Source organism: Bacillus sp. MMSF_3353, assembly GCF_030733445.1.
GTDB lineage: Bacteria > Bacillota > Bacilli > Bacillales > Bacillaceae_G > Bacillus_A > Bacillus_A wiedmannii.
Genome location: NZ_JASHJA010000008.1, coordinates 1 through 57,671, shown reverse-complemented (window position 1 = coordinate 57,671; position 57,671 = coordinate 1). Strand labels below are relative to the sequence as shown.

The 57,671-nt window shown below is 33.9% G+C and carries 64 protein-coding genes and 3 pseudogenes (1 of these 67 running past the window's edge); 20 read left to right on the top strand and 47 right to left on the bottom strand.

From position 1 onward, the window contains the following. Together clpP and RBB48_RS18135 are read right to left on the bottom strand one after the other, a co-directional pair. On the bottom strand, window positions 1–169 hold the start of the coding sequence (gene clpP, locus RBB48_RS18140) for an ATP-dependent Clp endopeptidase proteolytic subunit ClpP (RefSeq protein ID WP_000991621.1). It extends 413 nt beyond the left edge of the window; 169 of the gene's 582 nt are visible here — the first part of the coding sequence; the start codon lies at window positions 167–169; its stop codon lies off the left edge, out of view. A gap of 21 nt (window positions 170–190) precedes the next feature. After that, window positions 191–877 (bottom strand): RNA polymerase subunit sigma-70, encoded by a 687-nt coding sequence (locus RBB48_RS18135; protein ID WP_060486724.1) that lies wholly within the window; start codon window positions 875–877, stop codon window positions 191–193. 143 nt (window positions 878–1,020) lie between these two features. On the opposite strand from RBB48_RS18135, the gene RBB48_RS18130 reads away from it, so the two are divergent. From RBB48_RS18130 to RBB48_RS18120, 3 genes are all read left to right on the top strand, one after another. Next, window positions 1,021–1,341 (top strand): 2Fe-2S iron-sulfur cluster-binding protein, encoded by a 321-nt coding sequence (locus RBB48_RS18130; RefSeq protein WP_001125375.1) that lies wholly within the window; start codon window positions 1,021–1,023, stop codon window positions 1,339–1,341. 4 nt (window positions 1,342–1,345) lie between these two features. Beyond that, the gene (gene rpiA, locus RBB48_RS18125; protein WP_088063930.1) at window positions 1,346–2,008 is read left to right on the top strand and encodes a ribose-5-phosphate isomerase RpiA; all 663 of its coding nucleotides are present in this window, start codon (window positions 1,346–1,348) and stop codon (window positions 2,006–2,008) included. Between the two features lie 514 nt (window positions 2,009–2,522). Further along, entirely contained in the window at window positions 2,523–2,957 is a 435-nt protein-coding gene (locus RBB48_RS18120) for a GNAT family N-acetyltransferase (RefSeq protein ID WP_060486723.1), read from the top strand. Between the two features lie 117 nt (window positions 2,958–3,074). Here the strand turns inward: RBB48_RS18120 and RBB48_RS18115 are convergent, their stop codons facing one another. The 8 genes and pseudogenes from RBB48_RS18115 to RBB48_RS18080 form a co-directional block, all read right to left on the bottom strand. Further along, the gene (locus RBB48_RS18115) at window positions 3,075–4,442 is read right to left on the bottom strand and encodes a lytic polysaccharide monooxygenase (RefSeq protein ID WP_306007949.1); all 1,368 of its coding nucleotides are present in this window, start codon (window positions 4,440–4,442) and stop codon (window positions 3,075–3,077) included. A 357-nt stretch (window positions 4,443–4,799) separates the two neighbouring features. Beyond that, on the bottom strand, window positions 4,800–5,993 hold the full coding sequence (locus RBB48_RS18110) for a macrolide family glycosyltransferase (RefSeq protein ID WP_306007948.1): 1,194 nt from the start codon (window positions 5,991–5,993) through the stop codon (window positions 4,800–4,802). A 69-nt stretch (window positions 5,994–6,062) separates the two neighbouring features. Beyond that, window positions 6,063–6,707 carry a formylglycine-generating enzyme family protein gene (locus tag RBB48_RS18105; protein ID WP_306007971.1) on the bottom strand — a complete coding sequence of 215 codons (645 nt, stop codon included), beginning with the start codon at window positions 6,705–6,707 and terminating at the stop codon, window positions 6,063–6,065. Between the two features lie 65 nt (window positions 6,708–6,772). Continuing rightward, complete coding sequence (locus RBB48_RS18100) at window positions 6,773–7,291, bottom strand: DNA topology modulation protein (protein ID WP_306007947.1); 519 nt, start codon at window positions 7,289–7,291, stop codon at window positions 6,773–6,775. A gap of 21 nt (window positions 7,292–7,312) precedes the next feature. After that, window positions 7,313–7,699 carry a ribosomal maturation YjgA family protein gene (locus RBB48_RS18095; RefSeq protein ID WP_087983866.1) on the bottom strand — a complete coding sequence of 129 codons (387 nt, stop codon included), beginning with the start codon at window positions 7,697–7,699 and terminating at the stop codon, window positions 7,313–7,315. Window positions 7,700–7,764: 65 nt separating this feature from the next. Continuing rightward, window positions 7,765–8,472 carry a class I SAM-dependent methyltransferase gene (locus tag RBB48_RS18090; protein WP_306007946.1) on the bottom strand — a complete coding sequence of 236 codons (708 nt, stop codon included), beginning with the start codon at window positions 8,470–8,472 and terminating at the stop codon, window positions 7,765–7,767. A 21-nt stretch (window positions 8,473–8,493) separates the two neighbouring features. Continuing rightward, the gene (locus tag RBB48_RS18085; RefSeq protein ID WP_087983914.1) at window positions 8,494–8,847 is read right to left on the bottom strand and encodes an MmcQ/YjbR family DNA-binding protein; all 354 of its coding nucleotides are present in this window, start codon (window positions 8,845–8,847) and stop codon (window positions 8,494–8,496) included. A 15-nt stretch (window positions 8,848–8,862) separates the two neighbouring features. Next, window positions 8,863–9,267 (bottom strand): annotated as a pseudogene (locus RBB48_RS18080) (GNAT family N-acetyltransferase). A 307-nt stretch (window positions 9,268–9,574) separates the two neighbouring features. Between RBB48_RS18080 and RBB48_RS18075 the strand changes: the two are divergent. Both RBB48_RS18075 and RBB48_RS18070 read left to right on the top strand, forming a co-directional pair. Beyond that, a complete protein-coding gene (locus tag RBB48_RS18075) occupies window positions 9,575–10,960 on the top strand; it encodes an S-layer homology domain-containing protein (RefSeq protein WP_306007945.1) in 1,386 nt (461 codons plus the stop codon). 2 nt (window positions 10,961–10,962) lie between these two features. After that, window positions 10,963–11,175 (top strand): DUF3006 domain-containing protein, encoded by a 213-nt coding sequence (locus RBB48_RS18070; protein ID WP_087983863.1) that lies wholly within the window; start codon window positions 10,963–10,965, stop codon window positions 11,173–11,175. A gap of 17 nt (window positions 11,176–11,192) precedes the next feature. On the opposite strand, the gene RBB48_RS18065 is transcribed toward RBB48_RS18070, so the two are convergent. The 11 genes from RBB48_RS18065 to recQ form a co-directional block, all read right to left on the bottom strand. Continuing rightward, a complete protein-coding gene (locus tag RBB48_RS18065) occupies window positions 11,193–11,999 on the bottom strand; it encodes a GH25 family lysozyme (protein WP_306007944.1) in 807 nt (268 codons plus the stop codon). 285 nt (window positions 12,000–12,284) lie between these two features. Next, window positions 12,285–12,701 (bottom strand): GNAT family N-acetyltransferase, encoded by a 417-nt coding sequence (locus RBB48_RS18060; RefSeq protein ID WP_306007943.1) that lies wholly within the window; start codon window positions 12,699–12,701, stop codon window positions 12,285–12,287. 32 nt (window positions 12,702–12,733) lie between these two features. Then, window positions 12,734–13,105, bottom strand: a complete 372-nt coding sequence (locus RBB48_RS18055) for a hypothetical protein (protein WP_149212804.1) — start codon at window positions 13,103–13,105, stop codon at window positions 12,734–12,736. Between the two features lie 163 nt (window positions 13,106–13,268). Then, window positions 13,269–13,781, bottom strand: a complete 513-nt coding sequence (locus RBB48_RS18050; protein WP_098856925.1) for a GNAT family N-acetyltransferase — start codon at window positions 13,779–13,781, stop codon at window positions 13,269–13,271. Window positions 13,782–13,810: 29 nt separating this feature from the next. Further along, window positions 13,811–14,812, bottom strand: coding sequence for an HAAS signaling domain-containing protein (locus RBB48_RS18045; protein WP_306007942.1), 1,002 nt, complete (start codon window positions 14,810–14,812; stop codon window positions 13,811–13,813). Then, complete coding sequence (locus RBB48_RS18040; RefSeq protein ID WP_048547374.1) at window positions 14,799–15,146, bottom strand: PadR family transcriptional regulator; 348 nt, start codon at window positions 15,144–15,146, stop codon at window positions 14,799–14,801. The genes RBB48_RS18045 and RBB48_RS18040 overlap by 14 nt, the downstream gene beginning before the upstream one ends. 169 nt (window positions 15,147–15,315) lie before the next feature. Then, a complete protein-coding gene (locus RBB48_RS18035) occupies window positions 15,316–15,648 on the bottom strand; it encodes a DUF952 domain-containing protein (protein WP_088063695.1) in 333 nt (110 codons plus the stop codon). A gap of 82 nt (window positions 15,649–15,730) precedes the next feature. Continuing rightward, window positions 15,731–17,806, bottom strand: coding sequence for a HelD family protein (locus tag RBB48_RS18030; protein ID WP_306007941.1), 2,076 nt, complete (start codon window positions 17,804–17,806; stop codon window positions 15,731–15,733). Window positions 17,807–17,922: 116 nt separating this feature from the next. After that, entirely contained in the window at window positions 17,923–18,666 is a 744-nt protein-coding gene (locus tag RBB48_RS18025) for a class I SAM-dependent methyltransferase (protein WP_306007940.1), read from the bottom strand. 179 nt (window positions 18,667–18,845) lie between these two features. Further along, on the bottom strand, window positions 18,846–19,229 hold the full coding sequence (locus RBB48_RS18020; RefSeq protein WP_088063698.1) for a gamma-glutamylcyclotransferase family protein: 384 nt from the start codon (window positions 19,227–19,229) through the stop codon (window positions 18,846–18,848). A 26-nt stretch (window positions 19,230–19,255) separates the two neighbouring features. Continuing rightward, on the bottom strand, window positions 19,256–21,373 hold the full coding sequence (recQ, locus tag RBB48_RS18015) for a DNA helicase RecQ (protein ID WP_087983852.1): 2,118 nt from the start codon (window positions 21,371–21,373) through the stop codon (window positions 19,256–19,258). Between the two features lie 284 nt (window positions 21,374–21,657). Between recQ and RBB48_RS18010 the strand changes: the two genes are divergently transcribed. From RBB48_RS18010 to RBB48_RS17995, 4 genes are all read left to right on the top strand, one after another. Next, window positions 21,658–21,819 carry a hypothetical protein gene (locus tag RBB48_RS18010; protein ID WP_000813318.1) on the top strand — a complete coding sequence of 54 codons (162 nt, stop codon included), beginning with the start codon at window positions 21,658–21,660 and terminating at the stop codon, window positions 21,817–21,819. A gap of 682 nt (window positions 21,820–22,501) precedes the next feature. Next, window positions 22,502–23,125, top strand: coding sequence for a hypothetical protein (locus tag RBB48_RS18005; RefSeq protein WP_048547385.1), 624 nt, complete (start codon window positions 22,502–22,504; stop codon window positions 23,123–23,125). Window positions 23,126–23,254: 129 nt separating this feature from the next. Next, window positions 23,255–23,611, top strand: coding sequence for a hypothetical protein (locus tag RBB48_RS18000; RefSeq protein ID WP_000606238.1), 357 nt, complete (start codon window positions 23,255–23,257; stop codon window positions 23,609–23,611). 138 nt (window positions 23,612–23,749) lie between these two features. Continuing rightward, window positions 23,750–24,202 (top strand): hypothetical protein, encoded by a 453-nt coding sequence (locus RBB48_RS17995; RefSeq protein ID WP_000877594.1) that lies wholly within the window; start codon window positions 23,750–23,752, stop codon window positions 24,200–24,202. 2 nt (window positions 24,203–24,204) lie between these two features. Here the strand turns inward: RBB48_RS17995 and RBB48_RS17990 are convergent, their stop codons facing one another. Next, window positions 24,205–24,402 (bottom strand): hypothetical protein, encoded by a 198-nt coding sequence (locus tag RBB48_RS17990; RefSeq protein WP_306007939.1) that lies wholly within the window; start codon window positions 24,400–24,402, stop codon window positions 24,205–24,207. 153 nt (window positions 24,403–24,555) lie between these two features. Continuing rightward, complete coding sequence (locus RBB48_RS17985) at window positions 24,556–25,668, bottom strand: RNA-guided endonuclease TnpB family protein (protein ID WP_306007938.1); 1,113 nt, start codon at window positions 25,666–25,668, stop codon at window positions 24,556–24,558. Between the two features lie 89 nt (window positions 25,669–25,757). On the opposite strand from RBB48_RS17985, the gene RBB48_RS17980 reads away from it, so the two are divergent. Beyond that, window positions 25,758–26,141: a hypothetical protein gene (locus RBB48_RS17980; protein ID WP_306007937.1), complete on the top strand. Its 384-nt coding sequence runs from the start codon at window positions 25,758–25,760 to the stop codon at window positions 26,139–26,141. A 67-nt stretch (window positions 26,142–26,208) separates the two neighbouring features. Here RBB48_RS17980 and RBB48_RS17975 read toward each other — a convergent pair whose 3' ends face one another. Both RBB48_RS17975 and RBB48_RS17970 read right to left on the bottom strand, forming a co-directional pair. Beyond that, window positions 26,209–26,658 (bottom strand): DUF6884 domain-containing protein, encoded by a 450-nt coding sequence (locus RBB48_RS17975; protein ID WP_088063701.1) that lies wholly within the window; start codon window positions 26,656–26,658, stop codon window positions 26,209–26,211. Window positions 26,659–26,678: 20 nt separating this feature from the next. Next, window positions 26,679–27,884, bottom strand: a pseudogene (locus RBB48_RS17970) (peptide ABC transporter permease). A gap of 161 nt (window positions 27,885–28,045) precedes the next feature. Between RBB48_RS17970 and RBB48_RS17965 the strand changes: the two are divergent. Then, window positions 28,046–28,243, top strand: a complete 198-nt coding sequence (locus RBB48_RS17965) for a DUF4017 family protein (RefSeq protein WP_087983846.1) — start codon at window positions 28,046–28,048, stop codon at window positions 28,241–28,243. Window positions 28,244–28,261: 18 nt separating this feature from the next. Here RBB48_RS17965 and RBB48_RS17960 read toward each other — a convergent pair whose 3' ends face one another. The 5 genes from RBB48_RS17960 to RBB48_RS17940 all read right to left on the bottom strand — a co-directional run bounded on the left by RBB48_RS17960 (window position 28,262) and on the right by RBB48_RS17940 (window position 33,296). Continuing rightward, complete coding sequence (locus RBB48_RS17960; RefSeq protein WP_306007936.1) at window positions 28,262–29,908, bottom strand: M3 family oligoendopeptidase; 1,647 nt, start codon at window positions 29,906–29,908, stop codon at window positions 28,262–28,264. A 108-nt stretch (window positions 29,909–30,016) separates the two neighbouring features. Then, window positions 30,017–30,946, bottom strand: a complete 930-nt coding sequence (gene ppaC, locus RBB48_RS17955; RefSeq protein WP_306007935.1) for a manganese-dependent inorganic pyrophosphatase — start codon at window positions 30,944–30,946, stop codon at window positions 30,017–30,019. Between the two features lie 162 nt (window positions 30,947–31,108). Further along, window positions 31,109–31,774, bottom strand: a complete 666-nt coding sequence (locus RBB48_RS17950; RefSeq protein ID WP_306007934.1) for a lytic polysaccharide monooxygenase — start codon at window positions 31,772–31,774, stop codon at window positions 31,109–31,111. Window positions 31,775–32,021: 247 nt separating this feature from the next. Then, window positions 32,022–32,537, bottom strand: coding sequence for a DinB family protein (locus tag RBB48_RS17945; protein ID WP_088063704.1), 516 nt, complete (start codon window positions 32,535–32,537; stop codon window positions 32,022–32,024). Window positions 32,538–32,792: 255 nt separating this feature from the next. Beyond that, the gene (locus RBB48_RS17940; protein ID WP_088063705.1) at window positions 32,793–33,296 is read right to left on the bottom strand and encodes a GNAT family N-acetyltransferase; all 504 of its coding nucleotides are present in this window, start codon (window positions 33,294–33,296) and stop codon (window positions 32,793–32,795) included. A gap of 200 nt (window positions 33,297–33,496) precedes the next feature. Here RBB48_RS17940 and RBB48_RS17935 point away from each other — a divergent pair, with 200 nt between their 5' ends. Further along, window positions 33,497–33,700 carry a hypothetical protein gene (locus tag RBB48_RS17935; protein WP_137013949.1) on the top strand — a complete coding sequence of 68 codons (204 nt, stop codon included), beginning with the start codon at window positions 33,497–33,499 and terminating at the stop codon, window positions 33,698–33,700. Window positions 33,701–33,846: 146 nt separating this feature from the next. On the opposite strand, the gene RBB48_RS17930 is transcribed toward RBB48_RS17935, so the two are convergent. The 7 genes from RBB48_RS17930 to RBB48_RS17900 form a co-directional block, all read right to left on the bottom strand. Next, window positions 33,847–34,284 (bottom strand): carboxymuconolactone decarboxylase, encoded by a 438-nt coding sequence (locus RBB48_RS17930; RefSeq protein WP_147787668.1) that lies wholly within the window; start codon window positions 34,282–34,284, stop codon window positions 33,847–33,849. A gap of 30 nt (window positions 34,285–34,314) precedes the next feature. After that, entirely contained in the window at window positions 34,315–35,805 is a 1,491-nt protein-coding gene (locus RBB48_RS17925) for an alanine/glycine:cation symporter family protein (RefSeq protein ID WP_147787669.1), read from the bottom strand. A 130-nt stretch (window positions 35,806–35,935) separates the two neighbouring features. After that, a complete protein-coding gene (locus RBB48_RS17920) occupies window positions 35,936–37,420 on the bottom strand; it encodes an aldehyde dehydrogenase family protein (protein ID WP_306007933.1) in 1,485 nt (494 codons plus the stop codon). 18 nt (window positions 37,421–37,438) lie between these two features. Beyond that, a complete protein-coding gene (gene dapA, locus RBB48_RS17915) occupies window positions 37,439–38,335 on the bottom strand; it encodes a 4-hydroxy-tetrahydrodipicolinate synthase (protein ID WP_075307423.1) in 897 nt (298 codons plus the stop codon). Window positions 38,336–38,352: 17 nt separating this feature from the next. Next, window positions 38,353–39,294, bottom strand: coding sequence for a proline racemase family protein (locus tag RBB48_RS17910; protein WP_088063711.1), 942 nt, complete (start codon window positions 39,292–39,294; stop codon window positions 38,353–38,355). Then, complete coding sequence (locus RBB48_RS17905; protein ID WP_060487075.1) at window positions 39,291–40,328, bottom strand: proline racemase family protein; 1,038 nt, start codon at window positions 40,326–40,328, stop codon at window positions 39,291–39,293. Before RBB48_RS17905 ends, RBB48_RS17910 begins: the two co-directional genes overlap by 4 nt. Continuing rightward, window positions 40,325–41,500, bottom strand: a complete 1,176-nt coding sequence (locus RBB48_RS17900; protein ID WP_306007932.1) for an NAD(P)/FAD-dependent oxidoreductase — start codon at window positions 41,498–41,500, stop codon at window positions 40,325–40,327. Before RBB48_RS17900 ends, RBB48_RS17905 begins: the two co-directional genes overlap by 4 nt. A 181-nt stretch (window positions 41,501–41,681) precedes the next feature. On the opposite strand from RBB48_RS17900, the gene RBB48_RS17895 reads away from it, so the two are divergent. The 4 genes from RBB48_RS17895 to RBB48_RS17880 all read left to right on the top strand — a co-directional run bounded on the left by RBB48_RS17895 (window position 41,682) and on the right by RBB48_RS17880 (window position 45,252). Next, window positions 41,682–43,343, top strand: coding sequence for a sigma-54 interaction domain-containing protein (locus RBB48_RS17895; RefSeq protein WP_306007931.1), 1,662 nt, complete (start codon window positions 41,682–41,684; stop codon window positions 43,341–43,343). A gap of 75 nt (window positions 43,344–43,418) precedes the next feature. Then, a complete protein-coding gene (locus RBB48_RS17890; protein ID WP_088063714.1) occupies window positions 43,419–43,691 on the top strand; it encodes a (2Fe-2S)-binding protein in 273 nt (90 codons plus the stop codon). Next, the gene (locus tag RBB48_RS17885; protein ID WP_306007930.1) at window positions 43,688–44,020 is read left to right on the top strand and encodes a (2Fe-2S)-binding protein; all 333 of its coding nucleotides are present in this window, start codon (window positions 43,688–43,690) and stop codon (window positions 44,018–44,020) included. Before RBB48_RS17890 ends, RBB48_RS17885 begins: the two co-directional genes overlap by 4 nt. Beyond that, a complete protein-coding gene (locus RBB48_RS17880) occupies window positions 44,017–45,252 on the top strand; it encodes an NAD(P)/FAD-dependent oxidoreductase (RefSeq protein ID WP_306007929.1) in 1,236 nt (411 codons plus the stop codon). The genes RBB48_RS17885 and RBB48_RS17880 overlap by 4 nt, the downstream gene beginning before the upstream one ends. Window positions 45,253–45,276: 24 nt before the next feature. On the opposite strand, the gene RBB48_RS17875 is transcribed toward RBB48_RS17880, so the two are convergent. Together RBB48_RS17875 and RBB48_RS17870 are read right to left on the bottom strand one after the other, a co-directional pair. Continuing rightward, on the bottom strand, window positions 45,277–45,585 hold the full coding sequence (locus tag RBB48_RS17875; RefSeq protein WP_060487081.1) for a YxcD family protein: 309 nt from the start codon (window positions 45,583–45,585) through the stop codon (window positions 45,277–45,279). Further along, window positions 45,573–46,022 carry a hypothetical protein gene (locus RBB48_RS17870; protein ID WP_000914471.1) on the bottom strand — a complete coding sequence of 150 codons (450 nt, stop codon included), beginning with the start codon at window positions 46,020–46,022 and terminating at the stop codon, window positions 45,573–45,575. The genes RBB48_RS17875 and RBB48_RS17870 overlap by 13 nt, the downstream gene beginning before the upstream one ends. Before the next feature lie 259 nt (window positions 46,023–46,281). Here RBB48_RS17870 and RBB48_RS17865 point away from each other — a divergent pair, with 259 nt between their 5' ends. Then, window positions 46,282–47,046, top strand: coding sequence for a DUF1836 domain-containing protein (locus RBB48_RS17865; RefSeq protein ID WP_000447225.1), 765 nt, complete (start codon window positions 46,282–46,284; stop codon window positions 47,044–47,046). Window positions 47,047–47,241: 195 nt separating this feature from the next. Here RBB48_RS17865 and RBB48_RS17860 read toward each other — a convergent pair whose 3' ends face one another. Continuing rightward, window positions 47,242–48,639, bottom strand: coding sequence for an HD domain-containing protein (locus tag RBB48_RS17860; protein WP_088122358.1), 1,398 nt, complete (start codon window positions 48,637–48,639; stop codon window positions 47,242–47,244). Window positions 48,640–49,132: 493 nt separating this feature from the next. Between RBB48_RS17860 and uptA the strand changes: the two genes are divergently transcribed. Beyond that, window positions 49,133–49,738, top strand: coding sequence for an undecaprenyl phosphate transporter UptA (gene uptA / locus RBB48_RS17855; RefSeq protein ID WP_061664652.1), 606 nt, complete (start codon window positions 49,133–49,135; stop codon window positions 49,736–49,738). A gap of 51 nt (window positions 49,739–49,789) precedes the next feature. Here uptA and RBB48_RS17850 read toward each other — a convergent pair whose 3' ends face one another. Beyond that, a complete protein-coding gene (locus RBB48_RS17850) occupies window positions 49,790–50,263 on the bottom strand; it encodes a DinB family protein (protein WP_306007928.1) in 474 nt (157 codons plus the stop codon). Between the two features lie 140 nt (window positions 50,264–50,403). Here RBB48_RS17850 and RBB48_RS17845 point away from each other — a divergent pair, with 140 nt between their 5' ends. Beyond that, a complete protein-coding gene (locus tag RBB48_RS17845; RefSeq protein ID WP_000558704.1) occupies window positions 50,404–50,628 on the top strand; it encodes a hypothetical protein in 225 nt (74 codons plus the stop codon). Between the two features lie 38 nt (window positions 50,629–50,666). On the opposite strand, the gene dltD is transcribed toward RBB48_RS17845, so the two are convergent. From dltD to RBB48_RS17815, 6 genes are all read right to left on the bottom strand, one after another. After that, a complete protein-coding gene (gene dltD / locus RBB48_RS17840; protein ID WP_306007927.1) occupies window positions 50,667–51,848 on the bottom strand; it encodes a D-alanyl-lipoteichoic acid biosynthesis protein DltD in 1,182 nt (393 codons plus the stop codon). A 334-nt stretch (window positions 51,849–52,182) separates the two neighbouring features. Beyond that, window positions 52,183–53,805 (bottom strand): peptide ABC transporter substrate-binding protein, encoded by a 1,623-nt coding sequence (locus tag RBB48_RS17835; RefSeq protein WP_306007926.1) that lies wholly within the window; start codon window positions 53,803–53,805, stop codon window positions 52,183–52,185. A gap of 20 nt (window positions 53,806–53,825) precedes the next feature. Then, entirely contained in the window at window positions 53,826–54,827 is a 1,002-nt protein-coding gene (locus RBB48_RS17830) for a C40 family peptidase (RefSeq protein ID WP_306007925.1), read from the bottom strand. Window positions 54,828–54,866: 39 nt separating this feature from the next. Continuing rightward, window positions 54,867–55,928: a dipeptide epimerase gene (locus RBB48_RS17825; RefSeq protein WP_142310462.1), complete on the bottom strand. Its 1,062-nt coding sequence runs from the start codon at window positions 55,926–55,928 to the stop codon at window positions 54,867–54,869. Between the two features lie 154 nt (window positions 55,929–56,082). Then, entirely contained in the window at window positions 56,083–56,409 is a 327-nt protein-coding gene (locus RBB48_RS17820; protein WP_000271317.1) for a DUF3870 domain-containing protein, read from the bottom strand. A 259-nt stretch (window positions 56,410–56,668) separates the two neighbouring features. Further along, window positions 56,669–57,025 carry an FtsB family cell division protein gene (locus RBB48_RS17815; RefSeq protein ID WP_001228712.1) on the bottom strand — a complete coding sequence of 119 codons (357 nt, stop codon included), beginning with the start codon at window positions 57,023–57,025 and terminating at the stop codon, window positions 56,669–56,671. A 287-nt stretch (window positions 57,026–57,312) separates the two neighbouring features. On the opposite strand from RBB48_RS17815, the pseudogene RBB48_RS17810 reads away from it, so the two are divergent. Beyond that, window positions 57,313–57,594 (top strand): annotated as a pseudogene (locus tag RBB48_RS17810) (aldo/keto reductase); the annotation flags it as partial. Between the last annotated feature and the right edge of the window lie 77 nt (window positions 57,595–57,671).

The window sequence follows — 57,671 nt, the reverse complement described above, 5'->3', positions numbered from 1 at the left end:
CTGCATCTTCCGCTTCTAAAAATAATAATTGAGCTACGACACTACTCGCTACTTGATCATTTATTTCTGAACCGATAATAATAATACGATCTTTTAATAACCTTGAATATATATCATAGGAACGTTCTCCTAATTTCGTTTGTTCTACTACATATGGAATTGCATTCATTTTAAATCCCTCCAATAATTGTTATGCAACGCAAAGCATACAACTGTAGGAAGAAGGGTTTTTCGCATAAAACAATAAGACTGGCTGTATAGATGGTAACTTAGTAAAATCTATTGTCGGAAGGAGTTTCGTTAATAATTCTGGTCTCTCCTCACGAATAGACGTTACTACAACTTCAATATCATCTGTGAATTCGACAATCTCTATCCCTTCTTCGCTTACAGTTTTCAGCCTATTTCTACTCCGAAATAAAGAGGCTTTTACTGCACCTTCTGATACGGAACATACTTTAGCAATATCAGCGATACTATATTGAAAAACATCTTTTAATAATAAAATTGTGGATTGTTGTACATTTAATGACGATAATACTTTCCCTACCATTTCATGCAAATCTGCAATGTTCTCTTGTGGGGCATCAAAAATAATTTGTTCCTTTATTTTTTCATGGACTGATTTTGATTTCATCTGGTCTATCCAGCGATTTCTAGCTATTTTATATACAAGCGTCATACAAATATCTTTATTACTATATTTTTGAAGAACTTTACAAACTGTTTCTTGAGCAAGATCTTCGCCGTCCCATTTGTTTTTCGTTAAAAATGTACAGTACCTTTTCAATTCTCCATATTGCTCAATTAAAAAGTTTATATTTGAATGATTCATATCGATATGATTCTTTAAAATATGAGTTACTTTTGTGCACAAAATAACCACTCCTTTTCAGCGCTTACTTAATTAACGATTAAACAAATAAAAAAGTTACGGGGCATATAAAAAAATTATGTTTATGTTCAATAATTCGCGGTCATAAATATGTTATGTACAATTTTACGTGAGGAGGAACAAATTTGCCAAAATTAACAATTGAAGGTGCGGGAACTTTTGATGTAAAAGAAGGCACAAAGTTAGTATTAGCGATCGAAGATAACGGTGTACACATTCTCCATCGCTGCGGTGGGAAAGCACGCTGCACAACTTGTAGAGTAGAAATTATAGCAGGTGAGTTTTGTGAAGCAAGTTCTAATGAAAAAAATGCAATTACGGAAAAAGGAATTGAAGATCACTTACGTTTATCATGCCAAATGCACGTACATAAAGATATAGTCGTTCGTCCTATACTTACAGTGGAAAATTCAGGTCTAGATGCAGGCCCACGTCCAGCAGAATAATATGCTGAATTTAAAACAGCTCGCTGGTGAATATGCTGCAAACTTTGTAAAATATGGGATGAAAGTTGGACTTGGCACAGGTTCTACTGTATATTGGACGATACAAAAATTAGGTGAGCGTGTAAAAGAAGGCTTAGCATTTCAAGCTGTACCAACGTCAAAAGAAACGGAAGTATTAGCTAAACAACTAAATATCTCTCTAATTTCGTTAAACGACGTACAAAGCCTTGATCTTACAATTGATGGAGCGGATGAAATTGATGCTAATTTACAACTTATAAAAGGTGGTGGTGGCGCATTACTTCGCGAGAAAATTGTTGCCACTTCCTCCAAAGAACTAATTATTATTGCTGACGAATCGAAACTTGTAACACATTTAGGTACTTTCCCAGTACCTGTTGAAATTATACCTTTTTCATGGAAACAAACCGAAAGGAAAATTCAATCTTTAGGTTGTCAAACAACGTTACGTTTAAAAAATAACGAAACGTTTATTACCGATAACAAAAACATGATTATCGATTGTATATTCCCTCATAACATATCTAATCCAGCCAATTTACACACTCAATTAAAAATGATTACAGGTGTAGTTGAAACAGGGTTGTTTGTTAATATGACTAGCAAGGCGATTATTGGAACTGAAAACGGAATAGAGGAATTATAAATCCGCTTTATTCCGTGTAGTTAAAAAGGATGAGGTGCTTCCTCATCCTTTTTTCATGTCATTGGTAACGAATCTAATTGTATGAATTACAAACATTATAATAAAAATTACTGTAACAATTAACGGAAAGTAAAAATCATTAGATGTTGTTTTACGGCTATATATAATGAACCAAAATATAGGTATACCAGGTAACATTACTACACCACTAACAAAATTGAGGGTAATTTTATTTATTTTGCTTTTTAACAGAATATGAATAATGAAATTAGAAAGGAAAATAAGAAATAATGTAGTTATTAATAATGACATTATACAGCCTCTCCTTTTCCATATTGATTGCAGGCGTTAGTTCATAATATATTCTTTTTGACGTCAGAAACTCAAAATCATTTATTTTATGAAAAATTTAACTTCCATCTTTTTTATTGTTCAAGCACAAAAAATAAAATAATGTTGAAGTATGATATACTATGAAAACAAAAGAACATCACTCTAGAAAGGGCTGAACAATTTGCACTCCAAAATCATAACAGAACTTACAGATTTAGAAACTGCCTTTCATATTCGAAAAGAAGTATTTGTAAAAGAACAAAATGTCCCTCTTGAAGATGAATTCGATACATTCGATAAAATTGGTGAGAAATGCAAACATATTTTAGTTTATTATAACGATCTTCCTGTAGGTACAGGTCGTATACGATTTGTTGACGGTGCAGGAAAATTAGAACGCATCTGTATTTTAAAAGACTATCGTAAATACGGATTAGGAAAAGTAATAATCAAAGCGCTAGAAGAAATTGCTCGTGACAAAGAAGCTACAAAAGTAAAACTACACGGTCAAACACAAGCTGAAGGATTTTATAAAAAATTAGATTATCAAACTTCTTCTGATGTATTTATTGAAGATGGTATTCCGCACGTTATTATGACGAAAGTACTATCATAATAAAAAGGGTAGTATATGAATTTATATACTACCCTTTTTTATAAATAGAAAAGTGAATTCTCAAGATTTTCTTTTGCATCAAAGCCCATCATCTCTTAGTTCATATCTAGGTAAAGCTTACACTGTTTTCCATAATGATAAGGCATAAATCCAGTTTGGATCCCCATTTCCTTGATAACTCTGGACAGCTTCATATACTTTTCCCTCGTGTAGAACTCTATCTCCCTTTTCATATGCTTTCTTTGCATTCCACTCTTCATATGAAGCGCTTTCAGTTTTTGTAGTAATTGTGAATATATCACTCTGTACAGATTCATTTCCAGCTACATCAACAGCTTTCACTACATATTTATAAGTAGTATTAGGAAGTAAATTTTTATCCATATAAGAAGTCGTATTGGATGTTGCAATTTTTTTCAATGATCCTTCTGTTTCTCTATAAATATCGTAATGGTCTACACCAATATTATCGTCAGAGGGACTCCACATTAGATCCACACTTGACGCTGTCGTTCCCATACTATGTAATCCTTTTGGTTGTGTTGGTACTTCTGTATCAGGCGCCTCAACTGTTGTTTTTACTGTAAGCGCTGCACTTTCTTCCGATACATTTCCAGCTGAGTCAATTGCTTTTACAGTATAAGAGTATTCTGTACTTGGTTGTAATTTTTTATCAATAAAATGAGTTCCTGGTACTGTATCAATCATCTCTCCGTTACGGAAGATTTGATACCCTTTTACCCCTACATTATCCGTAGAAGCGTTCCACGTTAGTTCTATACTATTCGCTGTTACGTTTTGTGTCTGAATTCCATTTGGACTACTTGGAGCTTCTATGTCCGGTTTCACATCATTAATAAGATTAACATCAATTACATTATAAAATGCATTTGCTGTATCAGCTACATCCCATACTGCTAAAATCACATGATATCCACTACGATCAGTAGGCACATTGATTTTGTGAGTTAAATGATTTGAGGCTGCAGAACCATCATGTTGTACAGTTCCAATTGGTTCTAAATCTGCTCTTGTGAGCGCTTTATTTGGGTTCCATTCTTTTTTTGTAATATAGTAATGCCATTTACTTGTTAAGTGAGGCGCTGTATATTTCCAAGTAAAAGTATTTTCCCCGCCTGTGATTGTATTTTTAAACCAACGATCAGCTGTTTGTTGATCTAAAACACCACCAAATTTACCACCTGCAGAAGCGATTTGGCCATCAACTGGGCCAGCTTGCGGGAACCCTTTTGGAGCTTCCAAACTTTGTGGTTCATACATAACACTTCCACAGTTTGCATTTAGTGCACCATAGGTTGGACTACATAAAGCAGATCGGCTGCTAGGCTTTTCAACAAAACCGTGCGCGTATGCGTTTTGAGGAATAAGTGTCGTGCCAATAATTCCAGCTGTTAATGCAACAGCTCCTAGACTTTTTTTGTTCATTTTCATGTTTTGTAGTTGTTTTAATAATCGATTATTCATGTTCCTGTCCCCTTCTTGTTATACTTTGTAGTGTAATGTGGGCTTCGATGTAAAAGAATAACAAGAGACAATTTTGTATCGATGTATGTGTTAATTATGCATACACCGCAGTGAAAATATATTTCATTTCTTGTGAAACATTTCACTTGATGAATATATCATGACATAAAAATCATCAAAGTATGTGCAGAAGTTGTGCAGAAATGATGAAAGCATTAGTAACACGTAAAACTATGGTCCGAATTTATAAAACAGAATATTTAACCTTTCAAAACAACGAATTCTCCGCTTCATATAAAAGAAGAGTGTCTATACCATTTCATATAGACACTCTTCTCATGTATAATCTTACATTTATTACTGACCTATAAATGTAAAAATCTCATCAGCAGCTTTCTTATAGCCACCAGATTTTCGGAAAGACTCCTTCAAATTCAATGCAGCTTCTTTATATGATGGATTATTTAATACAAATTCTACACTTTCACGTAGTTGTTCCACAGTTAATTCATTTATAGATAACTTAATCCCAGCTCCTAGATTCTCTACTTGCTTTGCGATTACTGGCTGATCTGCACTTTGAGGAATTACAATGAGTGGAATCCCGTTATTTAATCCTTCATGTGTACTGTTCATTCCGCCATGTGTAATAAACAACTTTGTATATGCAAGTAGTTTAGTTTGTGGTACATAGTTTTTTACAATGAAGTTTTTAGGAATGTTACCTAAATCACTTATTTTTGTTTTATTACCAATAGACATAACAATAGTATGATCACTATTCTCGAACGCCTTCATACAAAGTTTATAAAAATCAAGCGATTCATTAAAAACAGTGCCTAGTGAAATGTAAATCGGGCTTTTTTCTTCAATTGTAGTAAAATCAAACTCTTCATCTTTTACTTGTGCAGGGATGGATGGACCTACAAATTTAAATGTTTCATTAAACATATCTCCAAAAGGTTGGAACTCTTTTATTGTATACACAATAGTAAGTGGCGCTGGATTACAGAAAACTTCATATGGTGAGTTTATTTCAACACTATATTTTTCCGCAATCCCCTTAGTTAATCTTTCAAAATCATTATGTATCCTATCCTGAACTTCCATTGGGATACTTTTAGACAAGTAATCCAACATTTGTTCAAATGATTTTTCATTCTGTGCAAAAGATGTACAAGAATTTATTGCTGGAAGATTTAGAATTTGAGCAATTAAACGGCCACAGCCAAACATTGAATCATGAATGATGTAATCAAACTGTTCCCCTTCAATTTGTTCAAGAACATTTGGTATAATAACATCTGCCGTATGTAAAAGACCATTTATTCTCTCTGGTAAATAATTTCGACCACCGGAAAGAAAAGCATTTATAAATTTTTGATCGTCAATTGTTCGTACAGTAGCACCCGTCTTCTCAATACGCTCTCTAAAAGATTCTATTGAAAAATAAACTACCTCTTCCCCGCGTGAGACTAATTCTTCTACAACTTGCAATGTAGGATTTATATGTCCTTCTGATCCAGTATTAATGAATAAAACACGTGCCACTTAAAACACTCCTTCATTAAAATCTTTTCTATGTTGTCATTAGTATTACAGGTATTTTGTCTTATTCTTCTAAATGGACCTAGCAAGCCTAAATCCAAGGTCATCTATATGAAATGTAGGATGGCTACGGCGACGACAAGTCGCACCGCAACCTCTAGCTGCTTCAGCCCAGCTACCGCCGCGGAAAATTCGGTATGATCCGTACACTTGTTCATCATATAAATCATAGCACCATTCCCAAACGTTTCCTAACATATCGTAAAGTCCCCATGCATTCGGTTCTTTTTTTCCGACCTCATGAATATGTCCACTAGAATTTTCATTGTACCAAGCAATCTCTTTCAGTTCTCCATATATGTATCCGGTAGTTCCTGCCTTACACGCATATTGCCACTCTGCTTCAAAAGGTAATCGGTACCCATTTGAATCTAAATTACAACTAACAATTTGACCACCATCATTAATAGAATAATATTCTTTTAATCCCGCTTTTTTTGAAAATAAATTACAAAATATAATGGCATCATTCCATGAAATATTTACAACTGGTTTGTTACTATTTTCATTACCATTTAGTGCACGATTCATAATAGCATAATATAATTCCACTGTTACAACATACTTTGCAAGAAGAAACGGTTTAACTTGAACTTGCCATTGTTTTTTTATTCGATCATCTCTTAATTCTACTTTTCCTGCTGGAATTTTCACCATATTAGAATCAACCGGGCTAATGAATCTATTCAATCCTATCCCCCCATGTTACTTCCTTTTATAGTCTAACTATCTATGGTATCGTATTTCTCTAAAAATAGTCTTACTTCATTTGAAGATTTTAAAATAATAACCTCTTTTTCCTTACTCAATTGATTTAGCCTTTTTAAAATTGAGGGTCGTTTCGTTTTAGGATATTGCCATATCCATTTAAAAAATTGCAAATCAAACCTTTCTTCACATCCAGCACCCATATCCGGTCTTGTTTTATTCCGATATTGTACAACCCTTTTAAAAGCATGATAAACACATATTGTTCTATGAATATCAAGAAAGATAATTGTATCAGCAGCGTTAATTCTTATTTCCATTGTCCCGCCATAATTCCCATCAATAATCCACTCATCTTCTTTAACTAATTCATTTTGAACCTTTCTTTGCTCCTCTTTCGGTACACCTTCCCAATTCGGTTTCCAAAATAACGCATCAAGATGATGTACTCTAATATTTAATTTATTACCTAACTGCCTTGCTAATGTAGATTTTCCTGAACCACCAGAACCTATTAATATTATTTTTTTCATACATACCCCTTTTTAAATCTATTATTTCTTCTGTAACATAAACTCACAAAACATTCCAATCCCAACACCAATTGTATAAGCAACTAAATCACTCCACAAAAATCCGTAACCTAATACGAGTCCACCTAAAGTCGTAGTACGAATGCTATCTATCCATTCAGCATGGTATAATTGGCTCACTTCAATCCCGTAGCAAAATAACAAACTAATAAAAGCCACTTTCTTCGTGTCTATTTTAGGAAATAAAAATCCGAACCCTGTAAAAATCATGAGTGCCCATAAAGCATCACCTAAGTACGCGTTTAATAGATGAGGTAACGCAAAAGCTAATTTTCTTGAGCTAAGACCTAAAATAATTATAACTATAGTAAATAGCGCATATAATAATCTATTTCGTTTCTTATTCATCTCAAAATCTCCTAATATGTAATTAAAAACTGTAAATAGGTAGTAAAATATAATTATTTTACTACCTATTTTTTAATGGCTTTCATAATAAGAAAATGTGGATTTGTATTTAGATAATGATATGATGTTTCATTTACTTCTCTCATTTTTTCAACCGGCCTCGGTTCCACCATTTTATCTAACACAAAATAATTTGTTGTTTCATTAATTATGTCTTGGAGTGATCTTCTAAAAAAGCTAACTTCTATTGTAATATTTGGTTTAACCCAAGTATCTACTAATAATTGTTTTTCGAAATAATTTTCACTAGTAAACTTTGTAAAATCCATAAAAGGATGATGAATGGAGTATATAAATTCGCCACCTGACTTCAATACTCGATGAAACTCCTGAAATACTTTATCCCAATTTTCTAAGTAATGAAGCGTTAACGAACTTACAATAACATCAAAAGTATTATCTTCAAATGGTAATACTTCTTGCAAATCATGACAAAGAAACGTTGCTTTATTACCCGTACTTTCCTTTGCAGCTTTTACCATTTCAGAACTTACGTCAATTGCAGTAACATTTGCTCCCCTTTCTACAAATTGAGTAGTATACCATCCAGCTGCACATCCAGCATCTAATATACTCTTCCCTTCTAAATTCTTTGGAATCATCTCCATCATCGCTGGTCTTTCATAATAACTGTTATATGGATTTGCCAAGTCTAGATTTTCTTTATATGTACTGGCTAATTTATCATATGTATCTTTGATCGTGTCTTTCATTACTTCCACCCCTTATACATATTAATCTAATAACTCTTGCTGCTTTTTCTTTGAAAATGATTGTAGAACTAAATCATATGACCAATCAATCATCTTATTAATTTGCTCTTGCTCTACATCTTTATGTATATACACTGTATTCCAATGTTTTTTATTCATATGATACCCGTGAATGATTGCTTCTGGATACTCTTCTCTTAATCTTAATGCAAGTTCTGGATCACATTTTAATGTAATCGCAGCTTTTTCTCCTTCTTCATGGTTTATTATCGCAAATATTTTATTATTAAGCCTCATACATGTTGCATTCCAACCATCAGGAGAATCTTCAGTCGCTTTTCTTTTTGATAAACAATATGTTCTTGTTGCATTCATTTTCATTGGCACCTCTTATTCTCTCACTATTTGATTACGATGCATTACAATTTGTTTTGTCGCTTGAAATTGGTGTTCACCATAAAACTTTATTAATTTCTCTCCACAAAATAGACTAACAATATGAACATGAGATATTTCTTGAAGTAACATTGTAAGCATATTCTCCCCAATCCCTTTATTTCTTACAATCTCATGCACAATAACATCTACTATGTACGCTCGAAAAACACCATCAGAAACAACTCAAGCAAATCCGATTAATTCATTTTCTTCCCATACTCCAATTGCTATACTATGCTTTAACATTTTTTGAATATCGATTTCTTTTCTTTCTGGCCACCAACCGACAGAGTCATAAAGTTTTTTTATTTTGCCTACGCAGATTGGTTGTTCATGTTGCAATTTATACGTGTACATTTTCTTTCTCCCATCAAATTACTCATTATATTTATTTTGTCTTACTTTACTTCTTTCAATATAAAACTATAGAATCCCACCTGTTACAAAAAAACTTCATAAAATAAATTTATAATATCAATTTTACAATTGCAATCGTTACTCTCATCCTTTCATATTACGTATATCAAATATACAGAATAAGAGAAAACTAATGAATATAATAACAAAAGCATTTCTCATATTATTTTTAACTATTAAAACTTGAATTTCTTGCAAGAAATGGTAAAGTTAATTAGGTAAAAAATACACAAAGTGAGGCGATTTTTTGAAAAAGTTTAGTTTATTACTAACAGCATTTGTCATAATTTTATCATTATTCATCCCTAATTTTACAAGTGCTAAATCTTTCCCTGATGTCCAATCTAATCATTGGGCAATTAAAGAAATTAACTATTTATCGGATAAAGGTATCATTAAAGGTACGCCAGAAGGAACTTTTAAACCGAGTGATGATGTAACTCGTGGACAAATGGCCTTAATGCTAGATTTATCCTTAAAATTAGAAAAACCATCTAGCTATAATCATATTTTTTCCGATGTAGCCAAAGGTATCTATTACTATGATTCTGTACATAAGTTAGCACATAATAACATTGTACAACGTGAAACAAACTATTTCCCTGACCGCTCATTAACTCGTGCAGAAATGGCAGTAGTTTTAGTTAAAACTTTTAATTTGAAGCCTACAGGTGCAGACGTCAATTTCCCTGATGTTCCATCTAATCACTGGGGTTACAATTATGTCAAAATTTTAGCACAAAATAATATTACTACTGGATTGCCTGATGGTACATTTGGTCCAGGTGTAAAAGTAACTCGTGAGCAATTCGCTGCATTTTTGGCTCGTGTATTAGAACCAAATTTCCGTCCAGCTCTTCCTAAGCCTAAAGGTAACTTAGAGGTACATTATATTGATGTCGGACAAGGTGATGCTACTTTTATTAAATCTCCAAGTGGAGAAACGATCCTTATTGACGCTGGTAACAACGGCAAAGGTAAAGTAGTAGCAAATTATTTAAAAGGATTAGGATTCCAAACTATTGATTATATGATTGCCACTCATCCTGATGCTGATCATGTAGGCGGATTAGATGAAGTGCTTTATGCTATGAATGTAAAAAACGTTTACGCCCCTAAAGTAAGTCATACGACACAAACGTTCAAAGACTTCCTAACTGCAGTAGCTAACAAAGGATTAACAATTAAAGAAGCGAATTCTGGAGTAACTTTACCAATCAACGGTTTAAACTCACAATTTTTAGCTCCCGTGAAAGAATACGATAACGATCTAAATGAGTGGAGTGCGGTATTAAAAGTAACACACGGTAACAAATCTTTCTTATTTACTGGTGATGCTGAATCTAAAAGTGAAAAAGATATGGTTCTAGCACATGGTTCTAACCTAAAATCTGACGTATTAAAACCTGGTCATCATGGAAGTAAGACATCTTCTTCTCAGCCATTTTTAGATGCAGTGAAACCAAGTATCGCTGTAATTAGTGCAGGTGCAGGTAACCGTTATGGCCATCCTACACAGGAAACTTTAGCAAAGTTACATTCAATGTCTGTTAATGTATATAGAACTGATTTAAATGGAACTGTAATTATAAATAGTGATGGTTCTAACATTTCTGTAAGAACGGAGAGATAATTATGAAAAGAGGTATTATTGACCGTTTTGAAGGCGAACTAGCAATTATTGAATTGAATAACGTAACAATTGATGTACCTAAATCCAAACTCCCTTCTACTGCAAAAGAAGGTGATATTCTTATAATCGAGGATGATACGTATACAATTGATAAAGACGAAACAGATAAAAGAAGACGTGAAATCCAAGATTTAATGAATAAGCTATTTGAATAGCAACTAGTAAATTTTTATTATTTAACTTCATACCACCAACCTTTTCGATCGAGCCAGCCTTTCATAGCATTTAATTGCGTATCACTAGTTGGTTCAGTAACAAAATACGTTAAACCATCCGATTGTAAAATGAAGGTAGCAGTCATTTTTAAAGAAGTTAACGCTCCCATAACATCTGGAGTTTCATCAGGTGAAAAGGCTCCAGATTGAATGATATTTTGTTTAGAAACTTGTCCTTGTATATTTTCTTGTTTCGGTACTGATTCAGTAAACCAGGAAAGTGGTTTATTACCTATTAATTGATTTAAATCACATTTGCCGATACCTGGTACATTACCTGTCTCCGTGTATTGCCAAATATCACAAGGATATGCTGGTTTATTACCGCCATATCGAGGAATCCATACAAAATCACTTTTTACGTTCGCCATTCCGAAAGGCTCATATACATGATGGCCAACATATAAACCAACTTTTTTAGCACCTAGTCGGCGTAATTCATCGATAAAAGCTTGTGTACCTGCTCTCATGTCATCCATTGTTTTCACTTCTACATCAGCCGCCCAAACTGTAGCGCTCTTATCACCGCGATTCCAAAAATCTTGCGCTTCCTTCTTCGCATCAGCAATTGAAATAAATCGGCAAAATGCATAATTACCGAAAGGAATATTTCTTATTTTCAATGCTTGAGCGTAATTTTTATATAAAGGGTCTACGTAATTCGAACCATCTTGTACCCTAGCGATTACGAAATCTAGTTGTGGAGCTGCTACATCCCAGTTAATGTTACCGTTCCATTTCGAAATATCTATAATATAACCCATTGCTTAACACCTCCTTTATTAGTATTATATTCAGAGCTCGTCTTATTGCTCTTCCTCTCCTAAAAATTCAATAGTATTTGCTAGTACATATAATAAATACGACAAGTGTCTTCTACAAAGACAGTAACTCATTTCCATTAAAAAAGAAAATCATAGCTATACGAATCGTACTATTTGTCCCCATAATTACATCAGCTTGAGTAGTTGCTTTAAAATTAAAATAGCATCACCTTGTTTGGTGATGCCTTTAAAATCAATTTTTCTTCTAGAGCACGAATACTATTACTATAGCCGCTTCTCTAAAAAGTGTTGGCTATGTCCTTTAGGATGATCTTCAACAACACCATATTCTCGGTAGCCGTGCTTTTTATAAAAATCTGGCGCTTGAAAACTAAATGAATCTAATAATATTAATCTACACCCTTTTTCCTTCGCGATGTCTTCGATTTTATGTAACAGTTGACTGCCATAACCATCATGACGAACTGTTTCATCAACCCATAAAGAATCTATATGAAGATGATAAAAATACATCGTTCCTGTTACCCCACCAAATATTTTTCCATCCTCATCTTTTACTACAAAACTTACTTGCTCCATCGGCTGTTTTGCTTCATCCCTTAAAATCGACATGTTATATTGAATTACTTTATTTTTTATGTACTCTCCTTCAGTACGAGTACCATTCTCTATGTGTTTCATATATTTCTCCATTTCAACTTAGTAAGCTATCTTTAATTTTTATTTTTTCTCTTTAAAATAGTAATAAACACGAATCCACCATAAGTAACAAAGCATGAAAAACCAATTATCCTTGGCACTGAAACATAGCCTATTCTTATATAACTTATAATTGCAAAACTAGCGATAGACAATAAAATAGATGGCCAAAATATAAGAGCTGTTTTGCTTCCTCTCTGTTTCGATGTACTTTCTTTCTCTTTAGAAATACGTGTGCCAAAAAGCAATACTATACAAATGAGGATTGCTGCAAAGTAAATCGTATCTAATGACAGATTATGATCATAAATCGCGATTCCAACTTCCAAAGCGATAATTGTTAAAATTAATATGATAATTGTTGAAGTTTTTAAGTTTCGTTTCAATTTTCATACCTCTTTTTATATTGTTTTATCACATTCTTAAATTTCGATATAGAATATTAAAAACCTTTTTTGTTACATGATATTTATGCATACAATAAAAAAGATAGCATGAAATTTCCCCATGCTACCTTTCTAAAATACATAATTCGCATAACGCAAACATTTACTCTTCCGTAGGCTTTTTAGGACCATTAAGCTCCAATTGATAAAAAGCTAAATCTAACCACCTATTAAACTTATAACCAGCCTTCTTAATTGTCCCTGCATGAACAAATCCATAGTTTTCATGTAAGGCAATGCTTTTCTCATTTTCTGCATCAATTCCAGCAATTAAGGTCATATATTCCCTTTCTTTTGCAACTGTGATCAATGCTTTCATTAATGAAGTTCCTATCCCATTTTTTCTACATTCCTTATGAACGTACACAGAATGCTCAATTGAATATTTATAGGCAGGCCAAGCTCTAAACGGGCCAAATGTCGCAAATCCTACTATTTTATTATCTAATTCACATACTAAAATCGGATAGCCGTTAGCCTTTTTTTGTTCATACCAATCTATTCTATTTTCAAGGGTTACAGGTTTATACGTATAGACGGCTGTTGTATTCAATATAGCATCATTATAAATATCTAAAATGTATGTGACATCTTGTTTCCTTGCTTCCCTTATCATCACTTTCTTCCTTTCCTCTAATTTCACTCCTATATACGAATACGAGCTTTTCGGAAACTATCAAATATATTTAACGCAGCAGACAAAATGTAAATGATAATACCTCCACCAATTAACCACTTTTTAACTTCCTCTGGAGAAGTAGTAAACACATTTGCCACATACGTAATAAATCCTTCATTAAATAAGTGCGGATTTACTATAATTACAATGAATACTATTGTTCCAACTATTTGAAGAATAGCATTCCCGATTGCCAGCTTTTTCGTCCATTGTCCTTGTACTAACTTATAAAGAGATATACCTATTTCAAACACAATCACAATTACAACGATTGGCCAATACTGAAGTAACACCTCTTGATTAAAAGTTGCCGCGACAAACTTCAATCCGCTTTCTGTACCATGATATACACCTACAAGATGGTTCGCATAAAAATAAAGTGTTGCCCATATTGCCGTCCACATTAACCCGCCAAATACTTCGAACTTTGAGATCGACTTTTTCTTTGGAATATACGAAGTATTTTTCAAATCATCAGGCGTCCACTTTTTTAAACTTGTCGTCAACGGTTGGGTACCTTTATCTTTATCTGTTCTTTCTAAAATTGCAAATACAAGTGTCAACCAGAAAAATACATGGAGGCCTACTTCGATAATTTCCCCAATTCCTTTACCTATCAGATTTAAAATAACATTTAATACCGCTTGCTCACCATCATATCCTACAAAATTTTCTGCAACCATTGCAATGAGTGCGATAACAGCTGCAATCGGTATGATCATTTTTAATAATGTCGTATATACATCAAAATAACGTGGTCCAATTAAATACATCGGCCTATCTAAGTACCCATTTGCCAATGAAACTGGACTCCCCAATTTTTCAAGAACTCTTTTTTCATCATCTTCATTATAATCATCCGGTAACATATCCTCGATTGTTGACCGTAGTTCAAGAATAATATCTTCACGATTTTTTTCAGGTAATCTCTTCGCTACTTCCTCGACGTAAATATCAATCAAATTCATTCTTGTCCTCCTCCTTTAATAATTTATAAAGTTCTTTCGAATCCTTTATCCATTCCTTTTTCAACTGCAAAAATATCTCTAATCCGTATTCACTTAAAATATAATACTTACGCGGTCTACTCTCCGTTTTATCCCAACTACTCGTCACTAGCTCCTGCTTTTCTAATCGGCGAAGTAGTGGATATAACGTACTTTGATCGATTGTAATCCCTGATTGCTCCAATAATTGGACAAGTGAATACCCATACTGCGGTGTTCTTAACTGGCTTAAAACCGCTAATGTTAATGTACCTCTTCTTAGTTCAGTAATTAACGAATTTAATAAAGCATCCATTCACTCACCTCATTTTCATTACTATATGTCATACAGTATGTGTTTTATACTATGTATCGTACAGTATTAATGTGATAAAAACAATACGTATTTACAAAAAATAGAAAATAAAAAAGCACAAACTATATATTTTGCGCTTTTCTGGCTAATTTAAATGCTTATAACAATTTTAATTTTGTACCTCTTGTAATATAAACTCTCCTTTTTCTTTAATAAATGGGGTAATATTTACAACTGATTCAATATGAATTACTCCGTATACATGCGGATATTCTTGACCGTTAAAAGCAAGTTCATATTTTATTTCTGCTTTTATTAAGGATGGATCAATTGTAAGTAATAAAACATCTTCTTCATGACTAAAATATTTTTCAGCAACTTCTAAAGCTTGTTTTAAAAATGAACAATGAATAAATCCTTCTTCTTTTAGTGAAGTTTCATTAATTTCTCCATTTATCTTTGCGATTTCCCAATTTCTTTTTGTTATTACTTTTGTGATCATTGTTATTTTCTCTCCATGTCTTTATATAGAAAAACAAGAGGTTCTTCTTTTTGTTACTAGAAACGCCTCTTGTTTTTCATATTTATTGTATTCCTTTAATTAAAGGCGATGCTTCCCCGCTATGGAAAATCCATAAATCATGAAGTGACCTTGTACATCCGACATATAGTAACTTCGCATCATGTTTCATATTTTTATAATGTTCTTCATCAACATCGATTAATAGAACCGCATCAAATTCTAGCCCTTTTGCCAAGTATACAGGTACTACTGAAATACCACCTTCATATTTACTTTGATCTGCTTCAATGACGTTTACGGCCAATCCTGCTTTTGTTAATTTCTCATATATATCGCGGCATTCATCTTCTGTTCTTCCTATTACCGCAATTGTTTTCACATCTTCGTTTTGTAGATATTTTAACGTCTTCATAATCTCATTAAATTGATCTTCTGCATGGATTACCTTAACATTTTCACCACTGCGAAAAACTGGTGTTGCGAGCCCAACTGGAATCTCTGCGTTTTTAATTATTTCGTTCGCAAATTCTATAATTTCTTTTGTAGAACGATAACTTCTCGTCAGTTCATAATAACCTGTTTCTTGGAATACTTCCTTAAAAGCACCCCAATCTTCAATCCCTTGATAATCATAAATTGCTTGAGATAAATCACCTAATATAGTGAAAGAATTACCTAGTGTAATTTCTTTTAATACATACACTTGGAATGGTGAGAAATCTTGCGCTTCATCAATAACGACGTGATGGAATTTCTGTCCGATTTCAATACCTGTTATGCGGTGATGTAAGTAAATTAAAGCTGGTAAATCTTCTACATACACTTCTTTTTTACGACAACTCTTTTCAGTTTCTTTCACAAGTTCTTCAGGCAATACTTCGAGTATTTCTTTACTTTTCAATATTGAACTATAAAGTGAAAGTAGGCTCATTTTCGGCCAAAACTTCATATATGTGTTCAATCTCTTTGTCGCTTCTTTTTTTAATAATTTCTTCTCGTTTGTTTCTCCATACTTTTTCAGTTCAATTTCAATCCAGCGCTTCATTCGGCCGACTAATCTTTCTCTTCTTTTCTTTAATGGATAATGTTTATATTCAACTTGCATCCATTTTTTTATGTCTTCTACTGGAATAATAGCTTTGTCCCATGCCTCAAAATCACTTGTTGGTATTAATTCTTTTTCAAATTGAACCATTCTCTCTTCAATAAAGGACTTAAATTCCAGCGTGCCTTTCAATTTACCGAGCATAACCTTTACTTCATCACGATTAATAGAAAAGGCTTCTTTCAACTTTTCTTCTGTTTGCTTTAGTTTCACAGAATCATCTAACGTACGTAATGCCCAATCTGGAAATGTTGTTTGACTAATATTCCCTACACCTAATTCAGGAAGCACACTCGAAATATAGTCTAAAAACAGACTATTCGGAGCGAATACAATCATTCTCTCAGCTTCTAATTGTTCACGATATTCATAAATTAAAAAAGCAAGGCGATGTAAAGCGATCGTTGTTTTTCCGCTTCCTGCAACCCCTTGAATTAATAATGGTAAGTTTCTTTCCGCACGAATAATATCGTTTTGCTCCGATTGTATTGTCGAAACAATATCCTTTAGTTTATTATCTTTATTCTCACCTAATCGATATAGAAGAAAATCATCGGCATGTGAGACATCTTCATTTCCTTTTACATATGTATCAACAACACGTTCTAGTTCTCTTTTTCGAATAGAGATGTTTCGCTTTAAATACACATCACCTTCTACTAATCCGTCTGGCGATTGATAAAATGCTAATTCATCTCCACCGGTAAATGAATAAAACATACTTGCAACAGGTGCCCGCCAATCTATTACAATTGGTTTCATTGTGTCTTTATGTGAAACACCTACTTTACCGATGTAGATCGGCATAACATCTTCCTTGCCATCCTCTTGAAAATCTAATCTTCCAAAGTACGGTTCTTGTACACCGATACGTAAATTTTGCCTATTAGATTCTCTCATACTTTCTAGAATTTGTTCTTTAAAATCATCTCCATAATAAACCGGAATGTTTTCGAGCTGTTCTAATTGATCATCCATCGTACGTAATGTATCTTTCATCCTTTGTAACTCTTCTTCAAAAATGTTGTTCATTTGATGATTCCCTCCTGTCCGTTCTAATTTTTCAGTCGAAATACAATTGTATTAAAAATCCATTTATAAAGTCAATAGTTTTAGTAAGAATTTTCTAAAATAAAGAAGAGTAGAGATTAATCCCTACTCTTCTTTATTTTAATTCGGTACGCCAAACATTCATTTAAAGTTGTTAATTCTTTATATTTCTCTTTTTCAAAATCATATGCTCCGCCTGGGAAGAATCCTACAATACTTAAACCAGCTTCAGCACATAGATTACTAATCTCATCTACCGTATAACATCGTAAAGACTGTGTAACTATATCATTTTGATTATTAGGATGCCACCAATGATCTAACATTCTTTCATTTATACGATCATATTCGTATTTTCGCATAGCTGAGCTTAAAGACATTTCTTGTCCACTTACCTTTTTCCAATAAAGTGGTTGATAAATATCAATAAGTGCACATCCATCATCCTTTATCCAGTTTTTAATCCGTTTTAATAGAATCAATTGCTCATCATCTGATCCTACACCAAATCCGTCTAAATAACTAACAATATCAAACTTTTCTTCAAAATTAATTTTATAAAAATCAGCGCAATGAATATCTATATCATTAGTAGAATGTTCTTTTGCAAACATAACTAACTCTGGTACAAGCTCAACAGTAGTCATTTTTACTTGTAACTTAGACATCGCCCTTGCAAATCCACCATTTCCTGCTCCTAGTTCTAACATTGACTGAAATGGATGTCCAATTTGTTCTTGAACTTCTTTCGCAACCTGTTCTAACCAGCTTTCTGTATTAATATCGTAATTGGATAGTTCGAATTGTTTTTCGTAAAATTCTCTCACATCTAATTCATTCATTATTATTCTCCTCCTGCAATAGATTTTTCTTCTACAGGTGAGAAACTAAATTTCTGACACCCATGAAAAAAGGTTATTATTCTCTATATTTACAATTTTATCAAAATAATAAGAATATTTAAAGTAACAATATAAAAAGCAGATAATGATTAATCCCACTATCTGCTCTATGGCTGCTATTATTTTTCTTGTTGATACTCTACCCAATCACCAGAAATGATAACTTTCTTTAGCATCTCTTTATCTTGAGCGACATACACAAATGCACGTATTATTCTATCTCCTAAATAAATCGTTTCGGTGATTCGGTCATATAAATCACTTTCTGTATTACCTGTATATTCTTCAAGTTCATCTAATTTTTGCAGAACAACCTCATTTACTTCATAAACTTCTCCGTATACTTTGTCCTCATTTGAACAAATCATTGCCGGATACCCCTCGTTTGTATCAAATAATTTACCATACGTCCATGCTCCGTCTGCGATGCATATTGCACCTTGCATAAAATGAGCATTCGTTTGCTCTTTTCTTAATGTGCCATACACGAAAACGTGATGCATATATCCCCTATCCCCTTTATATATCTCTACTTTCTAAATTGTAAATATGCACGAATCATAAAGTAACTCACTTCATTTGGAAGTTGTTCCTTAATTGATTTCAGACCACCTTCTGCATTTTGCACGGCAGTTTCAATCAGTGATTCATATTCTGCAGGAACAAAACTGTTCCAGTCTATTTCCATTCCATCTTCAAAAGAGCGAATTAAATGATTTTCAATTGTTTGTCTTGATAAGCCACGTTCTTTCGCAATTTCATCTAGATCAATGCCTTGTTTATACATTTCATACGTTTCTAAATGAGAATTTGCTGAAGCTTTCCCTGACTTTTTCCGCTCTGTCACCACTTCTGTTTTAACTGTTTCAGCATAGTTTGGATTGTCCTTAATAAAGTGCTGAACTGCTTGTAAGAAGTGAGAACCATACTTCACAAGTTTATGTTCGCCGATCCCTTTCACAGTTAAAAGTTCAGAGTCACTTTGTGGCATTTTTGCACACATATCCTTCAACGTTTGATCAGAGAAAATAACGAATGGAGGTACACCTTCTCCTTGCGCAATTTCTTTACGTACTTCGCGAAGTACTTCAAATAAAGGATGATCTTGAACAATTTGTCTTGTCTCTACTCGTTCTTTACGTAAAACATTCTCTTTACCTAATAATACTTCTTTCCCTTTTTCCGTAACTTTTAATGTCGGATACGTACCATGTTCTACTGCAATTAACTCATCTGAAATTAGAAACTCAATAAATTCACTAACTTCTTTTACACTACGATTTGATAGTAACCCGTATGTTGGTAAAGTATGAAAATTAAATTCAATAACTTTCTTATTTTTCGAACCAGTTAAAACTTGTGCAATCATTTGTTTTCCAAATCGTTGGTTCGTTCTAATCATGCAAGATAGAACCATTTGTGATTCTCTCGTCACATCGATACTTTCCCGGTCGTCCGTACAATTTCCGCAGCGGCCACAATCTTCTTTCGGTTCTTCTCCAAAGTATTGCAAAATAAATGATTGTAAACATTGTTCTGTATGACAATAATCAGTCATATTTTGCAGTTTTTCAAGTTCATTTGAAAATCGAGATTCACCTGTCGATTGATCAATTAAAAAGCGCTGTACTTGCACATCCTGAGAAGAATATAGCAATATACACGCACTATCTAATCCGTCACGTCCAGCACGTCCTGCTTCTTGGTAATAACTTTCCATGTTTTTTGGCAGTTGATAATGGATAACGTAACGAATATTCGATTTATCAATCCCCATCCCGAATGCAGATGTCGCTACCATTACACTCACTTCATCACGTAAAAAGAGTTCTTGCTGCTCATTTCGATCGGTATCACTCATACCAGCATGGTATTTTGATACCGAAACTCCCGCTTTCATTAAATCTTCATACAACTGATCAACTACTTTTCTAGTAGCTGCATATATAATCCCAGATTCCTTTTGATTTTGACGAATATAATCCGCTAAATATGCATTACGATCTTGTCCTTTAATAACAGAAAATGATAAGTTCTCACGCTCAAACGTTGTCATAATCGTATTTTCTTGATTAATTCCAAGCGTGTTGCAAATATCTTCACGAACTTGTGGTGTTGCCGTCGCAGTTAAAGCTAATACAAGCGGCTTTTCTGGAAGATAATCTAATATGCGATGTATATGTAAATAACTTGGACGGAAATCATGTCCCCACTGCGAAATACAGTGCGCCTCATCAATTGCAATCATCGGGATTTTCATATCGATAAGTTGGTCAACAAACTCCATTGAATCAAGACGCTCAGGCGCTACATAAAGTAACTTATAATGTCCTTGTTTCGCTAATTGAATGCGTTGATTCGCTTCTGTAATTGAAATAGAACTATTAATATAAGTAGCTGAAATACCGTTTTGTACTAATGTATCTACTTGGTCTTTCATAAGTGAAATCAAAGGTGAAATAACTAATGTCGTTCCCTCGAATACTAATGCGGGAATTTGATAACAAATTGACTTACCACCACCCGTAGGCATAATACAAACCGTATCTTTCCCATCTAATACATTTTTAATTGTTTCATCTTGTCCTCTTCGGAATGACGAATAACCGAAATAAGACGCTAAAAGTTCTTGTGCTTTTGTAAACAAAAAAGAGTCACCTGCTTTTCTATATCTTTCATCTATTCCTATTATATCATCACTTATGCGTCATGAAAGTGATGAATACATGACTAACAGCTTGCTTTTTCATTTTTTATGCTTTTCTACGTTTTAAAGGTTGTTTAGCAACGGTGTTTTAATGGCTATTTATGTTTATAAATTTTAAAACATAAATAAAGCACATATAAAATGAATTACAAAATAAATATACATTTTATTACCCTTCCTTGAATACTACTAATCTTATACATATGAATTCAGGAGGTTACTATATGAAGCAGCAGAATATTAGTTCCATCAAGCAGAAAACAGTACCGAACCAACTCCAATTTTCGAATCATGATGCGTGGAAATATGAATCGTATTATAAATACCAGCCATTATTTTCTTATAGAAAGCTTTTCCATTTTCTTTCTCAACTTTTTAAACGTTAATGTGTATGTGATATATTATCCATAATAATTTTCTCAATATATATCTTATAGACTTACTATAATACAGCTGTTATCATATGAAATATTCTGTTGGATAAACCCCTTAAGTTGACCTGCTTATAAAAGCAGGTCTTTTTTGATTATTATACATTTCAGTACACTTTTAGATACACTTGTATATCTTTTCTCTATTTTATAACCATACTCCACTCACAACAAATGATAATAGTAACGAGATGTAAAATATGAGTTCTTAACATTTATTGAAGTAATTCTTTTTTTCTCAATACACAAAACGAATTTCACTTATTACTATAAAAGTACTCCAGATGAGTTTTTGCTCATCAACATTATCTAGTTAACGGGATCTGCTGCGGGAAGCTGATCCCATTGACTTTATTAAAGACCCACTTTCATTTGGACACATTTACCAGGTTTTTTAAATAGAATTTTATGATAACATTACTTAGTCGAGTCCGACATCTCGGCAATACCCTTTTGAGGCTCTGCAACTTCCCTTGCAGAGCCTTGTTTATTTTTATATTCATTTTATTTGTATATACCACAATAAAATTATGCATCTTTTTCCATATCAATTTCTGAAATTAATTTAGGACACGTAACTAAAAATAAATTCCCATCATACTTTGAGTTATACATGTTCAAAGGAGTGTTACCGTTTATGTATTCTTATTGGCAATCGTATTACTCCCCCTATCATAACCCTTATGTACACTTTGATACATCTGTACGTAATTACCGAATTAGTAAAAACGAGAACTTTTTAAAAGGTTATATGCGTTCTTTATGGGAACAACATGTCGCTTGGACGAGATTAGCTATTATTAGTATTGTCTTTAATTTACCAGACGTAAACGTTACAGTTGGGCGACTTCTTCAAAATGCAACACATATGGGACTGTCACTTGAACCATTCTATGGTGAAGATGCTGTAAAAAAATATAGTGCACTAATTAAAGATCACTTAGTCATTGCAGCGGATCTAGTTAAAGCCGCAAAAGCAGGTGATCAAAATGCAGCTGCCGCTATAGAGAAAAAATGGTACGCTAATGGTGATGAAATTGTGGCGTTTCTTACTAGCATCAACCCATATATAGAAAAAGAAGAATTCAGAAAAATGTTTTATGAACATTTAGCACTTACGAAAGCAGAAGCGCTTGCCTTCCTAAATAAAGATTTTGAAGCAAGCGTAAAACTATACGATAAAATTGAAAAAGAAGCATTAGAAATGGCTGATATGCTAACAAATGCAATCGTAAAACAATTCCCACAAGTGTTTCAATAATAATAAGCCGATTTGAAAAAAAAAATCGGCTTATAAAACTTTCTATCAATGAAATTTCACCTCTCCTCTTTACATTTAACGTATATCGATATATTTTATTAATATCCGTTTTTTATAGGAGGAAATCTTTTGATTAACGCCATTGGTCTCGTATTTATCCTCACAAATAAACACGAGAAAAAGAAGAAAGTTTATCTGAATGAAAAATTCGCATTAATAGACATTATTGATTCTAAAGAAGTAATTGATGATGAAGGGAACTCACTAGTAGAACTAACATGTAAATACAGTATTTATCTAGATGAAAAATATTACTGTAAATCTCTCGATGATTATACTGGACAAGTATTTCCGTTCTTGAGCGCTAAAATAGGAAAAGGTCTTCTCAGAAACTTAAATTACTATTTCTCTTACGTTGATGCCTATGATAAAAAACCACCCGTTAAAGAAATTAGGCCACTTATGAAACAAGTAACGAACAGATAGCAAAAAATACTAAAAAAAGAAAGCATCTAACTTCGGATGCTTTCTTTTTTGAATCCAGAACTCATTAACTTCTATCCTTCTTCTAAAAGTATGTATCTAGGCATACTTTTAATTAAAAACATTGGAGGATTAAACTAAATGAAATACTCAGAAACGATTGTTAGTAAACGGCTTCGAACACTTAAAATATCTAGTATATTTATTATGCTAGTTTTAATTGGATGGCTTGGATATACAAAATTACTTTATGAAAACGGATTTCTTCAAGAAAAGAAACTTTCAGTTGAAGTAATGAATACTAGTATTACAGGTGAAATTGAACAAAGTTTCCATGTAAACTTACAAGGTTACCGTAAAACAGACGTTGATACTATTATAGATGCAAGTAAAACCGATCCGAGCGAACTATCTTTAATTGAGATTATCAATACATCTTGTTCACGAGATTGCATAGGTGAACCATTGGCATATGTAAACTCAAACGATGGATATATCTTTTATAAGGAGTCTACCGGAACTAATGTTGCTTTAAAAATCAAAAAACAAGACTCGTGGGAAATCGTAAAAAAATCTGTTCAAGACGGAATATAACATTAGAAAGTTAAAGAGTACGTAACGTACTCTTTTTTATTATTAATACTCTTCATGTTTACAATGACATTTCGGTTTCTCTTTACAATTACATTTTTCACAATCACACTTTGGTTTTTCCTTACAGCAACACTGATCACAATCGCAGTTTGGTTTCTCTTTGCAACGACATTCGTGACAATTCCTGCATTTACATCCACATCTTCCGAACAGTGAACTACCCACCACTTAGTACCTCTTACGAGCTTACTTGAAGTAGGGCTTCTCGGTTCATCGCTACTTTTGATAGCTAACGAATTTGTCCTAGAACAGCCGAGCTAACTCCCTTGTTCCAAAGGTTATTTTGTCACTATTTATGCCAACACTAATAAGCGGATGGCTTCTTTTTTGATATTGATCGCTGCGTTATAGTCACGACTGATTGTGAGTCCACACGAACACGCATAGGTGCGTTCACATAATGGCATTTCTTTTTTATTTCCACAATTACTACACATCTTTGTAGAAGGAAACCATTTATCTATTTTTACAAGCTGTTTTCCTTGTTCTTGTAGCTTATATGCTAAAAATGTCGTGAACATCCTCCAACCGTTGTCCGCTACACTCTTACCAAATCTAAGTGCTCGTGACATTCCTTTCATATGTAAGTCTTCGATTGCTACAACGTCAAAACTCGTAGCTAATTCTTTAGACTTATGATGAAGAAAATTTTTACGTTGATTGGCGACCTTTTCATGCAATTTCGCTACACGAATGCGTTGTTTATTCCAGCGCTCTGAACCTTTCACACGTCTTGCTAATACTCGTTGTGCCTTCGCTAATTTCTCTAACATCTGACGATAAAAGCGAGGATAATTGGCTTTCTCATCTTCGCTACTCACATACAATTCAGCCATTGCGAAGTCTAATCCAACTACAGTTTGTACTTCTTTTTGTACAATCTCTTTTTCATATTCAGTCAAGATGGACACATAGTATTTACCAGTAGGTGTCATCGAAATCGTACACGATTTGATGATATGTTTTGGCGGGATTTCTCTATGTTGCTTCAGTTTCACCATTTTCAACTTTGGTAATTTGATATAACCATGAAATAACATAATATTTCCGTTTACTCGATTCGTTGTATAGGAGTTTCTACTCTTTTTACTTTTGAATGTAGGAAAATCACTTTGACCACTAAAAAAATTCTTATACGTAGTTTGCAAGTTTAATTGCGCGTTGGCCAATGCTAAGGAATCGACTTCTTTCAACCATTCATACTGCGCCTTGTATTTCGCAGGAGTAGGGAATTTTTGTTTCTTCAGTTCTTCCTTGTTCTCTTTATATTTTTCATATACTTCTATTCGTTCAGCCAGCATTTTGTTATACACAAAACGTACACACCCGAAGGTTTTTCGTATGAGATGTGCTTGTTCTTCTGTCGGATACAGACGAAATTTATACGCCTTATTCTGCTTTGGCATATCCATTCACCTCATTTTCCGCTTCATATTCCATAAGATATGACGGTGATCACACAACCTGAACACTACAAGATTATTATCTACTTTCATTGTTGTACCAAAATCCCCCTCTTATTGAAGTAAATCAAGAGCAAGACCATAATGGTTATAAAATGATTGTTAAAAAAATTGAAATTGCTGATAAAGAAACACGAGTATATTTCGCGGCTAAAAATGACGCAACTGCAGCGTTTAATTTCTACGATTTTAACTCCAAATTAATCGTAAATGGTCAACAACTAGAATACCAAGACAACTATGAAGCAAAATATCCTAAAATCCCACAAGGTATGATGCCTGGCGTAACTAGTGATGCTGTTTTAACATTCCCTAAACTCCCAATTGAGCAAGGTGAATTACAATTAATACTAGAAGGCTCGAGTGAAAATTATGATATAACTCTTGAACCATTCAACTATAAAATTAAGTTATAAATAATAAAATCGACTCTTTTTTGAGTCGATTTTATTATTTACCATTGAAACACCAATTACTTTTCTACTATAGTTCCTTCCCTTCCCCAACAGCCCCTTTCAACCTCTGCAACATATATCCAATTCCTTTACATCCTTCTAACGGATACGTAATAATTTCTTCTGGATACAGTTGTGTCACTACTTTCTTATGCTTCTTCCCTGCAAGTAAAACGATTTCATCAAACTGAAGCAAGTCTTTTTCAATCATCTGTTGTTTTAATTGCTCCATACTAATAATTTCATCGCTCTTTGAATCGAAAGCAAGATCATAGTTTTCTAATACAATATCATTTGGTCTTAAAAATCCATGCTTCGCCGATAAGATAACCCAATTCTCGAAAAACATAGTTGCATACGCCTGACATGCTTTTCCGAACGGGCTAATATATACATCCTTTGCCTCCATCGGTCCGTAATCTGGATACTTATCCCAAATTTTCTTTTTTCCGCATGGAATTATGCATAACCTTTTCATCGTTATTTCTTACCTCACTTCTAACTTTTTAAATATAAAAATATAGAATTCCCTACTTCTTCATACTCAGCTTCTATATCTCCAATCCCCACTACGTTCCAACCATTATTTGTTTCTATTGGCTTTTCATTCATTATAATATGAACTTGTGTCATATTTTTAAAATCTTCTTCAAAAGATGCTAAAACAGGTTGATCTATCATATATGTTTTATTATGTATACTCACACTTAAAAAGGTTTTATGTAATGCTTTATTTCCGTTTAAATTTACATTCATTGGATTAAACATGTTTAATTTCATATTACCTACAATATACAGATGATACCCTTTTTCTTTATAGAATTGTTTAAAATCCTTGTCTCTTTCGTTTTAAACAAAATGAAGGATTTGCTTCGTTTCTTTACTTATTGCAATTTCATTATTAAAACTCAAATCCACATTTATATTTTGTTTTAAAAAGGCATATAACGATTTATCACTATTAAAGAAGCTCGTTTTCCAGTTAGGAAGGATTTCATCTAATAATAAACATAAAAGCATTCCTGAGCTATAGCAGCTCTTCCTAATGTTATCATTAGCTTCATATGCATCTAAAATAAATCCGCTATATTTTCGTAATGTTTCGCTTTCATCCTTTTCACATATTGCATTGTAAGCGTTCATTTCTACATACCAAGCAGGCCCCTCTATACTTTCAACCATACACTCATATGTTATAAACTCTTCTTTCATAAAACTAGTTCTTTGCTCTCTTAGTTCAATAAATTGCTTAATATAATTATATTTCTCAGCTTGTGACTTACAATGCACCGCATCATATAAACACATTCGTTCATTATTTCGCAATTGTATATTTTCTTCTAATATAGGATATAGAAATCCTAGAGATTCATTTGGAAATCTACTTTCTTTATTCAAATATTGATAGCAATGAAAAAGTTCATGCACCACAATCGCAAGTAAACTTTCATAATCTTTATGCCTATTCATATTCACGATGGCAGTTGGATAATCTTTTAATAAGATACATGTATCAGCCTTAAATTGGTCATCTCGCTTTAAAACGGCATACTCACCATCATCTTTCAAAAATAATGGATGATGAAATACATACACATGCTCATCATTATATAATGCAAATGCAGCCCTATTAAAACCAGGCCAAAGCGTATTCAATAATTCTATACTTACATCTTTCTTTATTCGATTTAATATATTGTTCATTATATGTAACACCCCTATATCATTCTACATACACCTATTCTATTCCACTTAATAACAACCCTTTTATTTACATAAATGTTAGAAAAACATATATCTTTTCTCAAACCATAATGTATTATACAAATATACATGTGATGATTTTATGAAAAGGAGGTGAACAAATGAAAAATATAATCCCTGCGCTAGTACTCTATATTATCGTTTGCGTAATCGCTATGATTGCTCCAGCATCTGAAGGCTATAATCATGTTGGCTGGAAATTGTTTGTTGGGCAAGCATATGCTATACCTATTTTCCTCATTACTGCAATTATTACATTTTATATAAACAAGAAAAAATCTACGAACAAACAGTTATAAGGATAGCAAATGCTATCCTTATTTTAATTCATTTATTAGATCAAAAATTACACTTGCAGTACTTTCTATCCTTTCTTCCGAAAAGTCAAACGTAACACCTGTTTTTTCATATATTTCTTGTATAGGTAAATTCCAATCTGCATTCGCTCCCTCTTTAAAGAAAGCAATCGCTTTTTTTGGATCCTCTCGATAAATTTGAAACAATTGCATTGCTCCTATTTGCGCAATTGCGTATTCAATTTTATAGAAAGGAAACTGAACATAATGAAATGACTCTAACCAGCTTGCACCGATTTCATCTTCTAATCCTACAATATTGACTGGTGAATATTGATACCTTTTACATACTTCAGCGTATTTCTTATCACGTTCTTCTGATGTATGGTTTGGATTTGTATAGATCCAGTGCTGGAATACATCTCCTGCAATTGACGACATTAATAAAGACAAAGCACGATATAATTGTACGCGCTGCACTTCTTTATATTCATCCTCTTGCTTATAAAAGATATTGAGCTTATCCATTACTAGCAACTCAAGACCTATGGAATAAAGCTCAGCTACCTCTTCACGAAGATATCTTTCTTGCATGCTACTATCATTGTTAAATTGTTTATAAAAATGAAATGCATGCCCCACTTCATGTATTAGCGCGTTAATTGCATAAAATGATGGACTAAAATTAGAATACAAAAAAACCTCTTTACTATGAGGAAAGGTAAAACAAGCAGCTCCCGGTGCTTTATTTTCATGTTCTTCTACGTCAATTAATCCCGTTTTTCGTATATGAATAAATTTCTCATAAAAATATAAATCTGTCTTCCGAAATATTTCTTCCACCCCATTCAATAAATCAATAGCATTTTGGAATGGAGCTTTTGGTAATTTACATGGAGTAAGGTCCCAAGGGCGATATTTTTTTACACCGAGATTGTTTTTAGAAAGAATCCCCAACTGTTCCCATATTGGTACAACATACTTTTCTATAGATTCATGAAGCTTATAACACTCTTTAATACTATAATCTCTATTTTTTTGTTTAAAAGCATACTCACTATAATTATTAAATCCTGCATTTAAAGCGATCTCATTCCGCAATTGTATGAGTTCATTCATAATACAATCTATTTCTATTTTCACTATACTTCTTGCTTCACATAAAGCGTACCAAGCTTTTTCGCGAATAGCTCTATTGGGGTTATCTAGTTTTGCTTTTACGTATGCATACGTCTTTTGCTCTCCTTCCCAATTAATAAATATGTTAGACATTATTTCTCTATATTTCGTAATAAGCTTTTGCTCTTTAATGGAAAGAGCAATGTTCTTGTCATTAAACATTTTACTTTTTATCAATCTTGCTTTTTTCATAAAACCGTATTTCTGCTCATTTAATAAGTCGGAAAACGGAGACTTTCTAAATTTCTGGTCAAATTTCGCATTGTATCTTTTTAAAAGTGGTTGAATTGTATTTTGATTATACATATGTAAATTACGTTTATTTCTGTCATTTGTATCTCTATACGTGCCAATTAAACTACTTGTTATCTCCTCTTCTATTTCAGCGGTTACACGCAGTTCATCCAAAAGCCAACTCTCTAATTCTGAAACAGAAGTAATATTTCGCTCTAAAAGTGACTGTAATTTACTCTCCAAATCATTAAGCATACACAATCCTCCTGTTTTAAAATTTTAATTTTCTGTTTTTTAGAGATAGAAAAGGACAAGTAGCCAATCCGACTACTTGTCCTTGCTGTGTATCTGTACTCAATAAAATTAAGCTTGGAATGCTTCTGTTAATACTGGTACGATTTGTTTTTTACGAGATACAACACCTTTTAAAGTAGCAGTGTTGTTTTCTAGAGATACGTTGTATGCTTTCTCAACAACGTTTGCTGCTTTACCGATCGCAAGACCGACAGAATCGTTAGTTAAGATATCAGTTACAACGAATAAGAATAGGTCTAAACCTTTTTCTTCTACTACTGCAGAGATAACTTTTTCAAGTTCCGCTTGGTGTACAAGAACGTCGTTTGTATCAACAGCGTTTACTTGTGCGATTTCAACTTTCGCATTACCCATTTGGAATTCTTTAGCGTCAAGAGAGATTAATTGCTCCATTGTTTTTCCGCTTAAGTCAGCACCAGCTTTTAACATTTCTAAGCCGTAGTTATCAGCATCTACACCAGCGATTTCCGCTAATTCACGAGCTGCTGCTACGTCTTGCTCTGTGCAAGTTGGAGATTTGAATAGTAAAGAATCTGAAATGATTGCAGATAACATTAAACCTGCAACTTCTTTACGAATTGTAACGCCATTTTCTTTGTACATTTTGTTTAAGATTGTAGCTGTACAACCAACTGGCTCACAACGATAGTAAATAGGATCGCTTGTTTCAAAGTTAGCAATACGGTGATGGTCAATAACTTCTAACACACGAACAGACTCGATATCGTTAGCACTTTGTTGACGCTCGTTATGATCAACTAAAATAACGTTGTCCACTTCGCTTGCAACTGTCTCAACAAAACGCGGTCCTTCTACTTTAAAATGGTCTAACGCAAATTGAGTTTCACCGCTGATTTCGCCTAAACGTACAGGCTCAGCATTCATTCCTAATTCTTTTTTCAATTCTGCATAAGCAATTGCAGAACAAATTGCATCTGTATCTGGGTTTTTATGCCCGAAAACTAGTACTTTTTTCATGTTTTCCACCTCTTCATGAAAAGGATATCTTAAAGAAGCAAATATGACAATATTTAAAGCATAATTTTTTATAAATAATTGCACTTTCTTCTATATTTTTCATCGTTTTTCGTAAAAAAAGATCATCTAAAATGAATTAGATGATCAAAATGTATATTTTATTTAAAATAAGCTAGGAGCTTGCACTACATGATTTAGCGGAAAATTTGATGCTAAACCGTTATTTACAAGGTTAACATCTATAACTTGATAAAATGCATTCCCAGTATCCGCAATTTCCCAAACAGCTAAAATAAGGTGATATCCATTTCGATCAGTAGGTACATTCGCTTCATGAGTTACTGAAGTTCCTGGTCTTGTTCCCCCATCATTTTTCACATAGAATGGCACTAAATCTAAATCAGACCTTGTTAACGGCTTATTTGGATTCCAATCTTTTTTCGTAATATAGTATTTCCATTCTTTCGTACTATGAGGTGCGGTTAGTTTCCACTTGAATGTATTCGTCCCGCCGTTTAACGTAACTTTCTTCCACCTATCAACTGATTGAACGTCTAAAGCAGGAAAATGGCCTGCTCCTGCGATTTGTCCATCAGAAGGTCCTAATTGCGGGAATCCACCTATTCCTTCTACACTTTGCGGCTCGTATTGAATCGGTCCGCAATTTACATTTACCCCTTGCTTACATAAATAAGAACGGCTCGCTGGTGATTCAACATATCCATGAGCTGAAACTTTTTCTGAAAAACCGAAAGTTAACAATCCCGTAAGTAATATACCACCACTTAATATAACTTTCTTTACCTTCTGTAAACCTTTCGTTCTCATCCCGTCATCCCCTTTCCCATAATAAAGCGAAAATAACTATAGTCGGCTAGTCATCTTCTCTACATCCATTATAAGTCAAGGAGTATAACGAAAAGAACCCTCTAAAAACTTTCTCAAATTCATTTAGTACATTATATAAATTTTATTGATACATTCAAATAACACCGCTAGAGAAATATAGACGGTGTTAAATATACTCAATTAAACTATTCGTTTATAAATAAATTACGAAATTGGCAAAGTTAGTCTAGTTATCAAATAGCCCTCTCCCTCTCAGATTTGCGGAAACTGGCTCCTTTCCGATTTCACGTGCCCATATAGATAACTGGCCGATATGATGGATTTCGTGGACAATGACATGACGTATTAACTCTCCGTGTGTACATTCAATGACTCGGCGCCTAATTGGTGCGTCTCTTGAGCTAATCGGCTCTTCATTGAAGTCAGCTTTTGAAAGTTTCCGAGAATCCATTTCATTTGTCCAAGAGGTCACAAATGGCTTCACTTTCCCGTGGTATTGAGCTGAAAGATTTTTCACTTTTTGTAAGCTGGCATACTCTTCAAACAATGGCTCCTCAGGCACTGATTCACCACGCAACCCTAAGATCCACATATATTCCACATCTACAATATGAAATAGGGTATGTAGTATACTGCCGAATCCACCGACCCGTTTCTTTACCAGTTCTTCGGCCGATATGTCTTCGCACCATGTAAACCAATCATCACGAACTTGCCAGTTATATTGAAACAGTTTCAACATCACAGCAACCTCCATCTTTTAGATTAACATTTAATATTCACCAAAAGACTTCAAAATTCCTATTTAAGTAATACCTCTTATACAACTGTTAAAACCTTATACAAATTGGCCCTCAAATTGAACATTCAATATGAAGTTAATGAATGAAAAGAAAACCCCTATTATACAGGGGGTTATCAATCTTTTTACAAATCAATACTCAGACCTAATAACAGATTTTTCGTTTAAAAATATCCCTCTTTTCAAATAAAAATACTAAATCATTTTATAATAAATAACCGTTGCATCTAAATTACCATTTGGAGATATTGCGTATTCTGGTATTTTTCCAACTTCTTTATAGTCTAATGATTTATACAATCTATTAGAAGGGTCTCCTTCTCTCGTATCTAGCACTATAAGAGACCTATTTTCTTGCTTTGCTCTTTCCTCTGCTTTTTGCATAAGCGAACGTCCAATACCATTACGTCTAAAGTTCGGGTGAGTCATTAACTTGCAAATTTCAGCTCTATGAATCCCATTAGGCTTTGTAACTAAATGTAATTGAATACTCCCTGCCACTTCATTATTTATTTTAGCAACATACAAGATCACTTCTGGTGCTAAAACAGTTTCCCAATACTTTGTTGATTCTATTTGTTCCAGTGGAGGTAAAAAACCAATTGACGCCCCATCATCTACAACCGTTTTCAAAAGTTTAGAAAGCTCTTCCATATCATCATTTATTTGCTTAATCTCTTCAATTACTAAATTTTGCATTACTAATCCCCCTTTTGTTTCATTGTACCAAGTTTTAAGGAAGGAATAACAGGTTACTAAAAGGAAATATATATTTAGATAAAACATACTTATATAATGTATGGCAAGTGGAGGGATTAACCATTAGTAAAACAGGTTTTGACTTAATAAAACATTAGGACAACTTTAATCTTGGCTATGAAGATATCGAAGAGATATCTATGAGCTGTAAATTCTCTAACTGCACTCATACAAATGAACCACATTGCGCAATTAAAAAAGCTATTTCCGATGGATTTCTTACAGAAGAAATAATGAATTGTTATTATCGAGATAAGAATGAATTCGAATATGTATGTAAACAAAAGAACAAAACAAAAGCTATTGATTATATGAAACAATTGAAACTTTTTAGAAAATCTTAATACTAAATAAATAGTTGTTATTTCTCATTCCGACTAAATTTAAAATTCTTACTTTAATACATCACATACCAGATAATTTTTATACTCAAATTTAATCTCACGTAAAAGAACGTTTTAAACATAAAGTTTAAAACGTTCTTTTACATTCAATGCTTCTGATTTTTCAGTTCACTTAAACACTCTTGTACTAATGTTACCGCTTGACTCATTGCAGCTCCGCCAGCAAATGCTGCTGATACACCACATGCTTCCAGAATCTCTTTATCTGAACATCCTTGATCAAGACAACCTTTTGTATGATAAATGGTACAATATTCATCTTGCGTTGCTAGACTAATTCCTAATGCGATAAGTTGTTTTTCCCTTTTTGTTAAAGCGCCCTCTTGAAAACAAGCTTGCGTGAATGCATTATATGTTTCTGCAATTTCAGGAATTTGGTTTGTAAAACTACCGATACCTTCTTTATAATGATGTAGAACGTCATTTACTGTACTATGTTGTTCGTGTTCCATCTTATTATTACCCCCATTCAAATTATGTGTACCTATTGTAGTATGTGATGAAAAGAAGGCAATATACCTCATTGAATAGAATGAATATTCAGTTTATTATTACTAAAATTTCAGACTATCATCCTCTACTGTTTGTTCTTTATAATTTTTCCTTTCAATTTCTTTACTTCTTTCTTCCCAAAACGTTAAACCTTCAATTCCCACATTTTTAGGATCAAATACTGGATCTTTCCCTTCTTTTTTCTGTGCTTCATAATCTTTTAACACTTTTATTGCAATTTTACTTAATAGTAGAATCGCAATTAAGTTTAACCATGCCATACTACCGATTCCTAAATCTCCAAGATTCCATAAAAGCGAGGCTGATTCTACGCTACCGATGTAAACCATAATTAAAAATCCAATTTTTAAAACTGGTTTTAACCAGCTATGTTTAAGCTCACGATCTAAATAAGTAAGTGTCGTTTCAGCGATATAGTAGTATGCGAGTAAAGTTGTAAATGCGAAGAAAAATATTGCGATTGAAATAAATAATGGACCAAACCCTGTCATAACAGTTTCAACTGCTTGTTGTGTATAGATTGGACCTGCATCAACATTCCCTATATTCTTTACTATAGCGCTTTTCCCTTCAGGTATAACATTATACATACCTGTTATTAAAATCATAAGAGCTGTCGCTGTACATACAACAATTGTATCGATATATACAGAAAATGCTTGAACTAACCCTTGTTTTGCAGGATGGGATACTTCAGCAGCAGCGGAGCTATACGTCGCTTCTCCAACACCAGCAACATTTGAAAATACAGCACGCTTTACGCCCCATGCGATTGCTGCACCAACGATTCCGCCAAACATTTCATTTACACCAAAAGCACTAGAGAAAATTAAAGCGAACATACTTGGAATTTCTGTTACATTCGCAATTAATACGATACATGTAACAACTACATAACCTATTGCCATAAATGGAACAAGCATTTGCGAAACGCCCGCAATTCTCTTTACGCCACCAAAAATGATTGATGCTAATAATATAACTAATAATATTCCAGTTATATATTTGCTAATGCCATTAGAGTTTTCAAATCCAACTGCGATACTACTAGACTGAATACCTGGTAATAAAACGCCATATGAAAGTGTTACAACAACCGCTACAATGACTGCAAACCATTTCATTTTCAAGCCTTTTTCAATGAAATATGGTGTACCACCTCGGTATTCATTCCCAACTTTACTTTTATACACTTGAGATAATGTTGATTCAACAAATGCACTCGCTGCTCCTAAAAGAGCCATTACCCACATCCAAAACACAGCTCCTGGTCCGCCAAAAGCGATAGCTGTCGCGACCCCTGCGATATTACCTATTCCAACCCTACCTGATAAGGCTAAACAAAATGCTTGAAAGGATGAAATTCCCGTCTCCGAGCTCTTCCCTTCAAATAATAATTTAATCATCTCTTTAAAATAACGAATTTGCAGAAAACGAGTTGCAATTGTAAAATACACACCTGCCCCTAATGCAAAAACAACTAACCCAATACTCCATACTTGCCCAACTAACCACTCTACTAATTGCTCCATCCAAATCCCCCTTAACATTCTTTTGAAAACTATTTTATATATAAGAAAACGGACAACTATTATTAAACCTTCCAGTTGTCCGCATCTCTTATTATTCCATCCCTCTATTTATTAACAGTTAGATTCTCTATTACTTTATATTTACCCAAACACTTTTCACTTCTGTGTAATTATCAAGCGCGTATGAACCTAACTCACGACCGATACCAGATTGTTTAAACCCACCAAATGGTGCAGCTGCATTTTCTAAGTTATAATCATTAATCCATACTGTTCCTGCCTTTAATTTATTGGCAACTTGATGTCCTGTTTTAATATTTTGTGTCCATACGCCCGCAGCGAGTCCGTATGAAGAGCGATTTGCTCTTTCGATAACCTCTTCTGTTGAATCAAATGGAAGTACAACGACAACTGGTCCAAAAATTTCTTCTTTCACAATTGTCATATCATCAGTAACATTTGTGAATACTGTTGGCTGTACAAAATACCCTTTTTCAAATGCCCGTTCACCACCAGCAGCAACAGTAGCTCCTTCTGCTTTTCCTTGTTCAATGTAATGTAGCACACGTTCTTGTTGCTTTTTAGATACGAGTGGCCCCATTTCCGTTTCCTTCTCCATACCTGCTCCAAGTTTTACGTTGTTCGCCATTTTTACTAATTCAGCTACGACTGTTTCGTAATGTTTTCGGTGAACGAACACGCGAGATCCAGCACTACAATTTTGGCCGTGATTATACATAATGCCTTGGAATGCACCGTTAATCGCTTCTTCTAAATCAGCATCTTCTAAAATGATATTTGGTGATTTACCACCAAGTTCTAACGTTACATGTTTAATTGTTTCTGCAGATTGACGCATAATATATTTCCCTGTAACTGTTGAACCCGTGAAGGCTACTTTATCAATATCATGATGGTTTACGATTGCAGCTCCTGCTTCAGGGCCAAAACCTGGAACAAAGTTTACAACACCGTTTGGAAAACCTGCTTCTTTAAAGAGCTTCGCTGTATATAATAACGATAAAGGCGTTTGCTCTGCTGGTTTTAATACGATTGTACAACCTGTTGCTAGTGCAGCTCCCATTTTCCAAGAAGACATAACGAGTGGAAAATTCCAAGGAATAATTTGACCTACAACGCCAACAGGTTCATGGCGTGTGTAATTTAAGTAATCTTTTGAAATCGGAATTGTTTGCCCGATAATTTTCGTAGCCCATCCCGCATAATAACGATAATTTTCTACAGTCGCTGCAATATCATCATCCAGTGCTACTTGATATGGTTTTCCATTATCTAAAGCTTCTAACTGCGCTAATTCTTCTCCATGCTCTTCAATTAAGTCTGCTAATTTATAAATAAGGTGCGCTCTTTCAGCGGTAGTCATTTCTACCCAAGGTCCTGATTCAAATGCAGATTTTGCAGCTTTTACCGCTAAATCAATATCCTCTTCTCGCGCTTCGCATACGACAGCTAAAACATCTTCTGTTGCTGGATTGTATGTCTCAAATGTCTTCCCGCTAATGGAAGGTACAAATTCACCATTAATAAACATTTTAATTTCTTCATTTAAAAACGCTTTCGCTTTTGGTCTCAGCTCAATGTTTGTCGTTAACATATATGCTCTCCTCCTTATTTAAACAGCTGCATGAGCTGCAATTTTTGAAATAATCGTTTGAAGTTTTTGATCTTCTTCTTCAGTTAATCCGAGTCTCGGATAACGAGAAGGTCCCCCTGCTTGCCCGTGTAATTCCATTGAGCGTTTAACAATTTGTACATATTTTCCTGATCCTTCAAGAAACTCGCAAAGAGGTAAAATAGCATCGTTTATTTCCCAAGCTTTTTCTAATTCACCATTTTGGAAATGCTCATACATTTTCGTAACAAGTCCCGGCACGATATTTCCTGCTACTGAAACCCATCCCGTTGCACCTACTAAATAAGATTCCATAACTAAATCTTCAGATCCACAGAAGACTTGAAAAGCACCTTCGCCTTGTCGTACTAAATCTCTTGCTTTACGAATATCTCCGCTAGATTCTTTAATATGTGTAACATTTTCACATTCTTTTCCAATACGTAGCATGAGCTCTGTACTCATATCAACACCAGATGTAAACGGATTATTGTATAACATAATTGGTATATTTACAGCGTTTGAGATTTCTTTAAAATGAAAATAAATTTCCTCTTCTTTCGGCTTACAATAGTACGAGTTAATAATTAATGCGCAATCCGCTCCGTGTGCTTCTGCATGTTTCGTATATTCAATCGTTTCTTTCGTCGTTTCTGCTGCAGTTCCTACAATAACTGGAATACGGCCATCAACTTCTTTTAATACTGTTTCTACCATTTTAAATCGTTCTTCTTTTGATAAACTAACAAACTCACCTGTACTTCCATTAATAATAATGCCAGCTACCTTTTGATCGATAAAATAGTTTACGTTTTGTTTTACACCGTTCCAATTAATTTCTTGAAACTCATCCATCGGTGTGATCAATACTGGAAATGCCCCTTTAATTTTTTTCATATTTATCTCTCCCTTTACTATTTTAATAAAAATCCTGTCGGAAACGGATCTGTAGAGTCTAATAGAAACGTCTGCATCCCTGTAATAAATCCTCTACTTTCAAAGCGAAAAATGTATCCTTGTTCTTCTTTCTTCACTTGTTCCACTGTTATAAAGCTATTAAATATACTTTCATTTTTAAAAGGTTTATCCGCTATATAATCATTTTTAAATAATGTATGAACATAAGATACAATAGTAGAAACAAAACCAGGCGAACGTACGATAAAGTTATCTTCATGAAATGTAATCGACTTTATATGGTTCTTTTCTGTTTGCATAGATTCTACTAAAATAAGTCTTTTTATTAATGACTGTTTTTGTATAGCTTGAAGTGTAACTTCACTCCATTTTTTTAATTTAGAGATATTTTCAATACTGATTTCTGGTGAATATGCATCCTTTTCTACAACTGCATATACTTTATCTGCCTGAATGAGAGAGTAACTTATATTACCAACTTGTAAATTTTTCTCAATCATATAACATAGTTTACTTTCAAACGAAACAGATACAACTTCATCATTCTCTACATACGCATGGATTGAAAATATACCAGATAGCGTTTCAATTTTGTATTGGTTCGTCTCTCTCTTTTTTAAATACCCGCTTTCTAGTAACATCGTTATGACTGCGACAATCCCCCCATAATGAAGCGGAATGGATCCTTCATGATTAAAAAATAATACAGCTGCATCGACTTCCATATGAATAGAAGGAACGACAATACATCCATTTAATCCGATAAAACCACGTGGTTCATTTAATACAAGCTTCATTTCTTCTGCTAATTCACCTGAAAATTGTTCGTTTAATTGCTCTAAACTGTAGTAGTATTTGCATGGTACATCTTTCATTACACGAAATGCTTCACCATTTACATGTACGTCTACTGCTGTATACATTTTTTGAATGTTCATTTTACATCCTCCGTTTCATGTTCCATCGGCGGAATTAGCAAAAAGCCTTCTTTAAGTGGGTCCTTTTCATTATAAAAAAATCTATGCATCCCCATAAGCCAAGCTGAACCTGTAATTTTCGTTACGACAGCTTCAATATTTTCTACAGATGTTGTATTTATGACGCACCCTTTAAATAAAGAGCCAACGATACTCTCATGAATAAACTCTTCATCCACTTCAATTTTTTGATTTGCGTATAATACAGCTAACTTCGCTGATGTTCCTGTACCACATGGAGAACGATCAATTCCTCCTGGCGGAACGACAACTGTATTTTTCACATGAGCACTTTCATGAGTAGGATCTGTATAAAATTCAATATGGGTTAACCCTCTAATAAATGAATACTGCGGATGAATGATTTCAAATTCCTCATTAATGATATTTCTAATATGAATTGCCTTATCGATGATTGTAGATGCATGTTCCGGTACTAACTCTAAACCTACTGACTTCGCATCAATAATGGCATAGAAATTTCCTCCATACGCAATATCTGCTTCTACAGTTCCAATCCCCTCGACTTGTACAGTAATATGCTTCAGTAAAAAAGCTGGTATGTTACAGAAAGAGACTTCTTTCGCTTTTCCATCTTGAACAAAGATATCCACTTCAACTAAGCCGGCTGGCGTGTCTAACTTTAACGAAGTAATCGGTTCAACTACAGGAATTAAACCTGATTCAATTAAAGCTGTACATACACCAATTGTATCGTGACCACACATCGGTAAATATCCACCTGTCTCTATGTATATAACACCAATATCTGCTTCAGGATGACATGGATCTGTTAATAGTGCTCCTGACATTACATCATGACCACGCGGTTCATTCATTAACAATTTGCGAATCCAGTCATACTCCTTTTTCATATGTAACATCTTCTCTGCCATCGTCTCTCCAATTAACTTTGGAAGTCCGCTTATCAATGTCCTCGTCGGATTCCCGCCCGTATGTGTATCAATCGTCGTAAAGACTCTTTGTGACCTCATCCGTTTAACACCCTTTCTGTAAAACGACTCAAACGAAGTGGTTCAATAGGAATGATTGTTTCTTTTTCATTTAATAACTCTTCAATTACTTTTCCAGTAACCGCTGCAAGGCTAATGCCATCCCCTTCATGCCCCGCTGCGATAAAGTAGTTCGGGATATGTTGCACGCGTGAAATGATTGGCAAATGATCTTCTGTCCACGGGCGTAATCCCGCATATGAACGAATCACCATCATATCCGCCATTTTCGGATAAAAACGAATTGCTCTGTTTGCAATACATTTAATAACCTCGTTGTTTATCTTCGTATGAAAGCCTACAAACTCTCTACTACTACCAATTAAAAAATTTTGGCTTTCTGTCGGCTCAAACACAAGAGCTACCCCATATTTTTCAGTTAAAGCATCCACTTTTCGTTTTCCGCCAAATTTAGAAATTAAATAACCAAATTCCATTACTTTACGGCAACCAACGTGTTGTTGCCTTGAAGCTACTATAATATGTCCTTTTCTCGGTTCAATTGGTATATTTACATCAAGCATTTGTCCGATTTTCGGAGCCCACACACCGGCTGCGTTTACCACTTGTTTCGCAGTAAACGTCCCGTTAGTCGTTTCTACAATAAAGGAACCGTCTATATCTCTTTTCATTTCTTTTACTTCCGTATGATTAAAAGCTTTCGTACCAAATTTCTTCGATTCTGTAAGAAGTGAAAAAGCAAGGAGATATGGATTTACAGTCGAATCCGTTGCGCATTCTAACCCGCCTAATAAATCTTCTGCAAAAAATGGCGATTCTTCTCTTATATCTTGTCTATCAAGCATTCGAAACGGTAAACCAGCTTCCTTTTGACGATTCACCCATTGCTGGGCTGCTTCCATTTCTTCGTCCGACTCACATACGAGAATACTTCCTGGTGCTCTATATTCAAATGAGTGCTCTAACTCTTCACTTAAATCAGTTACTAACTTTTGACTTACTAACGACATTTGACTATCAAACCCTGGGTCTTTATCAATAGCCAAAATATTCCCGTCACACCGTGAAGACGTCCCACTGACAAATTCTCCTTTTTCAATGATTGTTACGTCTCTTCCGTATTTTGAAGTGTAATAAGCGATTGAACATCCTATAATTCCACCACCTACTATTAAAACGTCACAGTGCCTCACGTAGCACCCCTCCCTTCTTTTTAATCCCTCACTTTCTTTTATGCAATTGACGTGCCAACTCTACATATATACACTTTTTACAAATAATATTTTTATTTGTAAAAATATTTTGAATTTATCATAAATAGGTGTATTATTTTTTTATCACTGTCAAAATTTTTATACATAATAGGAGGACAATATGGCATTCTCATTTCCCACAATACAAGAATTTCTAAAAACTTTATTAATTGATCACACAAACAATTTGCAACATATTGAGCAAGTTAACGAAAAGTTTTATTACAGCCCTTCTACTACAGAAAAATACAACTGTGCAGTTATAGATGAAGATGATTCATTCAACACTTTAATTGACGCGTTTTCTCATGAAATGACCGTTATCGTAATAAACGAAAATAAAGAGCCTATATGCTGTATAACGGCTCAGCAAATCATTCCGTTTCTTATTAAGTCTTACAATGAACTACAATCTTTCTATAACACCGTAATACAAACAACTGATTCTTCTGTTACAGTTATCGATGATAAAGAATGTGTTCGTACTTGGACAGATGGCGCCGAAAAGATTTTTTCAGTCAACCATACTGAAATTATTGGACAACCTATCACTCGCTTTTTTGACTATAAAGATTTGGAAATTTTACAATCATTACATGACGGAAAAAGCATAATTGCTCAGTTCCATCAGCCTCGTCCAGATTTATTTGTATTAATTAACTCAAACCCAGTGTATTGTAACGATGAAATTATTGGAGCAGTCGTTTCAGAAACTGATGTTACGAATCAAGTTGCTTTAAATGAAAAACTATTTAATATGTCACATGAAATGCACCGATTAGAACAAGAGGTCGCAAAATATAAAGATGAATTAGACCCTTTCCTTGCAATGAATGGAAAGAGCCCTGTTATACAAAGAACGATACAATTAGCTAGAAAGGTGTGTTCGGTGAAATCAACAGTTTTAATACTCGGAGAAAGTGGTGTTGGAAAAGAAGTATTTGCGAAAGCAATCCATGAAGCAAGTGAAGCAGCTAAAGCACCTTTCATTTCAATTAACTGCGGCGCCATTCCAGAAGCGTTATTTGAAAGTGAATTATTCGGGTATGAGCGCGGGGCGTTTTCTGGTGCAAATAGTAAAGGGAAAAAGGGTAAAATAGAGCTCGCGCAAGGCGGTACATTATTCCTAGATGAAATAGGAGAAATGCCGCTCGATATGCAAGTAAAGCTTTTACGTGTACTACAAGAACGAAAATATTACCGAGTTGGTGGAGAAAAAGAGATTCATATTAATTTCCGCATTATCGCTGCTACAAATCGTGATTTACAAGAGGAAATGAGAAAAGGCACGTTCCGAGAAGATTTATACTATCGCCTAAATGTAGTTAGCTTGCATATTCCACCGCTGCGCGAAAGACGCGAGGATATTATTGAATTAACCTATTCTTTTTTAAACGATTTTTCAATCAACTATAACAGACCAATTCGTGACTTACCTTCCAGCATTATGCATGAGTTACTTCATTACAATTGGCCAGGTAATATTCGCGAACTTCGTAACGTTGTTGAAAGACTTGTCGTATTTGCGACTGACGGTATTATAAAACAAGAATATTTACCATTTCATACAACTGAAACGTTAGAGAATCATACGGCTCATTCCCTATTACTCAGCAACAATCATACAATCCTTTCTTTACAAGAAGAAATGGATGAACATGAGAAGAAAGTTATTGAGAGGGCTTTACGCATTTTAAATGGGAATAAATTAGAGTGCGCGAAACAACTCGGTGTTACGAGAGCCACTTTATATAACCGTTTAAAAAAACTTGGTTTACAATAACCGTTTCCCTCCTCTATATTGGCATAGTTTTTGCATTATATAATTTGTGCAAACCGAACTAGAGGAGGAATACATATGACGAATAAAGATCATGTAATTGTTTGTCGATGTGAAGAAGTTACATACGGTCAACTTCAATCGACAATTGCTGAATATAATTGCTCGGCGAGAGAATTAAAACTAAGAACACGTGCTGGCATGGGATTTTGCGGTGGCCGCACATGTAGAATGATGATAGATCGAATGATTGAAAGTGCAAATCCTGAAGTAACTACTAATGAAATTCCATTAAAATATCAACCACCAGTGCGCGCAGTTACCTTTGGAGCGGTAGGTGAAAATAAATGAATAGAATTACCCATCATCCTGTTTTAGGGGGTTTAAATAGTAGTAATCGCATCACTTTCCAATTTAACGGGCAACAATATGAAGCATATGAACATGAAACCATTGCGGCCGCTTTACTTGCAAACGGAATAAGAACTTTAAGAGTGCATGAAGATAGCGGGACGCCGCGAGGTATTTACTGTAATATCGGGCATTGTTCTGAATGCCGCGTGACAGTAAACAATGAAACGAACGTACGAGCATGCTTAACTGTTGTTGAAAAAGATATGGTAGTTAATAGCGGCAAACAGCATCCAAATATCGTGAGAGAGATGGTGAAAAAGCGATGAATGATGTCATTATTATCGGAGCTGGACCAGCAGGTTTGTCAGCCTCCATCTCTTGTGCTCGTTTTGGACTAAATGTACTTGTTATTGATGAATTTATGAAGCCTGGCGGAAGGTTGCTCGGACAATTACATCAAGAACCTACTGGAGAATGGTGGAACGGAATAGAAGAATCAAAACGCCTTCACGAAGAAGCAAAATCACTTTCAGTTGATATTCGATGCGGCATTTCCGTCTATAATTTAGATAAAGATGAAAGTTCTTGGTTCGTACATACGAATATCGGTACGTTAGAAGCGCCGTTCGTTTTACTTGCTACTGGCGCTGCTGAGTACTCCATCCCCCTTCCTGGTTGGACACTTCCAGGAGTCATGTCGATTGGTGCAGCCCAAGTAATGACAAATGTACATCGCGTTCAAGTTGGGCGAAAAGGAGTAATTATTGGCGCTAACATTTTGTCATTCGCTATTTTAAATGAATTACAATTAGCGGGAATTAAAGTGGAACATATTGTACTTCCTGAAAAAAATGAATTAAGTCAAAAGGCTGGTGAACCAGAAGAAGTTTTAAACTCTCTCTTACATGCTGCACACCTTGCTCCATCACCTTTATTACGTATAGGTAGTCGATTGATGAAATATAATTGGGTGAAACAAGCTGGATTAAACTTCTATCCAAATAACGGTATAAAAATAAATGGCACACCACTTCACCTTCGAAAAGCAGCTCTTGAAATTATCGGTACAGATCAAGTTGAAGGTGTACGCGTTGCTAATATTGATACGAAAGGAAACATCATAACTGGATCGGAACAAATATACGAGGCAGACTTCGTTTGTATTGCCGGTGGCTTATACCCTCTTGCTGAGCTTGCTGCTGTAGCTGGCTGTCCTTTCCGTTACATTCCGGAATTAGGCGGCCATGTTCCACTGCATTCCGAAACGATGGAAACCCCTCTTCCCGGTTTATTTGTAGCCGGCAATATAACTGGCATTGAAAGTGGGAAAATTGCAATGGCACAAGGAACTGTTGCTGGATATTCAATCGTAAAACAAGCAAATACAAAATCCCATTCGGTTGAACAACACTTGCAACAGGCGATCCAACATGTACATACCGTACGACAACAAGCTGCCATTCAATTTAACCCGATGATTGATCTCGGTAGACGGAAAATGAATGAAATTTGGCGTGATTATTCCCTGGCATATACACATACTAAAAAGAGCTGCTGAGATTACTCTCAACAGCTCTTTTTTCTACTCATCTGAGTTATTAAACTTTGCTAATGCGTAAATGCCTTCTTCTTCATCTAATTCAAGTTGTAATCTTGCTGCAAATGAATTGACATTATATTCTCTGTCAAGTAATAAGCGTAATGCTTCAATTAAGTTCGCTTGAATTAAAATTTGCTGGCGACCATTTACCTCTACTTCAGCAGAGAAACCGTAGTCATCATCATACATTAGTTCAACTAAAACTTCTTCTGGACCAACTTGTCTTTTTTCAGCGATATATACACAAAGCGCATTGATAAGTTCTTGTTCAGAAATTTTTATTGTTTCCATGCTACTTCATCTTCCTTTTTCTTACGTTGATCTTTGAAGTATTTAAATGCACGAACTGCTAACATTACGATACCAGCCATTACTAACATATTTACCATAAACGCTAATACAGAACCAAGAGCTCCCATATTTGCAAATAGGCTACCCATTAGTAAACCACCAAGACCACCTAGTAATAAACCTTTCATAAAGCTTCCTTTATTACTCTTTGGTGCTGTGTTTGTTGCCTTTGTTTTTGAATCTGTTGTTGTTTTTTGTGAGTTTACGTTATTATCTTTTTTGTTCAAATCAACTTTTGACTTTTGACCAGAACTTGGTGTGTATGATTTTTTACCAGATTTGTAACCCTTCGCTGCTGCGTGATCTACAAACATGAAGCTACTAGCTCCAAAAATAACCATGAATGCTGTCATGACTGCTACAAGTTTTTTCAACATATTATATCCATTCTCCTTTTATATAGATATATGTGAAATCTACCTTTCTAGTAAATTCAGAATGATAGATTTATTTTTAAAAACATTTTAAAGGTTCTTATGAACTTATTATATGAACTTTTGTCGAAATATGCAAGTATTATTTACTTCCGACAGTTTGGTGACAAAGGAAAAATTAAGCAAAACAGAATTGACTTTAAATGAAACAAAACATATTATAGGTTCATAAGAACTTTTTATTATTTTTGGAGGTGAAAAGATGGAAACATTTCATCTCACACGAAACGAAATGGCTACCCTTCTTCTATCATTAAGAGGATGGAATACGAAAAAGCCTCTCGGTATTTTACAAGAAGCTTGGGCGAAGTCACATAAAAAAGATATTGAAAGCGGACAAAGCGTAACTGCTTTTATTACTACCGCACTTTCACCTATTTTTGAAAAACTGATTAAAATTGATGATACAGACGTCGGTTTTTCATTAAATGAAATAGTTGCGCTTGGAAATCAGATTGAAAATACAAGTTTCTCAGTAACAGCCATGCAAAACTGGGTGAAACGAGATATAAAAGAAATGATTGGCTCTCCTCAAAAAGGAAAAAAATATTCAATTGAACAAGCAGCCTTACTATTCATTGTTGAAGATTTAAAAACAGCACTTGATTTTGAATCCATTCGTAAGCTATTACGCCTTATTGTAAATGACCCAGCCGATCGAAGTGATGACTTAATCAATCCTGTTCATTTATATGGGGCATACTCTTCTCTATTTGAAGAACTCAATCAAGGGAACTGCTTACAACTAAATGCAACAGATACAATCCATACAATTGAAAATATCGTGAAAGAAAGAGCTGATAAAATTGCAAGCAAGTTCGATCAGGTTAACAACGAACAACGTGAGGCAATTCGTAATGCGATTATTATTGCCACATTATCTGTGCATACCGCTTATGTACAAATGTTAGCAAAACGTTACGTAACAGCAACTTTATTTTTACAAAATTTAGAAGTGAAACCGTAAAAAATAGGAGCAGAAATGCTTCTATTTTTTTATAACGAAAACAAGCATCAATCTGTTACATACTTAGAACAGGTTGATGCTTTTTTCTCTAGGTATTAATTATAAAAAACCATAATCGCCTATTATTAATTCAAAAATGCTCATCTCATTCTATTAAATTTCAAACAGGCTTTCTCGATAAATTTCATTCCTTCATCATTGTAGCTCTTTATAAATTTCAATTTGAGCTTTTGAGCTATTAGCAAAATTTAGCCAATCCTGTCTTACATTACTAATATTTTCAGTTACCAAAAGTTCAACAATATCTAAATGTGAAACATTCGTTGTTATCGTTTTGTTTATACCATTAACTTTAGCACCTGACATATACTTAGCGATCTTAGGGTTTAATGCGAAAGCAAAATCAATTACAGTAGCACCTTGCGGTAAGTTCACGGAATCTAACTTAGGAGTAAATACAACAATATTATCTTGGAATAGTTCATATGATACTAAATCATAAAATTCAACCGCATCTTGAGTTACTAGATCATTTGTCTTAATAAAATGATCCATTAATTTATGAATTATATTTTGCATCTCCTTATCAGTTATACTTTTTGTAAGTACATGAAATACTCCTTTATCTCGTATCTCCTGATTTATTTTTGTTTCAATACATATCACTATTTCATGGTTATTGATCACCACTTTGGTCTTTAAGTATTTGTTTAATACATCACTTTCAATTGCTATATTATCTTCAAATTGATATGGAATTGGTTGGTATAGTTGATGTATAACTCCTAATATTTTATAACAGTCTAAATTATTTGAAGTCGTGATAATTATTTTTGACACTGCTGTAATGTCTTGAATATCTTGGAGACGAGCATAAGCTGTATAAATAGGGCTTACTTCATAGTTAACTTCAAATATTAGATATGGATTTAGAAAATTATTTATATCTTGCATGATATTTTGAGACAAACCCTCTAATAACTTAACATAATTTTGTAAAAGAATACTCATTCCCTTATATTTAGAATGGTTAAGATAATAAAAACCTAAATCTTCTAACTCGTGTTGAACATGTAATAGCCCTAGTCTTTTACAAATCGGAGCAAAAATTTTGAGTGTTTCATTTGCATAAGGAACTTGTTTCTTTACAGCTTTCACCTGTAAAGTTCTCATATTATGTAGACGATCTATCACTTTTATAATAGCTACTCTTATATCTCCTTGCGTAGCTAACAATAATTTCTTTAAATTTATTGCTTCATACTCTTCTTTATTAGAGATTTGTTTTTTATCAATTTTAGTTAACCCTTCTACAATATCAGCCACTTTTTTACCGAATATATCACGTATATACTCAATTTTATAATCTGTATCCTCCACCACATCATGTAGTAATGCTGCAACTAAAGTTATTATATCTGCCTTACAATCTAACAAAATTTCTGTAACTGCAAATGGATGAGTAATATACGGCTCACCGGAAACGCGAAATTGTCCTTCATGTGCTTTCTCAGAAACTAATATAGCTTTATGTAATTGTTCGATTTCTGCTTTATGTAGATATGAGGCCTTTTCTAATAATGCTTTTTTCATATTTTCACCTTCATCACGTTAATTTTCTATAAAATTTTATTAACATTATAATTCGTTATTAGAAAGTGAAGTACCTGTCTAGGTGATAAGAGAATATTTATATTTTTATTCTCCTTGAATTATTTTTAAATTTTCAAACCTATAAGCCACCCTTTGAAATACTTTTGTTTTTATCAGCCGAATCATATCTCTACCCCAAATAGAAAATAGTCCATAATTTTAATTCTTATTATGCATACATTACTCTTCTCACTTTGGAAATTAAAAGCCTATAACATTATCATTTATATATGAGAAATTTTTAATAATCTTTTCATTTTCTCTTCATGAAAACTAAGCTCATATCCTGTACTATACTACTTATGAGAGACATAAAAGAATTGAAATAGCAATCCCCTATACAAATAAGGTATAATCTACACATAGTGAATCTTTTATGTTATTAAGTATAAGGTTCACCTATTCAAAAATACATAAACTAGAAGGTGCAACAATGGTAAGTAGTTTTATTCATTCAGTATTAACGTTTTTTGAAGGATTAGGTTATTGGGGCATTATGCTTGGTCTAATGATTGAGATTATTCCAAGTGAAATCGTCCTTGCTTATGCGGGATTCTTAGTATTCAATGGTAGTATCTCATTTGTAGGCGCCGTTGTATTCGGTACAATTGGCGGCGTTATTGCTCAAATCTTTATTTATTGGCTTGGACGATACGGTGGACGACCTATATTAGAACGATACGGAAAATATATTTTCATTCATAAAAAACATATAGATGCAGCTGAAGATTGGTTTAACCGTTACGGGACTGGTGTAATTTTCACTGCACGCTTTATTCCAGTAGTACGTCATGCGATTTCAATTCCTGCTGGTATTACAAAAATGCCATTATTACGTTTCACTACATTAACAGCACTTGCAATCATTCCTTGGTCTATTATTTTTATTTATTTAGGTGAAAAACTAGGTCAAAATTGGGAGAATATAAACGATATTGCGGGACCGTATGTGAAGTCTTTCGCAATTGGCGGCGTCATACTTATCCTACTATACTTCATCCTTAAAAAATGGACAAAAAAACGTAAAAATCTTGCTTAAGATAATATAAAAACCGCTATACATTCATTACGAATGTTAGCGGTTTTTATATTAGACTTGATTATGTATTAAAAATTGGATTATTTCTTCCTTATGCTTTAAGTCATGCTGAATGAGTGATGAAAAATAATGATTCAGCATGACTTTTTTAGTACCAATTTGAAAGTCATTATAAAAATTATCGGCAGGAATTCGCTCAATTTCGGCTACTAATTGTTTACGAGTATAGCTAAACTGATTGATAAGCTCTTCTCTTGAAATACCTGATCTTGCATATATAATTGCACTCTTATTCATTTCCTCTACATCTGTTGGAAAATGAGGCACTGATTGAGTACTAAGAAAATAAGGAATTCGATACTTCATTACAAAATCATCCCAAATAATAAAATGTGAAATCACATCTGCAATCCCCCACGAACCATTTTTAAATGATTGAAACCATATATCATCAGGTACTTCCTTCAATGTTTGACACCATTCTATTATATTTAACTTTTCTTCTAAAATATTTTCTTTCTTCATTATGCATTCCTTTCTCGCACTTGTAATTCATTCATATTAATATCTTCTAGAAATTGTATAAAAAGCCTCCATAATTATGTGGATAAGCAACAATTCATTCGTCCATTTCGTATATTAACTCTAAAAGGAGTGATTTCCCTATGCATTGGCAACAAAAAATACAATACTTAATCGGACGCCCTATCGGTATTTCCTTCATAAATGGGCAGGGAACTTCTGGTGTATTATGTTCAGCACATGATGGTCAATTATATGTGTATGAATACCTTTATCAAGCGCAGTTCGCAATGAAGCATTATGATTTTAGACAAATTCAAGATATACATGCCTTTCCGAATTGCCCACATCAAAATACTCTATACTAAAAAAGGAACCGCTTATAGCCGTTCCTTCTTCTCCACTCTTATTTTTCAGTATAAAAGTTTTGTACTGCTTCATCAAAGTAAATCCAACCTTTCCAACCTAAATGAATTGTATCTTTTAAGAAATACTTATCATATTCATGGCCAGAAAAATCAACTACTGGGTATCCTGCTTTCTCAACTTGTTCCCGAACTTTTTTATAATACACTTCACGGCGTTCTTTAGGGAAACCAGCGTAATCATACCACGGTCCGTTTACAGGTACAGAAATGAATAGTGGCTTAACATTTTTCTCTTTAAATATATTTAAAACAATTTGTAAGTCATCATATTCTGGTGATTCTTCATATGATTCATTTGCTCTAAAGTTTTTTAAACCTTTTAATTTTTTCTTTAAATTATGTTTATAGTAATACGGATTTTCAATTCCGAATGTGTTTGTAGTAGATTCCGTTTTTCCTTCTTCCACCGCATGTTTACGTGCATCTACCCAAGAAATTGAACGTAGTCCCATATTTGTTTTTTCTTTCATCGGTTCAATCTTAAATAAGGAGTTAAATACATCTCTATGATCTAAAATATTTCGATGCATATAAGCAAGTGGTTTAACTAAACCTGCTTTTATGTTATGTTTCGTATCATTATATACAATACCTTCTAATGAATTTTTTAATATATCATCTTTTTGAACAACTTTATAGTCTAATAATCGTTTCGCAATTTGCTTCTTCATTTCAACATTTATTGTATCATTAAAAATAAAATGATAGGCTTGTTGTTTGGAGAAATTGTTAGTAAAATCCCCTTGTGATACACCCGTTTTAGTAAACCATTGTGGTGATAAAACAAAGACTACTTTTTTACCTTCTAACTCATCCATTGTAGACGTCATATTTAATATATGAGCTAAACTTTGTGTACCGCCAATCCCAATTAAATATGGTGTAAAACCTGCAGGATTTACTTTAAAGTAATTAGACGGATGATATGCATCCATTCGTAAAAATTCAGATGAACCATACATCGGTAAATACTGCGAATTCTCTAACATTTTTTGCTGTAAGAAAACACTTTGTAGTTTTTCTTTTTGTAAGGAAGTTGCCGCATCTTCTACCTTCTTATCACTAATAAGTGATACTAAACTTTTCGATGGGATTAATATGATAATGAAAAAAAGCACACACGCTAAAATTATGGGACCGAAAGCATGCTTCATTTTCATCGTCTCTTCCTCTTTCTATCGCTATTAAATTGTAACCCTTGTTTTTGACACGCCATCATTTCTCTCCTTTTTCTCTATACATGTTCCATTCTATTTATCTATTATATACATGTATGTATTTCTTTCCTTGTTCTATTAAGTTCTATACAAATAGCGCAGAAAATGTTTCCATAGAAACACGTTAATTATACAAGATTCTACATAAATTTTACACTGGAATTTTACTAATAATTTTATTTTTAAGACATGAAAAAATATATAAACTGTCTATACATTTGAAACTGTACAAAAAAACAGACTATCACACACATGTGAAGTCTGTTTCTCCATACCTTTATTTTTGTACATCCGCCCATTTTAAACTTGTTGCTGGACCGAATTGATGTACATATAAATCTTTCACATATGGCTTTTGTAAGTATGATAATCCGCGCTGGAATACCGGTGCTATTACTGCATCATCTAGCAGCATTTTTTCCGCATCTTGCATTGCTTTCCAACGAGCTTTTTCATCATTACCTAATTCTGTTTTAATCTTCTTAATTAACGCATCATATTCTGGGTTTGAATATTCTGTATTGTTCACACTGCTTCCAGAAAGGAATACTTCTAAGTAAGTCATTGGATCTGGATAATCAGGTAACCAGCGTGATAATGACATTTCATATTCTTTCTTCTTCTCTAACGCTAGTTTTTGCGTGTGTGGTTGTAATTTTACATTTACCTTTAAGCCTGGTAAGTTTTTCTCTAGCTCTTCTTTAATGTATTCTCCTACTTTTTTGAAGTTTTCTAAGTCATAGTTTAATAATTCAAGCGTCACTTCATTTGTACCGGTCTCTTGCTTCGCCTTTTCCCAATATTCTTTCGCCTGTTTTACATCAGTTTTATTAAACTCACCTGCTGTACTTCGAAAATCTTTTTTATCTGGACCTTTTAAAAATCCTATTGGTACGTAATAGTTAGCAGCAACCGAACCATCATTTAAAAATGAAGTCGCAATTCCTTTCTTATCAAACACTGTACTTAGCGCAAGCCTTGCGTTTTTATTTTTAAGAATCGGTACATTTTCATTGAATCGGAAGAAGTACATAACCGGATCTGTATATTGTTTTAGCTCTTTATTACTTTTATATTTATCGACGAATTCTGTAGAAATGACAGCTCTATCAACTTTATCTGTTTCATATAAATTTACCGCAGTTGAAATTTCTTTAACAATTTGATAGTTTACTTCATCTAGCTTCACTTCTTTCTTATCCCAATACTTATCGTTTTTTTTCAGTGTAAAACTAGCTTCATGCTTCCACTCTGATAATGTAAATGGCCCGTTATACACCGCTTTATTTGCTTCTAATCCGTACTTATCGCCCTGCTCTTTCGCATATTTTTCGTTAATTGGATAGAAGGACGGTAAAATAAGTAATTTCGTAAAATACGGCACTGGATGTTCTAGTTCTACAACGAATGTTTTATCATCCGTCGCTTTTACTCCTAATTCATCTAAACCTAATTGTTTCTTATTTATTTTCTCCGCATTTTTCACATCGTAAGCAATGTATGCATATTGAGAAGCAGTATCCGGATTAATCAGCTGCTTCCAAGCGTATACGTAATCTTGTGCTGTTACTGGATCTCCGTTAGACCATTTCGCTTCACGTAAGTGGAAAGTATATGTTTTTCCATCTTTACTTACTTCATATTTTTGTGCTCCAGCCTCAATCACTTCATCATTTTTCGATAAACGGAATAATCCTTCCATTACGTTATTTAAAACGTTAAACGATACCGCATCTGTTACTTTCCCTGAATTTAATGACGGAATTTCACCCGTTTCTAGTAACTGTAATACTTTCTTCTCATCTTTCGGCTTTGTCGTTGTTTTTTCTTTTGCGCATCCTACTAAAAATGAAGAAACTAATAGTGTACTAACTAATGAGTAACGAACAACTTTTTTCATTTGAAAACCCCCTCTATTTTTTAAGGTAAGTAACGACGAGCACCAGCGTATTCTTCTATATATCCTGGTGTATTTAGCGGTATAATCTCTACTGACCTTTCAGCTCTCGGTGAGTGAATCATATTTCCATCACCAATATACATAGCAACATGATGAACACTACCTTTTCCTTGATCATGTGCAAAGAAGATTAAATCTCCTTTTTGTAAATGTTCTTTATCAACTGCAACTCCATTTCTCGATTGCGGACCTGAATCCCGCGGAATTGTAATACCGTGTGATTTATAAATCGTATGTGTAAATCCAGAGCAATCAAATCCCAAGCCACTTGTACCTGCCCATATATACGGTAATCCTAAAAACATTTTTCCAGTGTTTATTAAATCATCAGCTGTCGGAGTTGGAATATCATTTTGCGAACGGTAAACTGTCCCATCATTTTTTCGTAGCCAAGCTTTCTGTCCGTTTGGTAACAACACGCGGTACGAAATCGTATCTTCACTAAGTAGTGGCAGTCGCGTATTATAGCTCACTTCAAGTGATTTATGTTGTTCAGAAGGATTTATATATAAAATGGCTGTCGGTTTTGTTACTAATACGAAAGGTTCATTTGTTTTATCAGCAAATTCTTGATTATATGTTAACTGTTTTTCGGGCATCCACCCTGGGTAGCCCTCTTCATTTCGAGGTGTTGGCTGACCATGGACTAACACTTTAACCCAGTCCCCTTTTTTATCAACAACCGTTACTTCTTGACCTAATAACGCTTGCGTTTCTAATTTATTTGCATTTGTTAACCAAAGTTTCTCATCAAGCGTCATTGATTTCGTCCACTTCCACAAATCAACTGGGTTTGTAGCGCTCGGTGCATCAATTGGCCGTAATGAATCAGGCGCAGTCCAAAGTGTTGCGGCAGATACATCGATAAACGCTTTACTATCTTTCTTCTCTTCAGCATTTGTTGATGTAAACGATGAAAATATAAATAAAGTTGTTAAAAATGCAGTTCCTACTTTTTTCATAAATATCCCCCTTAAAAGATAGTTTACTAGTCTCTTCTCCTAAGATTTACTATTCACTGTCGTTTGAAGGTTTACCTTTGATCCAGAATAAGTCATTCCTTCCGGTTCTTCCATTAACCAAAGCGGTGCATCCAGATCGAAGTAATGAATATTAGGATGTGCAGCAGCTAAATGGGCTACAGCGCTAACAGAAAGTGAAGATTCCATCATACTTCCGACCATACATTTTACACCAGCTGTTTCGGCAATATCGGCAATACGCCACGCTTCACGTATGCCGCCACATTTCATTAATTTAATATTAATTAAGTCTGCATATCCTCCTTGAACAATTTTCAATGCATCACTCGCTGAAAATATGCTTTCATCTGCCATAATGGGCGTTTGTACATGATCTTTGACATACTTTAACCCATCCCAATCTTTCGCATGAACAGGTTGTTCAATAAATTCGATGTTTAAATTGCGATTTTCCATCTCTTTAATGATCGTAACCGCTTCTTTTGGATTCCACCCTTGATTTGCATCTAATCGTAACGTCGTAATTTTTGGTACACTATTTCGAATTGCTTCAATACGTTCTAAATCTAAATGAGCAGATTTTCCCACTTTAATTTTTAAAGTTTGAAATCCTTTTTCTACATGTTGCTTTGCCTCTTTCGCCATAATAAAAGGCTCATCTACACTCACCGTAATATCTGTATGAATTTCTTTCTTCCCGCCTAATAATGCGTAAAGTGGAACGTTTTGGTGTTGACAATACACATCATATAAAGCAATATCTACCGCGGCTTTCGCACTTGGGTTTCCAATACAACTCATTTGAATGTGCTGCAGTAACTGCTGAAATTGAATGATATCTTGACCAATTAAACAGGAACGCATCGGTCCTAAAATTGCTTCTTCAATCCCGTTAGCGAAATCACCCGTAATAACTGGTGTTGCGGCTGCAGCCCCCTTGCCAATAACTCCTTCGTCTGTATGAATATATACATCTATACTTTCTATTTCAGTTACGGTACGAAGCGCCGTTTTAAACGGTGTATGAAGATTTACACGTCTACGCTTTACTTTTACATCCGTAATTTTCATATTGTTCATCCTTTCGTTGTCTGACAAAGTGGAACCTTAATCCACAAAATAAATTAGTTTTTTACGGACAATTAATCTCCTCTTTCGCTTACTTTTCATATAGGAGGTTAATGTGAAATAAAAAAAATCCAGCCATAAGAAGATTCTTATGGCTGGATTTTGTCTAGGAATGGGTAGACAAAGCAGCAATTTGATTATATTTTTTCTGCGCATCTTTTAATGCTACAAGTAGTGCTTTTTGAGACGAACCAAAGTATCTATTTTTTATTTCTGTGACCAATAGTGGATCATTAATATTTTTATGTAGAAACAAATATTTAACGAATTGAGATGTTAATGCAATTGTCGCTGAGCAATCTGCATCTACAATTTCCCCTGTCTCCTTAACAAGTACAAACGCTACAAAATAACTTTTGAACTTTTCGGTAATAGGATTATTTTGAGGTGCTTTCGCATCCCCTACGATATAAATTGTATTTGAAGCGTACACAGCTATCTTCCTTTCTAATACGGGATAACGGTTTTCTTAATAGTCGTATGAGTGATAAACTCAACGTTGATTAAGAAATGTATCCGCTTACCTTGTATTATAATACAATTGACAGAATTTTAACAACATTTATTTCAGTGTATATTCCATAAGTATAAAAACAGCTCAAACTCTTCATTTTTACAATATGTGATTGTTACTTGTACCATGCCATTCATACATAAAAAAACAGCTAGCAATCGCTAACTGTTCTATTACACTACTTCGGCAACACAAATATAGTTTCATTTGACTTTGAAAATTGATATTCTTTTCTCGCAAACTTCAAAATTTCTTCCTCATCGTCTGTTAAATTTTCTATGTTAGTCTTTAAAGAATCCTGGTCTTTCTTTAAAGAGACCAATTGTTTTTTTTGATTCGTTATTGTATCTTTTTTTTCTACGATTATTTCTTGTTGTTTCGTTAAAATAAATTGAAGGTACAAAGTAGCCGCCGCAATAAATATAAACATGAATATAAATCGTCTTAGTTTTTTCTTATTAATTGCTCGCTTCTCATTAGGCTGTGATAGTTGCTCTTCTATATTAGGAACATTTATTCGCTTGAGTTTCCTCATTATGAAATCCCCCTAACACATATATTTTCACTACCCTCGGCATAATCCCTTACTAACTATAATTCTATTCTTATAAAATAAGCTCCTTCACAAAAATATCTTACAAATCAACCAATTAAAGATAGCATTCGACGACATTTCCATATTTACTTTGAATTTTTTTATGTATGCTGCCATAAAATAGTAGTTTCTGTTATTCTTTTTCTATTATTGTAGAAGAGTTTTTTTACACACAAAATACCTTCCCTACATATCGATGTTATAACATGCTTACAAGGAGGAAAAATATGCATTACCGTACATTAGGTAAAACTGGAATAACTGTCTCTGAAATAGGTTTTGGGGCATGGGCAATCGGTGGTGATGAATGGGGACCTGTTAACGATAAACAATCTATAACCGCTATAAAAAAAGCAATTGAGTGTGGTGTGAATTTTATTGATACTGCAGATGTGTATGGTTTAGGACATAGTGAAAAGTTAGTGTCTACCGCAATTAAAGGATATCGTAATGATATTATCCTATCAACGAAAGGCGGTTTAATCGGACATCACTACGATCCGAATGGAGGTGCGACACGTTCCTAAGTGAAAAGCTTAGGCACTGTCGGACAATTGTTCAACAGTGAACTTTCATTCCGAGTTGT

Bases quoted from the DNA above. Each gene is read 5' to 3' on its own strand.
- RBB48_RS18115 (WP_306007949.1), bottom strand. From the start codon at position 4,442: ATGAATAATCGATTATTAAAACAACTACAAAACATGAAAATGAACAAA.
- RBB48_RS18105 (WP_306007971.1), bottom strand. From the start codon at position 6,707: ATGGTGAAAATTCCAGCAGGAAAAGTAGAATTAAGAGATGATCGAATA.
- RBB48_RS18100 (WP_306007947.1), bottom strand. From the start codon at position 7,291: ATGAAAAAAATAATATTAATAGGTTCTGGTGGTTCAGGAAAATCTACA.
- RBB48_RS18095 (WP_087983866.1), bottom strand. From the start codon at position 7,699: ATGAATAAGAAACGAAATAGATTATTATATGCGCTATTTACTATAGTT.
- RBB48_RS18090 (WP_306007946.1), bottom strand. From the start codon at position 8,472: ATGAAAGACACGATCAAAGATACATATGATAAATTAGCCAGTACATAT.
- RBB48_RS18085 (WP_087983914.1), bottom strand. From the start codon at position 8,847: ATGAATGCAACAAGAACATATTGTTTATCAAAAAGAAAAGCGACTGAA.
- RBB48_RS18070 (WP_087983863.1), top strand. From the start codon at position 10,963: ATGAAAAGAGGTATTATTGACCGTTTTGAAGGCGAACTAGCAATTATT.
- RBB48_RS18065 (WP_306007944.1), bottom strand. From the start codon at position 11,999: ATGGGTTATATTATAGATATTTCGAAATGGAACGGTAACATTAACTGG.
- RBB48_RS18060 (WP_306007943.1), bottom strand. From the start codon at position 12,701: ATGAAACACATAGAGAATGGTACTCGTACTGAAGGAGAGTACATAAAA.
- RBB48_RS18050 (WP_098856925.1), bottom strand. From the start codon at position 13,781: ATGATAAGGGAAGCAAGGAAACAAGATGTCACATACATTTTAGATATT.
- RBB48_RS18045 (WP_306007942.1), bottom strand. From the start codon at position 14,812: ATGAATTTGATTGATATTTACGTCGAGGAAGTAGCGAAGAGATTACCT.
- RBB48_RS18040 (WP_048547374.1), bottom strand. From the start codon at position 15,146: ATGGATGCTTTATTAAATTCGTTAATTACTGAACTAAGAAGAGGTACA.
- RBB48_RS18035 (WP_088063695.1), bottom strand. From the start codon at position 15,648: ATGATCACAAAAGTAATAACAAAAAGAAATTGGGAAATCGCAAAGATA.
- RBB48_RS18030 (WP_306007941.1), bottom strand. From the start codon at position 17,806: ATGAACAACATTTTTGAAGAAGAGTTACAAAGGATGAAAGATACATTA.
- RBB48_RS18025 (WP_306007940.1), bottom strand. From the start codon at position 18,666: ATGAATGAATTAGATGTGAGAGAATTTTACGAAAAACAATTCGAACTA.
- RBB48_RS18020 (WP_088063698.1), bottom strand. From the start codon at position 19,229: ATGCATCACGTTTTCGTGTATGGCACATTAAGAAAAGAGCAAACGAAT.
- RBB48_RS18010 (WP_000813318.1), top strand. From the start codon at position 21,658: ATGAAGCAGCAGAATATTAGTTCCATCAAGCAGAAAACAGTACCGAAC.
- RBB48_RS18005 (WP_048547385.1), top strand. From the start codon at position 22,502: ATGTATTCTTATTGGCAATCGTATTACTCCCCCTATCATAACCCTTAT.
- RBB48_RS17995 (WP_000877594.1), top strand. From the start codon at position 23,750: ATGAAATACTCAGAAACGATTGTTAGTAAACGGCTTCGAACACTTAAA.
- RBB48_RS17985 (WP_306007938.1), bottom strand. From the start codon at position 25,668: ATGCCAAAGCAGAATAAGGCGTATAAATTTCGTCTGTATCCGACAGAA.
- RBB48_RS17975 (WP_088063701.1), bottom strand. From the start codon at position 26,658: ATGAAAAGGTTATGCATAATTCCATGCGGAAAAAAGAAAATTTGGGAT.
- RBB48_RS17965 (WP_087983846.1), top strand. From the start codon at position 28,046: ATGAAAAATATAATCCCTGCGCTAGTACTCTATATTATCGTTTGCGTA.
- RBB48_RS17960 (WP_306007936.1), bottom strand. From the start codon at position 29,908: ATGCTTAATGATTTGGAGAGTAAATTACAGTCACTTTTAGAGCGAAAT.
- ppaC (WP_306007935.1), bottom strand. From the start codon at position 30,946: ATGAAAAAAGTACTAGTTTTCGGGCATAAAAACCCAGATACAGATGCA.
- RBB48_RS17950 (WP_306007934.1), bottom strand. From the start codon at position 31,774: ATGAGAACGAAAGGTTTACAGAAGGTAAAGAAAGTTATATTAAGTGGT.
- RBB48_RS17945 (WP_088063704.1), bottom strand. From the start codon at position 32,537: ATGTTGAAACTGTTTCAATATAACTGGCAAGTTCGTGATGATTGGTTT.
- RBB48_RS17940 (WP_088063705.1), bottom strand. From the start codon at position 33,296: ATGCAAAATTTAGTAATTGAAGAGATTAAGCAAATAAATGATGATATG.
- RBB48_RS17935 (WP_137013949.1), top strand. From the start codon at position 33,497: ATGAGCTGTAAATTCTCTAACTGCACTCATACAAATGAACCACATTGC.
- RBB48_RS17930 (WP_147787668.1), bottom strand. From the start codon at position 34,284: ATGAGGTATATTGCCTTCTTTTCATCACATACTACAATAGGTACACAT.
- RBB48_RS17925 (WP_147787669.1), bottom strand. From the start codon at position 35,805: ATGGAGCAATTAGTAGAGTGGTTAGTTGGGCAAGTATGGAGTATTGGG.
- RBB48_RS17920 (WP_306007933.1), bottom strand. From the start codon at position 37,420: ATGTTAACGACAAACATTGAGCTGAGACCAAAAGCGAAAGCGTTTTTA.
- dapA (WP_075307423.1), bottom strand. From the start codon at position 38,335: ATGAAAAAAATTAAAGGGGCATTTCCAGTATTGATCACACCGATGGAT.
- RBB48_RS17910 (WP_088063711.1), bottom strand. From the start codon at position 39,294: ATGAACATTCAAAAAATGTATACAGCAGTAGACGTACATGTAAATGGT.
- RBB48_RS17905 (WP_060487075.1), bottom strand. From the start codon at position 40,328: ATGAGGTCACAAAGAGTCTTTACGACGATTGATACACATACGGGCGGG.
- RBB48_RS17895 (WP_306007931.1), top strand. From the start codon at position 41,682: ATGGCATTCTCATTTCCCACAATACAAGAATTTCTAAAAACTTTATTA.
- RBB48_RS17890 (WP_088063714.1), top strand. From the start codon at position 43,419: ATGACGAATAAAGATCATGTAATTGTTTGTCGATGTGAAGAAGTTACA.
- RBB48_RS17885 (WP_306007930.1), top strand. From the start codon at position 43,688: ATGAATAGAATTACCCATCATCCTGTTTTAGGGGGTTTAAATAGTAGT.
- RBB48_RS17880 (WP_306007929.1), top strand. From the start codon at position 44,017: ATGAATGATGTCATTATTATCGGAGCTGGACCAGCAGGTTTGTCAGCC.
- RBB48_RS17875 (WP_060487081.1), bottom strand. From the start codon at position 45,585: ATGGAAACAATAAAAATTTCTGAACAAGAACTTATCAATGCGCTTTGT.
- RBB48_RS17870 (WP_000914471.1), bottom strand. From the start codon at position 46,022: ATGTTGAAAAAACTTGTAGCAGTCATGACAGCATTCATGGTTATTTTT.
- RBB48_RS17865 (WP_000447225.1), top strand. From the start codon at position 46,282: ATGGAAACATTTCATCTCACACGAAACGAAATGGCTACCCTTCTTCTA.
- RBB48_RS17860 (WP_088122358.1), bottom strand. From the start codon at position 48,639: ATGAAAAAAGCATTATTAGAAAAGGCCTCATATCTACATAAAGCAGAA.
- uptA (WP_061664652.1), top strand. From the start codon at position 49,133: ATGGTAAGTAGTTTTATTCATTCAGTATTAACGTTTTTTGAAGGATTA.
- RBB48_RS17850 (WP_306007928.1), bottom strand. From the start codon at position 50,263: ATGAAGAAAGAAAATATTTTAGAAGAAAAGTTAAATATAATAGAATGG.
- RBB48_RS17845 (WP_000558704.1), top strand. From the start codon at position 50,404: ATGCATTGGCAACAAAAAATACAATACTTAATCGGACGCCCTATCGGT.
- dltD (WP_306007927.1), bottom strand. From the start codon at position 51,848: ATGAAAATGAAGCATGCTTTCGGTCCCATAATTTTAGCGTGTGTGCTT.
- RBB48_RS17835 (WP_306007926.1), bottom strand. From the start codon at position 53,805: ATGAAAAAAGTTGTTCGTTACTCATTAGTTAGTACACTATTAGTTTCT.
- RBB48_RS17830 (WP_306007925.1), bottom strand. From the start codon at position 54,827: ATGAAAAAAGTAGGAACTGCATTTTTAACAACTTTATTTATATTTTCA.
- RBB48_RS17825 (WP_142310462.1), bottom strand. From the start codon at position 55,928: ATGAACAATATGAAAATTACGGATGTAAAAGTAAAGCGTAGACGTGTA.
- RBB48_RS17815 (WP_001228712.1), bottom strand. From the start codon at position 57,025: ATGAGGAAACTCAAGCGAATAAATGTTCCTAATATAGAAGAGCAACTA.